The organism is Aurantibacter aestuarii (assembly GCF_003008425.1).
Classification (GTDB): Bacteria; Bacteroidota; Bacteroidia; order Flavobacteriales; family Flavobacteriaceae; genus Aurantibacter; species Aurantibacter aestuarii.
Map to the genome: position 1 here is coordinate 57,672 of NZ_PXOQ01000007.1, position 57,671 is coordinate 115,342.

51 protein-coding genes and 1 tRNA gene (2 of these 52 cut by a window edge) are annotated in these 57,671 nt (G+C 32.4%); 21 read left to right on the forward strand and 31 right to left on the reverse strand.

All coding sequences use genetic code 11. From position 1 onward, the window contains the following. Positions 1-199, reverse strand: the start of a protein-coding gene (locus tag C7H52_RS01485) for a DUF2383 domain-containing protein (protein WP_106462113.1). 248 nt of this gene lie to the left of the window's left edge; the window shows 199 of its 447 coding nt (coding positions 1-199); its start codon is at positions 197-199; its stop codon lies off the left edge, out of view. A gap of 167 nt (positions 200-366) precedes the next feature. Further along, positions 367-1,092 (reverse strand): DUF6252 family protein, encoded by a 726-nt coding sequence (locus tag C7H52_RS01490; RefSeq protein WP_106462114.1) that lies wholly within the window; start codon positions 1,090-1,092, stop codon positions 367-369. A gap of 145 nt (positions 1,093-1,237) precedes the next feature. Between C7H52_RS01490 and C7H52_RS01495 the strand changes: the two genes are divergently transcribed. The 7 genes from C7H52_RS01495 to C7H52_RS01525 all read left to right on the forward strand — a co-directional run bounded on the left by C7H52_RS01495 (position 1,238) and on the right by C7H52_RS01525 (position 6,801). Beyond that, positions 1,238-1,750 carry a 30S ribosomal protein S16 gene (locus C7H52_RS01495; RefSeq protein WP_106462115.1) on the forward strand — a complete coding sequence of 171 codons (513 nt, stop codon included), beginning with the start codon at positions 1,238-1,240 and terminating at the stop codon, positions 1,748-1,750. A gap of 71 nt (positions 1,751-1,821) precedes the next feature. Then, on the forward strand, positions 1,822-2,355 hold the full coding sequence (gene rimM / locus C7H52_RS01500; RefSeq protein WP_106462116.1) for a ribosome maturation factor RimM: 534 nt from the start codon (positions 1,822-1,824) through the stop codon (positions 2,353-2,355). Next, the gene (locus C7H52_RS01505) at positions 2,348-3,061 is read left to right on the forward strand and encodes a tRNA1(Val) (adenine(37)-N6)-methyltransferase (RefSeq protein ID WP_106462117.1); all 714 of its coding nucleotides are present in this window, start codon (positions 2,348-2,350) and stop codon (positions 3,059-3,061) included. Before rimM ends, C7H52_RS01505 begins: the two co-directional genes overlap by 8 nt. 85 nt (positions 3,062-3,146) lie before the next feature. Continuing rightward, positions 3,147-4,325 carry an acyl-CoA dehydrogenase family protein gene (locus C7H52_RS01510; protein ID WP_106462118.1) on the forward strand — a complete coding sequence of 393 codons (1,179 nt, stop codon included), beginning with the start codon at positions 3,147-3,149 and terminating at the stop codon, positions 4,323-4,325. Positions 4,326-4,419: 94 nt separating this feature from the next. Beyond that, positions 4,420-5,205, forward strand: coding sequence for a DUF3050 domain-containing protein (locus C7H52_RS01515; RefSeq protein WP_106462119.1), 786 nt, complete (start codon positions 4,420-4,422; stop codon positions 5,203-5,205). Beyond that, the gene (locus tag C7H52_RS01520) at positions 5,206-5,898 is read left to right on the forward strand and encodes an SGNH/GDSL hydrolase family protein (RefSeq protein WP_106462120.1); all 693 of its coding nucleotides are present in this window, start codon (positions 5,206-5,208) and stop codon (positions 5,896-5,898) included. A gap of 3 nt (positions 5,899-5,901) precedes the next feature. Beyond that, positions 5,902-6,801 (forward strand): metallophosphoesterase, encoded by a 900-nt coding sequence (locus C7H52_RS01525; protein WP_106462121.1) that lies wholly within the window; start codon positions 5,902-5,904, stop codon positions 6,799-6,801. Between the two features lie 55 nt (positions 6,802-6,856). On the opposite strand, the gene C7H52_RS01530 is transcribed toward C7H52_RS01525, so the two are convergent. The 6 genes from C7H52_RS01530 to trmB form a co-directional block, all read right to left on the reverse strand. Continuing rightward, positions 6,857-7,924: an NAD(P)/FAD-dependent oxidoreductase gene (locus C7H52_RS01530; RefSeq protein ID WP_106462122.1), complete on the reverse strand. Its 1,068-nt coding sequence runs from the start codon at positions 7,922-7,924 to the stop codon at positions 6,857-6,859. Between the two features lie 155 nt (positions 7,925-8,079). Then, positions 8,080-8,316, reverse strand: a complete 237-nt coding sequence (locus C7H52_RS01535) for a NifU family protein (protein ID WP_106462123.1) — start codon at positions 8,314-8,316, stop codon at positions 8,080-8,082. 3 nt (positions 8,317-8,319) lie between these two features. Continuing rightward, positions 8,320-9,453: an Mrp/NBP35 family ATP-binding protein gene (locus C7H52_RS01540; RefSeq protein WP_106462124.1), complete on the reverse strand. Its 1,134-nt coding sequence runs from the start codon at positions 9,451-9,453 to the stop codon at positions 8,320-8,322. A gap of 114 nt (positions 9,454-9,567) precedes the next feature. Continuing rightward, the gene (locus C7H52_RS01545; protein WP_106462125.1) at positions 9,568-9,897 is read right to left on the reverse strand and encodes an MGMT family protein; all 330 of its coding nucleotides are present in this window, start codon (positions 9,895-9,897) and stop codon (positions 9,568-9,570) included. Position 9,898: 1 nt separating this feature from the next. Next, complete coding sequence (locus C7H52_RS01550; RefSeq protein WP_181256197.1) at positions 9,899-10,534, reverse strand: LysE family transporter; 636 nt, start codon at positions 10,532-10,534, stop codon at positions 9,899-9,901. A gap of 2 nt (positions 10,535-10,536) precedes the next feature. Next, on the reverse strand, positions 10,537-11,211 hold the full coding sequence (trmB, locus tag C7H52_RS01555) for a tRNA (guanosine(46)-N7)-methyltransferase TrmB (RefSeq protein WP_106462126.1): 675 nt from the start codon (positions 11,209-11,211) through the stop codon (positions 10,537-10,539). A 120-nt stretch (positions 11,212-11,331) separates the two neighbouring features. Between trmB and C7H52_RS01560 the strand changes: the two genes are divergently transcribed. Further along, on the forward strand, positions 11,332-12,390 hold the full coding sequence (locus C7H52_RS01560) for a glycosyltransferase family protein (RefSeq protein ID WP_106462127.1): 1,059 nt from the start codon (positions 11,332-11,334) through the stop codon (positions 12,388-12,390). Here the strand turns inward: C7H52_RS01560 and C7H52_RS01565 are convergent. Then, positions 12,370-13,407, reverse strand: a complete 1,038-nt coding sequence (locus C7H52_RS01565) for a sensor histidine kinase (RefSeq protein WP_106462128.1) — start codon at positions 13,405-13,407, stop codon at positions 12,370-12,372. The two genes, C7H52_RS01560 and C7H52_RS01565, sit on opposite strands and share 21 nt — an antisense overlap. A gap of 4 nt (positions 13,408-13,411) precedes the next feature. Then, the gene (locus C7H52_RS01570) at positions 13,412-14,098 is read right to left on the reverse strand and encodes a response regulator transcription factor (RefSeq protein WP_106462129.1); all 687 of its coding nucleotides are present in this window, start codon (positions 14,096-14,098) and stop codon (positions 13,412-13,414) included. Between the two features lie 244 nt (positions 14,099-14,342). On the opposite strand from C7H52_RS01570, the gene C7H52_RS01575 reads away from it, so the two are divergent. From C7H52_RS01575 to C7H52_RS01585, 3 genes are all read left to right on the forward strand, one after another. Next, positions 14,343-16,028 (forward strand): T9SS type A sorting domain-containing protein, encoded by a 1,686-nt coding sequence (locus C7H52_RS01575; protein WP_106462130.1) that lies wholly within the window; start codon positions 14,343-14,345, stop codon positions 16,026-16,028. Between the two features lie 182 nt (positions 16,029-16,210). Beyond that, positions 16,211-19,030 (forward strand): TonB-dependent receptor, encoded by a 2,820-nt coding sequence (locus C7H52_RS01580; RefSeq protein ID WP_106462131.1) that lies wholly within the window; start codon positions 16,211-16,213, stop codon positions 19,028-19,030. A 35-nt stretch (positions 19,031-19,065) separates the two neighbouring features. Next, positions 19,066-20,238 carry a multidrug transporter gene (locus C7H52_RS01585; RefSeq protein ID WP_106462132.1) on the forward strand — a complete coding sequence of 391 codons (1,173 nt, stop codon included), beginning with the start codon at positions 19,066-19,068 and terminating at the stop codon, positions 20,236-20,238. A gap of 68 nt (positions 20,239-20,306) precedes the next feature. On the opposite strand, the gene C7H52_RS01590 is transcribed toward C7H52_RS01585, so the two are convergent. Next, positions 20,307-20,669, reverse strand: a complete 363-nt coding sequence (locus tag C7H52_RS01590) for a toxin-antitoxin system YwqK family antitoxin (protein ID WP_106462133.1) — start codon at positions 20,667-20,669, stop codon at positions 20,307-20,309. Positions 20,670-20,950: 281 nt separating this feature from the next. Between C7H52_RS01590 and C7H52_RS01595 the strand changes: the two genes are divergently transcribed. Then, positions 20,951-23,221, forward strand: a complete 2,271-nt coding sequence (locus tag C7H52_RS01595; RefSeq protein ID WP_106462134.1) for an inorganic phosphate transporter — start codon at positions 20,951-20,953, stop codon at positions 23,219-23,221. 42 nt (positions 23,222-23,263) lie between these two features. On the opposite strand, the gene C7H52_RS01600 is transcribed toward C7H52_RS01595, so the two are convergent. Continuing rightward, positions 23,264-23,509, reverse strand: a complete 246-nt coding sequence (locus C7H52_RS01600) for a hypothetical protein (RefSeq protein ID WP_106462135.1) — start codon at positions 23,507-23,509, stop codon at positions 23,264-23,266. A gap of 169 nt (positions 23,510-23,678) precedes the next feature. Between C7H52_RS01600 and C7H52_RS01605 the strand changes: the two genes are divergently transcribed. Then, complete coding sequence (locus tag C7H52_RS01605; RefSeq protein ID WP_106462136.1) at positions 23,679-25,442, forward strand: aromatic amino acid hydroxylase; 1,764 nt, start codon at positions 23,679-23,681, stop codon at positions 25,440-25,442. A gap of 31 nt (positions 25,443-25,473) precedes the next feature. On the opposite strand, the gene C7H52_RS01610 is transcribed toward C7H52_RS01605, so the two are convergent. After that, positions 25,474-26,229 (reverse strand): enoyl-CoA hydratase/isomerase family protein, encoded by a 756-nt coding sequence (locus C7H52_RS01610; protein ID WP_106462137.1) that lies wholly within the window; start codon positions 26,227-26,229, stop codon positions 25,474-25,476. Between the two features lie 82 nt (positions 26,230-26,311). Between C7H52_RS01610 and C7H52_RS01615 the strand changes: the two genes are divergently transcribed. Next, the gene (locus tag C7H52_RS01615; RefSeq protein WP_106462138.1) at positions 26,312-26,617 is read left to right on the forward strand and encodes a rhodanese-like domain-containing protein; all 306 of its coding nucleotides are present in this window, start codon (positions 26,312-26,314) and stop codon (positions 26,615-26,617) included. Here C7H52_RS01615 and C7H52_RS01620 read toward each other — a convergent pair. From C7H52_RS01620 to alaS, 13 genes are all read right to left on the reverse strand, one after another. Continuing rightward, positions 26,612-27,235, reverse strand: coding sequence for a DUF4230 domain-containing protein (locus C7H52_RS01620; RefSeq protein WP_106462139.1), 624 nt, complete (start codon positions 27,233-27,235; stop codon positions 26,612-26,614). The genes C7H52_RS01615 and C7H52_RS01620 overlap by 6 nt on opposite strands. A gap of 36 nt (positions 27,236-27,271) precedes the next feature. Then, positions 27,272-27,928 carry a response regulator gene (locus C7H52_RS01625; RefSeq protein WP_106462140.1) on the reverse strand — a complete coding sequence of 219 codons (657 nt, stop codon included), beginning with the start codon at positions 27,926-27,928 and terminating at the stop codon, positions 27,272-27,274. A 9-nt stretch (positions 27,929-27,937) separates the two neighbouring features. After that, complete coding sequence (locus C7H52_RS01630; protein ID WP_106462141.1) at positions 27,938-28,690, reverse strand: DUF6498-containing protein; 753 nt, start codon at positions 28,688-28,690, stop codon at positions 27,938-27,940. Next, entirely contained in the window at positions 28,671-30,746 is a 2,076-nt protein-coding gene (locus tag C7H52_RS01635; RefSeq protein ID WP_106462142.1) for an OmpA family protein, read from the reverse strand. The genes C7H52_RS01630 and C7H52_RS01635 overlap by 20 nt, the downstream gene beginning before the upstream one ends. Positions 30,747-30,793: 47 nt before the next feature. Next, on the reverse strand, positions 30,794-32,740 hold the full coding sequence (locus C7H52_RS01640) for an ATP-binding protein (protein ID WP_106462143.1): 1,947 nt from the start codon (positions 32,738-32,740) through the stop codon (positions 30,794-30,796). Positions 32,741-32,754: 14 nt separating this feature from the next. Further along, entirely contained in the window at positions 32,755-34,572 is a 1,818-nt protein-coding gene (locus tag C7H52_RS01645; RefSeq protein ID WP_106462144.1) for a tetratricopeptide repeat-containing sensor histidine kinase, read from the reverse strand. Positions 34,573-35,164: 592 nt separating this feature from the next. Next, on the reverse strand, positions 35,165-35,596 hold the full coding sequence (locus C7H52_RS01650) for a hypothetical protein (protein WP_106462145.1): 432 nt from the start codon (positions 35,594-35,596) through the stop codon (positions 35,165-35,167). 18 nt (positions 35,597-35,614) lie between these two features. After that, the gene (locus C7H52_RS01655; RefSeq protein WP_106462146.1) at positions 35,615-36,010 is read right to left on the reverse strand and encodes a hypothetical protein; all 396 of its coding nucleotides are present in this window, start codon (positions 36,008-36,010) and stop codon (positions 35,615-35,617) included. Positions 36,011-36,062: 52 nt separating this feature from the next. Continuing rightward, complete coding sequence (locus tag C7H52_RS01660; RefSeq protein WP_106462147.1) at positions 36,063-37,109, reverse strand: hypothetical protein; 1,047 nt, start codon at positions 37,107-37,109, stop codon at positions 36,063-36,065. Positions 37,110-37,225: 116 nt separating this feature from the next. Then, positions 37,226-39,067, reverse strand: coding sequence for an outer membrane protein assembly factor BamB family protein (locus C7H52_RS01665; RefSeq protein ID WP_106462148.1), 1,842 nt, complete (start codon positions 39,065-39,067; stop codon positions 37,226-37,228). An 11-nt stretch (positions 39,068-39,078) separates the two neighbouring features. Further along, positions 39,079-39,552, reverse strand: a complete 474-nt coding sequence (locus C7H52_RS01670) for a hypothetical protein (protein WP_106462149.1) — start codon at positions 39,550-39,552, stop codon at positions 39,079-39,081. Between the two features lie 117 nt (positions 39,553-39,669). Beyond that, positions 39,670-40,620: a GSCFA domain-containing protein gene (locus tag C7H52_RS01675; protein WP_106462150.1), complete on the reverse strand. Its 951-nt coding sequence runs from the start codon at positions 40,618-40,620 to the stop codon at positions 39,670-39,672. Continuing rightward, complete coding sequence (alaS, locus tag C7H52_RS01680) at positions 40,621-43,236, reverse strand: alanine--tRNA ligase (protein ID WP_106462151.1); 2,616 nt, start codon at positions 43,234-43,236, stop codon at positions 40,621-40,623. 157 nt (positions 43,237-43,393) lie between these two features. Here alaS and C7H52_RS01685 point away from each other — a divergent pair, with 157 nt between their 5' ends. The 6 genes from C7H52_RS01685 (at position 43,394) to C7H52_RS01710 (ending at position 47,384) form a co-directional block, all read left to right on the forward strand. Next, positions 43,394-44,365, forward strand: coding sequence for a M23 family metallopeptidase (locus C7H52_RS01685; protein WP_106462152.1), 972 nt, complete (start codon positions 43,394-43,396; stop codon positions 44,363-44,365). Then, positions 44,365-44,694, forward strand: coding sequence for a MerR family transcriptional regulator (locus C7H52_RS01690; protein WP_106462153.1), 330 nt, complete (start codon positions 44,365-44,367; stop codon positions 44,692-44,694). Before C7H52_RS01685 ends, C7H52_RS01690 begins: the two co-directional genes overlap by 1 nt. A gap of 12 nt (positions 44,695-44,706) precedes the next feature. Further along, positions 44,707-45,291 carry a LemA family protein gene (locus C7H52_RS01695; protein ID WP_106462154.1) on the forward strand — a complete coding sequence of 195 codons (585 nt, stop codon included), beginning with the start codon at positions 44,707-44,709 and terminating at the stop codon, positions 45,289-45,291. A 1-nt stretch (position 45,292) separates the two neighbouring features. Continuing rightward, a complete protein-coding gene (locus C7H52_RS01700) occupies positions 45,293-45,733 on the forward strand; it encodes a TPM domain-containing protein (protein WP_106462155.1) in 441 nt (146 codons plus the stop codon). A 13-nt stretch (positions 45,734-45,746) separates the two neighbouring features. Continuing rightward, positions 45,747-46,574: a TPM domain-containing protein gene (locus C7H52_RS01705; protein ID WP_106462156.1), complete on the forward strand. Its 828-nt coding sequence runs from the start codon at positions 45,747-45,749 to the stop codon at positions 46,572-46,574. Positions 46,575-46,727: 153 nt separating this feature from the next. Then, positions 46,728-47,384 (forward strand): hypothetical protein, encoded by a 657-nt coding sequence (locus tag C7H52_RS01710; RefSeq protein ID WP_106462157.1) that lies wholly within the window; start codon positions 46,728-46,730, stop codon positions 47,382-47,384. A 228-nt stretch (positions 47,385-47,612) separates the two neighbouring features. Here the strand turns inward: C7H52_RS01710 and pth are convergent, their stop codons facing one another. From pth to C7H52_RS01725, 3 genes are all read right to left on the reverse strand, one after another. After that, complete coding sequence (gene pth / locus C7H52_RS01715) at positions 47,613-48,230, reverse strand: aminoacyl-tRNA hydrolase (protein ID WP_106462158.1); 618 nt, start codon at positions 48,228-48,230, stop codon at positions 47,613-47,615. 76 nt (positions 48,231-48,306) lie between these two features. Continuing rightward, positions 48,307-48,936: a 50S ribosomal protein L25/general stress protein Ctc gene (locus C7H52_RS01720; RefSeq protein WP_106462159.1), complete on the reverse strand. Its 630-nt coding sequence runs from the start codon at positions 48,934-48,936 to the stop codon at positions 48,307-48,309. Between the two features lie 25 nt (positions 48,937-48,961). Continuing rightward, entirely contained in the window at positions 48,962-49,903 is a 942-nt protein-coding gene (locus C7H52_RS01725; protein ID WP_106462160.1) for a ribose-phosphate pyrophosphokinase, read from the reverse strand. Between the two features lie 145 nt (positions 49,904-50,048). Between C7H52_RS01725 and C7H52_RS01730 the strand changes: the two genes are divergently transcribed. Then, positions 50,049-50,128: transfer RNA gene (locus C7H52_RS01730), tRNA-Leu, on the forward strand. Between the two features lie 529 nt (positions 50,129-50,657). Here C7H52_RS01730 and C7H52_RS01735 read toward each other — a convergent pair. Together C7H52_RS01735 and C7H52_RS01740 are read right to left on the reverse strand one after the other, a co-directional pair. Next, positions 50,658-51,461, reverse strand: coding sequence for a T9SS type A sorting domain-containing protein (locus C7H52_RS01735; RefSeq protein ID WP_106462161.1), 804 nt, complete (start codon positions 51,459-51,461; stop codon positions 50,658-50,660). A 25-nt stretch (positions 51,462-51,486) separates the two neighbouring features. Then, on the reverse strand, positions 51,487-57,671 hold the 3' portion of the coding sequence (locus C7H52_RS01740) for a BspA family leucine-rich repeat surface protein (RefSeq protein WP_181256198.1). It continues 2,800 nt past the right edge of the window; only the last 6,185 of its 8,985 coding nucleotides appear in the window; the start codon falls outside the window, past its right edge; its stop codon occupies positions 51,487-51,489.

The window sequence follows — 57,671 nt, forward strand, 5'->3', positions numbered from 1 at the left end:
TAGGTACTTGACCGTGTTTAAATATTTCTTTTTTAAGTGTATTAACATACTCTTTTTGACTTAAAAATCGACGCTCAAAAAATTGTTTTAGCAGAATACTATCTGTATTAAGCATTGCTGTTTCATAAGCATTTTGAATATCTATATTCTTTACAAGTAATCGGTTAAGTTTTATAATAATTTTTTCTGAATATTTCATAGTACAAAAAGAAATAAGTTTTGGGTTAACTTATTTACTTGAATAAATATAATATAGAATTACTGTTATAAATTACTGATTAACAGACTTTGTGAAAAGTTTAAATCATTTTAACAAAAAAAAGAGACTCAAAATGAGTCTCTTTAAATATTTATATTGTATTCCAATTACATACAATTCCCTAACGCATCAATTTCTGCTTGAATAGTCCCCATAGGGTCTCCACACTGTGCTTTCTCATTTTCTAGTGCTTGTTTATAAGTTGCACAAACCGTTGGGTAATTAGGATCGGTTGTTGGAGTTGTATTAAATGTCGCTTCAGCATTATCCGACGTCGTCTGAGCTAAAGTACAATCTGCAGCAGAACCTCCATTTGAAGCTAAAATTCCACTAAATAAATTAACTCGATAAAACACACCATATCTTACAGGATCATTATCTCTGTTGGCATCTCCAGAGAATGTTACCCCTTGTAAACCATCTGCAGTAAAAGCACTAAACTGAAATCTTCCAGTAATTGAGTTTGTTTCAGCACTAAGCTCATCTATAATTATGGTTCCACCCACAGGGTAAACCGTTAAACTTTCGTCTGGCTCATTTTCAGTTGAATAAAAAGTTCCATCTATATCTGTAAATGTCGCTCTGTTTTCAGAACCCGATGTAAGTGTGTAAGTTCCTGGGGTATTATTTGTGGTTGTTAAAATTACAACTTCAGCTCCTATTTCAGCTTTAACATTAAAGTTCCCATCCATATCACCATAAGCCACAAAACCCTCGGCACTCCAACGTGCGTTATTTTTGGTAGCCTCAAAAGATGGTGTACTAAATTCTTTGTCTTCTTTACAATTAAATAAGGTTACTAATGCAATTGTAAAAACTAATATTTTTTTCATACTTAATATACTTTAGAGAAATTCAAAAATAGAATAAAAAAAATAAATAAATACTTTTAATTCAAAAAGTTGAATTATAAATAAAAATAGTATATTTGCAAACTTATTAATAACCGAGGTCGAGAACCTCAACAAATTAATTATTATGCCTGTAAAAATTAGATTACAAAGACATGGTAAAAAAGGGAAACCTTTTTACTGGGTAGTCGCTGCCGATTCAAGATCGAAAAGAGACGGTAAATTCTTAGAAAAATTAGGAATTTATAACCCAAACACAAATCCTGCAACTATTGAATTAGATGTTGACTCATCTGTAAAATGGTTACAAAATGGTGCACAGCCAACAGATACTGCGAAAGCATTATTATCTTACAAAGGTGCCTTATTAAAAAATCACCTTGCTGGTGGTGTTCGTAAAGGTGCTTTAACTGAAGAGCAAGCAGAAGCTAAATTTACTGCTTGGTTAGAAGAAAAAGAAAATAAAGTGTCTGCTAAAGTTGAAGGGTTAAGCAAAGCTGACCAAGAAGCTAGAGCTAAAGCGTTAGAGGCTGAAAAAGCTGTTAACGAAGCTCGTATCAAAGCAAATGCTCCTGCTCCAGAAGTTACTGAAGAAGAAGCTCCTGCAGTTGAAGCTGAAGCTAAAAACGAAGAAGAATAGAAAATTATTTTTTTATACTTTTAAACTCCGATATTTTATCGGAGTTTTTTATGCGTTAAAATGTAAGATTTATGAAAAAGGAAGATTGTTTTTATTTAGGTAAAATTGTAAAAAAATACAGTTTTAAAGGTGAAGTATTAGCAAAACTAGACACCGATGAGCCCGAACTTTATGAAAATCTGGACGCTATTTTTGTGTCTTTAAGAGGTAATCTTGTTCCTTTTTTTATTGAAAGTTCTCAGCTACATAAATCTGAATTATTACGCATTAAATTTGAAGATGTCGAAACCGAAGCCGATGCCGACAGTATTTTAAAAAGTGAATTGTATTTACCCTTAGAGTTTTTACCAAAACTGGAGGGCAATAAATTTTATTTCCATGAAATTATAGGGTTTAAAGTTATTGATGAGCATTTTGGAGAAGTTGGCACTATAAAAGGTGTTAACGACTCTACCGCACAAGCCTTATTTGAAATTGATCGTGATGGTGTTGAAATATTAATTCCTATGAATGACGAGTTTATTGACAAAGTTGACAAGCCTAACAAAACCATTTTTGTTAAAACTCCTGAAGGCTTAATAGATTTATACCTGGAAGATGAATAAACCATTTGTTTTTAAGGAATTTACCATAAAACAAGACCAATGCGCCATGAAAATTGGCACCGATAGTGTTTTACTTGGAGCCATAACTTCTCTATCTAAAAAACCCTACTCTATTTTAGATATTGGTGCTGGAACTGGTGTGTTAGCGTTAATGTTAGCACAACGCAGTGATGCTGAAATAATAGATGCTTTGGAAATTGACGCTGATGCTTATGAGCAATGTGTGGATAATTTTGAACAATCACCTTGGGGTGATCGCCTATTTTGTTATCATGCCTCCATTAAAGAATTTGCAGAAGAAATTGAAGACACCTATGATCTTATTGTTTGTAATCCGCCTTTTTACAGCGAAGATTATAAAACCAATGATGCCTCCAGAGATTTAGCCCGTTTTCAAGACGCCATGCCTTTTGAGCATTTAATTCAAGCTGTGACCACTTTATTAAACCAAGACGGGAAATTTTCTGTTATAATTCCATTTAAAGAAAAAGAAGCATTTATTCATTTAGCTGAAAAAGTGAACCTTAATCCTGAAAAAATTACCAAAATACGAGGTCATAAAGCATCAGAATTTAAGCGTGTTGTTATAGAATTTAGTTATAAAAAAACAGCACACACAACCTCAGAACTCACTATAGAGCATGATAGACATGAATATACTAATGAGTACATCTCCTTAACCAAAGACTTTTATTTAAAAATGTAACATTTTAGGTTGTAACACGTAATCGATTTCGTTATTTTTGCATTGCTTTAGTTATTTTACTAAAAGACCACATTAAAAACGACTTATGAAACCAGATTTATTTGAAGCTCCAGATTATCTTAATCTAGACGATTTATTAAACGACGAACATAAATTAGTAAGAGATGCTGCTCGCGAATGGGTTAAACGTGACGTGTCACCTATTATTGAAGAGTACGCTCAAAAAGCAGAATTTCCAAAACAAATTATAAAAGGCCTAGCCGACATTGGTGCTTTCGGACCTTATATTCCTGAAGAGTATGGCGGAGCTGGATTAGACCAGATTTCTTATGGATTAATCATGCAGGAAATTGAGCGAGGAGACTCTGGTGTAAGAAGTACGGCTTCCGTACAATCTTCTTTAGTTATGTACCCTATTTGGAAATATGGTAACGAAGAGCAACGTAAAAAGTATTTACCAAAATTAGCTAATGGGGAATGGTTAGGTTGCTTTGGTTTAACCGAGCCAGACCATGGATCTAATCCTGGTGGCATGACCACAAATTATAAAGATATGGGCGACCATTATCTTTTAAATGGAGCTAAAATGTGGATTTCTAATGCACCTTTTGCTCAAGTTGCTGTGGTGTGGGCTAAAAATGAAGAAGGTAGAATACATGGTCTAATAGTTGAGCGTGGTATGGAAGGGTTTACTACTCCTGAAACACACAACAAATGGTCTTTAAGAGCAAGTGCAACTGGAGAGTTAATTTTCGATAATGTAAAAGTTCCTAAAGAAAATTTATTACCTAACAAATCTGGATTAGGCGCACCTTTAGGTTGTTTAGATTCTGCACGTTATGGTATTGCTTGGGGAGCGATTGGTGCGGCTATGGATTGTTATGATACTGCGCTGCGCTACAGCAAAGAACGTATGCAATTTGGGAAGCCTATTGGACAGTTTCAGTTACAGCAGAAAAAATTAGCTGAAATGATTACCGAAATTACCAAAGCACAGCTTTTAGCTTGGCGCGTTGGTGTATTACGTAATGAAGGCAAAGCAACCTCTGCTCATATATCTATGGCTAAGCGTAATAATGTTGAAATGGCTTTAAAAATAGCTCGAGATTCAAGACAAATGTTAGGTGGAATGGGAATTTCTGGAGAATACAGCATAATGAGACACATGATGAATTTAGAAAGTGTAGTGACTTACGAAGGAACACATGACATTCACTTACTAATTACAGGTTTAGACGTTACAGGTTTAAATGCATTTAGTTAATATTAGATTTGTCAATTACTTTATAACATTGAACTATTATAAATGCTTCTCTTTGTGGGAAGCATTTTTTATTTTTGCTTAAAAGAACTGCATGATGACTATAAAAACTGTAAAAGAAAATTTAGCACCTTTAAGAAAACAATTAGTAAACCATAGTCTTTATGGAACTATAGAAACTACTTACGATTTATCTTTATTTCTAGAACAGCATGTGTTTGCTGTTTGGGACTTTATGTCGCTTTTAAAAGCACTTCAACAAAAATTAACCTGCACAACAACACCATGGATGCCCGTTGGGAACCCAGAAATGCGTTATCTTATAAACGAAATAGTATTAGCTGAAGAAACAGATATTAATCTTAAAGGTGAACGTAAAAGTCATTTTGAAATGTATTTAGATGCCATGCAGGAATGTGAGACGGCAACTACTAAAATTGATACCTTTTTACAGCTTGTAAAAGACTACAAGAACATAAACGTTGCTATAAACAACAGTCCTTTAAACCCTGCGCTAAAAAACTTTTTAAATTTCACCTTTAAAATTGTAGAAGAAGGCGAAGCACATGAGGTAGCTGCTGCATTTACTTTTGGTAGAGAAGAACTTATTCCAAATATGTTTACTGAAATTCTGGAAAAACTACAACATAATTTCCCAGACACCAATTTAGACCAGTTAATCTATTATTTTAAACGTCATATAGAGTTAGATGAAGACGAACATGGACCTATGGCAATGAAAATGATTGAAGATCTTTGTGGTGAAGATCAAAAGAAATGGCATGAAGTCACTCAGGTTTCCCAAGATGCCTTACAAGTAAGACTAGGTTTATGGAATGCTATTGAAGCCAGCATAATTGCCCAACGAACACCTGTTTTATAAATGTATTCTAACTCTCTTTTTCTTGTAATTTTCGCTTTAATACTAAGCTGTAATTCTACCAAACAGAAAGCTGATAAAATCCACAGTGAAAACTTTAAATATTTAGCATTAGGTGATAGTTACACCATAGGAGAAAGTGTTTGCAACAGTTGTAATTTTCCAAATCAATTGTCTACAGAGCTAGAAAATAAAGGCATTAAAAATAGTAATGTAAACATTATAGCTCGAATCGGTTGGACTACTACCCAATTAATAAATGCCATTTCGAACAGCAAGTTAGACCCTAATTATGATATAGTAACTTTACTTATTGGTGTAAATAATGAATATCAAAACCTGGATTTTAATATTTATAAAAAAGAGTTTCCTGTATTACTTAATAAAGCTATTGAGCTGGCTAACAACAATTCTAATAAAGTTATTGTATTATCTATTCCAGACTATGCATATACTCCATTTGGGCAATCAATAAATAACAATTCTAATATCTCTAAAGCAATAGATAATTATAATACTTATGCAGCATCCGTTTGTAAATTAAAAGGTGTTAGTTTTTTAAACATTACGGATATAACACGTTTAGGACTTGAAAATCCAAAATTAGTAGCTAAAGACGGTTTACATCCTTCTAAAGAAGCCTATACTAAATTTGTAAAACGTTTACTTCCGTTAACTCTTAGTAAAATAAATTAAACTATGTTTTCCTCTAAAAAAAGATTGGATCATGCTTTTAAAACTGCAAAAGTATTAGATTTTGATAACGATAGTAAATTTATATTTTTTAGCGACTGCCATAGAGGTGACAATAGTTTTGCAGATGATTTTGCCAATAACAGAAACATTTATTTTCACGCATTAAAACATTATTACAAGGAAGATTTTACTTATATCGAATTAGGTGATGGTGATGAACTTTGGGAGAATCTAACATTTGATTCCATTTTGAATGCACACAAAAATGTGTATTTATTAATGAAGCAATTTTTTGATGAAAACCGTTTGCATTTAATCTGGGGTAATCATGACATGGTTTACAGAGACCCGGAATATGTAAAGAAACATTTGCACACCTATTTTAATGCAAGAACGGGTAAAGACGAACCGTTGTTTATGGGTTTAAAATACGAAGAAGCTATTTTATTAAACCATTGCGATACCAACCAGCAATTATTTTTAACCCATGGACATCAAGCCGACTGGTGGAATTTTTTATTCTGGAAATGGAGTCGTTTTTTAGTGAGGATATTATGGAAACCCTTAAATGTTATGGGAATAGCCGACCCAACCAGTCCTGCTAAAAATTATAAAGAATTAATTAAGGTAGAAAAACGCACTAAAAAATGGATTACCGATAACAATAATCTTATTACCATTGTAGGTCATACACATAGACCCCGATTTCCTGAGCCTGGAGACATTGCTTTTTTTAATGATGGAAGCTGTGTGCATCCCAGAAGTATTACGGGTATTGAAATTGAAAAAGGTGAAATTTCTTTAATAAAATGGCAGATAGATACTAACGATACTGGTGTATTGCAAATTAATCGTTCCGTTTTAGAAGGACCAATACCTTTAATAGATTATAAAACCGCATAAAAAACGCCTGTCATTTTAGGACAAGCGTTTTATAAATACTTTTTTTAAAACTTTATTACTCAATTTTTTTAACCACTGCTTTAGGCGCCTCTTTCCTGGTGCCATCAAATCCATCTACACCAGAAACTGTAGTGTATTTCATGACATAACGCTTTCCTGGATTAATAATTTGGTAAGCCGATTGACACATTAATGTAGCTTCATGAAAACCGCATAAAATAAGTTTTAACTTTCCTGGATAGGTGTTTACGTCTCCAATAGCAAAAACACCAGGGATATTAGTCTGATAATCTAAACTGTTATCTACTTTAATAGCATTTTTTTCTATTTCTAGACCCCAGTTAGCAATAGGACCTAATTTAGGAGACAGACCAAATAATGGAATAAAGTGATCGCATTCCAACTCATACTCCTTATCTAAATGAATATCATCAGACTCTTTAACCACGACACCTGTAACTTTATCGGCACCTAAAAGACCAACAACTTCAGCTGGTGTAATTAAATTTATTTTTCCTGCATTTTTTAATTCCTGAACTTTTTCTACAGAATCTAAATGTCCTCTAAACTCATTACGTCTATGCACTAAAGTAACACTTTTAGCCACATCACTTAAAAAGATACTCCAGTCTAGAGCTGAATCTCCTCCTCCAGCAATAATCACTTTTTTATTGCGATACACTTCTGGGTCTTTAATGATATACTCTACCCCAACATCTTCATACTCATTGATATTATGAATTTGAGGCTTACGAGGTTCAAAACTTCCTAATCCACCTGCAATAGCAACCACAGGTGCATGATGTTTGGTCCCTTTATTTGTAGTTACAATGAAAGTCCCATCCTCTTGCTTATCTATAGTTTCTGCGCGTTCTCCTAAGGTAAATCCAGGTTCAAACTGCTTACATTGCTCCATTAACTTGTGCGTTAAGTCGCCTGCAAGAATTTCCGGATAAGCCGGAATATCATATATTGGTTTTTTAGGGTAAATTTCTGAACATTGTCCGCCTGGTTGTGGCAATGCGTCTATTAAATGACATTTTAATTTTAATAATCCTGCTTCAAAAACAGTAAATAATCCTGTTGGTCCTGCTCCAATTATTAATATATCGGTTTTTATCATAAATTTTGTTGTAGGCAAAACTATGGTGTATGCCTGTATTTATATTAAAAAAAAAATTCCTGCGTTAGCGGTAGTAGTGGTTAGCTTTTGGCGAGCGTACGCTTTGAGCCAAAACTAATAACGGATAACGCGACCTGAAAGGTAACGCCCAAATACTAAGCGACGTTAATGACTTCTTTTATATGTGGTGCGTGCTTTTTTATGGTCATTTCCACACCAGACTTAAGCGTCATTTGGTTAACACTACAGCCTACACATGCGCCTTGCAACTGTACTTTTACAGTAGTATCCTCGATAGATATGAGTAAAATATCGCCTCCATCGCTTTGTAAAAATGGGCGAATTTCCTCGAGCGCATTTTCAACATTTGTTTTTGTTTCTTCTGCTGTCATGTTTTATTTTTTTACGGCTGAACAACCCGCCATAGTTGTAATTTTTATAGCTTCAGTTTCTGGCAAGTTTTCATTTCGGTTAACCACTTCCTGTACAACGTTTTGAGTTAGCTTTTCAAAAGCCGCTTCCAGAGGTGTCCCTGTTTGCATAGCTGCCGGACGACCGTAGTCTCCTGCTTCGCGGATGCTTTGTACTAATGGAATTTCGCCTAAAAGTGGCACTTGTAAATCTTGAGCCAGGTTTTTAGCACCTTGCTTTCCAAAAATATAATATTTATTATCTGGCAGTTCTTCTGGTGTGAAGTAAGCCATATTCTCTATAATTCCTAATACCGGAACATTTATGCTTTCTTGTTGGAACATAGCAACTCCTTTTTTGGCATCTGCCAGAGCCACATTTTGCGGCGTACTTACCACAACTGCACCTGTAATTGGTAAAGACTGCATAATACTTAAATGAATATCTCCTGTTCCTGGTGGTAAATCGATTAATAAGAAATCTAATTCTCCCCAAGCGGCATCAAAAATCATTTGGTTTAATGCTTTTGCTGCCATAGGTCCACGCCAAACAACTGCCTGGTCCGGTTTGGTAAAAAAGCCAATAGATAAAATCTTAACCCCATAATTTTCTACGGGTTTCATTTTAGATTTTCCATCTACTGTAACGGATATTGGTCGCTCCAGCTCTACATCGAACATTATTGGCATAGATGGCCCATAAATATCGGCATCTAAAACACCAACTTTAAAGCCCATTTTAGATAAGCTCACAGCTAAATTGGCGGTTACGGTAGATTTACCTACGCCTCCTTTTCCAGAAGCAACTGCAACAATATTTTGAATTCCAGGAATCGCTTTACCTTTGATCTCGTTTGTTTGTTGTACAGGTGCTTCTACCTTTATATTTACTTTAACTTGCGCATTAGGCTCTACCTCTGACTTGATAACGTTTGTTATTTCAGTTTCGGTTTTTTTTCGGGCTTGCATTGCTGGATTGGTAATGGTAATATCTACAATAACTTCATCTGCAAATGTAACAACGTTTTTAACCGCGCCGCTCTCTACCATGTTTTGCCCTTCGCCTGGAACTGTTATAGTTGCCAATGCCTTTAATATAGCTTCTTTTGTGATTTTCATTTAAAAATGACTTTGCAATTTTAATTTAGATTTATTCTAAGCACAAATATAAGGTTTAAAGCTTGAATTGGAAAGTAGTTGTAATTAAGAAATTTATGGGTTTCTTGATGAAGATTAAAAGTCCTTCATAGGATCCCAAAAAACAGATTCAAAATTTTGAATTTGGTCGTTTTTGACTATTACCCCTTCACTTTCTAAAAGCTGCTGCATTAAATGAGTACCTTGAAAATGATGTTTACCAGTAAGTAGCCCGTTTCTGTTTACCACACGATGTGCAGGTACGTTTTTATCGTGAGCGTTATTCATAGCATAACCTACCAATCTCGCACTTCGCTTAGCTCCTAACACATTAGCTATGGCACCATAACTAGTCACTTTACCATAAGGAATTTGCCTAACGACTTCGTAAACCTTATCGTAAAAATGTAGCGTTTCTGGTTTCATATTAGTAAAAATCTCTAATAATACCTACTAGAGTAATTAAAGCAATTATCCCAGTGACAATACCTATAATGCGGCTCATGTTTTTTTGAGATTTTAAGCGCTGACTCTTAATTTTTTCAAAGAAAAATACATACACATAAAGCATTACAAAAGTCCCCATGACAGAACCTGTAACATAAGTTAACATTCCTACATTATCAAACACTAAAAACCCTACGGAAGCTAAAGAAATACTCATGTAGGCTTGGTAAGGTATAGGAAACATATTTAAGGAAGACAGTAACATGCCGAAGAAAAAACGACTGTTTTTACTTCGTGGTTCGCGCTCCTTTTTAGGTTTTGAAGAGGTTTTTTTTGCTAAAACTAGAAAGTAAATAGTAATTAGAACGAAAATAACAAAAGCAACCCGCTCTAATATGTTGACGATTTCTGGGTGCTTGACAAGGTATCTGGCAAACAACACAGCAATATAGGTTTGTACGCCTACAATTGTGCAAACCCCTAAAGAAAACATAAGTCCTCTAACGTGTCCTTCTTTTAAGCTTATTTTTGCAGCCGTCATATTTAACAGACCTGGCGGAATAACGCCAAGCATAGCGATTAATAAACTTAAAAAAAAAGTAATTGTAATATCCAATACTATTTAATTTTAAACTTGATATAGGTAATGGGCTTATTAATTTCTAAATATTGATTTTCGTAAAAGGTTTGTATACTAGTTACATCTTCCGGAGAACCATCCTGCTTATATACATTATTATTTGCATGAATGATCTCATGTCCTTCACCATGCAATAAACCTAATGTATAACCATGCATAAACTCACTATCGGTTTTTAGGTTAACCGTACCTTCTGGTTGTAATATCTTTTTATAGCGTTTTAAAAATTCGCTATTTGTCATACGATGTTTTGTACGTTTATATTTAATCTGTGGATCTGGAAAAGTAATCCAGATTTCACTAATTTCATTTTCAGCAAACACTAAATCAACCAGCTCTATTTGTGTACGAATGAAAGCCACATTGGTTAGGTTTTCCTCCAAAGCGGTTTTAGCACCACGCCAAAAACGAGCACCTTTAATATCTATTCCTATAAAGTTTTTATTAGGATATTTTTGGGCTAAAGCGACCGAATATTCACCTTTACCACAACCTAACTCCAGAACTATAGGGTTATTGTTTTTAAAAAATTTTTCGTTCCAAGCTCCTTTCATTTCATAAACAGCATCTACCAATGCTTCGCGCTTTGGTTCAAATACGTTTTTAAAGGTCTTATTTTCGTTAAATCGTTTTAATTTATTTTTACTTCCCACTATCGTTCTATTTACGCGTCAAAAGTAAAAATTTTTATTAACACTAAATTAAACATCACATTAAGTTTTACTAAAGTTAATAAAATATATTTATAGCGAATAGCTTTATATTTGTTAAGGATGAAAAAAAGAATTCTAGTAGCACCTCTTAATTGGGGAATTGGTCACGCTTGTCGTTGTATACCTATTATTAAAGCCTTAATAGAAAACAATTTTGATGTGGTATTGGCAAGTGACCATGAAGCGTTAATGCTCCTGCAAAAAGAATTTCCATTTTTAGACTCTGTCGCTTTACCAGGTTACAATGTTAGCTACTCGACTCAAAAAAAAAGCTTTAAAAGTCATTTAATAAAGCAGCTTCCTAAAATTTATCGGGCAATACAAGCAGAGCATAAGGCAACACAACAAATAATTACAGAGTTTAAGATTGATGGTATCCTATCGGATAATCGTCTAGGTGTTTACAGCAAGCATATTCCATCTATTTTTATAACACACCAACTAAATGTTCTAAGTGGTAATACCACATTTCTATCGTCTAAACTCCATGAGTTATTTATAAAAAAATTTAATGAATGCTGGGTTCCTGATTTTGAAACCACTCCTAATTTAAGCGGGAAACTTAGTCATCATTCAACTAAAAAACAACCTATACCTATTAAATTTATAGGTGCTTTAAGCAGATTTTTTATTGAAACTCGTGAGATTAAAACCGATATTTTAGTAGTTCTATCTGGTCCCGAGCCACAACGAAGTCTATTAGCCGATAAACTTATTGAAGAGTTAAAAAAGAGTCCGAAAAAAATAGTATTGGTTAAAGGTATTATTGAACAAGAACAGACCAAAATTATTGATGCAAATCTGACGATTTATAATTTTTTAAATTCTGAAGATTTACAAAAGTTTTTAAATGAATCTGAGCTTATTATTTGCCGTTCGGGATATACCAGTATTATGGATTTGGCTAAACTTAAAAAAAAGGTGTTTTTTATACCTACGCCAGGACAATTTGAACAGGAATATTTAGCTGAACATCTTCAGAACTCTGGAATTGCACCCTATTGTCCTCAAAAGAATTTTAGTTTGGTAAAATTAAATGAGCTTAAAAATTTTAGCGGTTTTACAGATTTAGATTTTACTGAAAAATTAGACTCTAATTTATTCTACAGGTTTAGATAAGGTGAAAGAAAACTCACTACCTACATTATGTTCACTTTCTACATAAATACGCTCATTGTGAGCTTCAATAATATGTTTTACGATAGACAATCCGAGTCCAGAACCACCTTCTTTACGGGAACCACTTTTATCGACTCTATAGAACCTCTCAAAAACACGTTTTAAATTTGTTTTTTCAATACCTTCACCATTATCGGTTACACGAACAATAAATTTATTTTTTAAAAGCTTTTCTATGGTAACTTCGGTCGTTCCTTTTTCTCTTCCATACTTAATCGAATTCACAATAAGATTGGTAAGCGCTTGCTGGATACGCTCTTTATCGGCAAAAACATAAATAGGTTCTTGATATACTTTATCAAAAGTTAAGGTGATTTTTCGCTTTGCTGCTTTCATTTCAAGTAAATCGAAAACATTTTGCACCAAATCTATTATATTAAACACTTCTTTATTTAATACAAGATTTCCTACTTCTAGTTTGGTAAGCATATCTAAATCGTTAACAATATAGATTAATCGTTCTACACCTTTACTGGCACGTTCTAGATATTTCTTTGTAATTTTCTTATCGCTCATTGCACCATCCAAAAGGGTTTCTACATAACCCTGAACCGTAAAAAGAGGTGTTTTTAATTCGTGAGACACATTACCCATAAATTCTTTGCGGTAGCTCTCTCTAATTTTTAAGGATTCAATTTCAAACTTTTTATCTCTGGCATACTTATCTATTTCCTGAGTAAGCGTTGCCATATCTGTAGTTACTTTTTTGTCTGTAAATTCTGCAGACTCCAACAGAGTTAAGTCTTCGTAAATCTTATTTACTCTTTTGTAAATAAAATTTTGAACCCGATGCTGTATAACAAAAAAAGAAAGCCAAAAAATGATAACAAAAAAAGCAAGAACATACCAAGACCAGAGATTTTGGATATATAAAAAGATGCCCAGAACAAAAGTTGTTAAAAGCGCTATAAACAGCGAAGTATAAAATGCAAATTTGTATGTTTTTTTAAACTGCATCACATTATTCTACAAACTTATAACCGACACCTTTCACGGTTTTAAAGCTTTTATCCCCTATCTTCTCTCTTAATTTTCTAATATGCACATCTATAGTTCTGCCACCTACAACGACCTCATTACCCCAAACTTTATCCAAGATATCTTCCCGTTTAAATACTTTTCCTGGTTGAGATGTTAATAGAGCAAGTAATTCAAATTCTTTACGAGGTAAAACAATTTCTTGCTTGTTTAAATATATTTTGTATTCATCTCTGTTAATAACCAAGTTTCCTAGTTTTAAAACTTCAGTATTAGAAACACTGTCAGTACTTAGTCGTCTTAGAAGTGCTTTAACCTTGCTTACTAACACTTTAGGTTTTATTGGTTTCGTGATATAATCGTCTGCTCCTGCTTCAAAACCTGCAACCTGCGAATAATCTTCGCTACGAGCGGTTAGAAATGTAATAATAGAGTTAGATAACTCTGGCTGCTTTCTAATAGCTTCACAAGTTTCTACTCCATCCATTTCTGGCATCATTACATCTAAGATAATTAAGTGTGGCTTATGCTTTTTTGCTTTTTTTAGACCATCTTTGCCATTATCTGCTTTAATTACCTGATAACCTTCTTGCGACAAATTATAACCAACAATCTCTAAAATATCTGGTTCGTCATCTACTAATAAGATTTTTATATCTTTTGTTTCCATATGTACATTTATACATTACAAATATAAAGTTAAATGTTTTATGTTAATAGAATGCGACTTCTAATAACAATTTCATAACATGGATTATTCGGTTGCACTCACTTTATCACTAAAAATAAACACTTAAAAGTGTTTATTCCTCAACCAATGTTATCTTATTGTAAAGATGCGTTATAGTATTCTTAAAAACTTTTAAGGAACGGATTAATCTTATAGATTTGCATAAAATCAAAATATTACAATTATGAAAAAAATTTACTTATTATTATTAATGTTAACATCTTTCGTGTCTTTCGGGCAAGTTGTTAATGGAAGTTTTGAGACTTGGTCTCAAACCACTAATCCAGATAATTGGACTTTTGAGGCAGGCACTACGTTAACACAAGATATGACTACAGTTAATGATGGAACCTCTTCAATGCGAGTAGATGTAACAACTGCAACACAAGGTAACACGGACTTTAGACAAAGTGTACCTGTTGTAGCTGGGACAGTTTATGATGTTTCAGTAGATGTTTACCATACAGACAGTTTTGCTGCAGCTAGGCTTTTTGCTGGTAACTATCAAGGATACTCCGACCAAAATATTGTTGGCTCATGGCAAACAATAAATTATGTATATACTGCCACAACAACTGGAGGAGTAGATTTTGGATTAAGGTTTTACGATCAAACCGGATTTTCAGGTTCTTCAGTTATGTATATTGACAATTTTAGAGTTACTGCTCAAGCGACTCCAAGTTTAGCAATAACGTCTCCAACAGATGGAGCTATTGTATATTCTCAGGATGTAAATGTAGCTTTTAGTGTACAAAATTTTAATGTAGATTCTCCAAGTAATGGTGATGGTTATATCACTTACAGCTTAGATGGCGCTGCTAATATTAGTAAATTTGACACCACTGATATTGTGTTTACGGGATTATCTTTCGGAACACATACAGTAGATATGGAATTAGTGGATAATGCTGGTGCATCCCTATCTCCTGCAGTAACATCTACAGTATCATTTACTATTTCTCAGGTTCAATTATTACCATTTACAGATAGTTTTAATTATACAGATGGAGAATTACTAGCTAATCAACCAGCTTGGACTAACTATTTCTCAGGTGATGATGTAATTATTTCAACTGATAACTTATCATATTCTACTTTAAACGGATTTGGAAATGCTGCTTCTTTTGATGGTTCAGGATCAGATCCATTAGTTGATTTTACACCAACAAGTGCAGGTAAAATTTATTCTTCATTTATGTTAAGAGTAGATACTTTTGACGCAACACCTTCTGATGGTTATTTTGCAATTCTAAGAAATGATTCAGGATCATATATAGGTAGAGTTTATATTTCACCATTGACTGCAACTACTTATTCACTAGGTGTAAGTAGTGGTAATTTAGACCCAAGTCAAATTGCTCCTGCTGTATTAAATGTAGGAGACACTGTATTTGTTGTATTTAACTATGACTTAGATGCAGACACAGTAGAATTATGGGTAAATCCTACATTAGGAGGAACTGAGCCAGCATCAGATATTAACACTATGTCTGGATCAACTGGCAATACTATTTCTCAATTTTTACTTAGACAAGATAACCCAGGAACTACTCCTGCGTTAATTTTTGATGAGTTAAGGTTAGGTACTACTTGGGCAGATGTAACTCCAAGCACATTATCTACAGATAACTTTATATCTAATGCAGACTTTAGCGTTTATCCAAATCCAGTTAGTAACGGAACTGTAACTATTAAATCGGCAAGCAACAACCCAATGTCTGTTAATGTATTTGATGTTTTAGGGAAAAAAGTTTTAGAGACTAAGGTTTCTAATAACACGCTTAATGTTTCGACTTTAAAAGCTGGTGTTTATATTTTAAATATCACTCAGAATAACAATTCTATCACAAAGAAATTGGTAATTAAATAATTACCAATTTCATACATAATTAAGAGCAGCTTTTTTAGCTGCTCTTTTTTTTGACCTAATGTTAAGTAATTGTAAACTCAATACTCGATAAGCTAACAATTAATTAATAAACACTTAGCCTACACTTAACTTAAAAACCACTTAACCATCGTTAATTTGCACCGAAAAACAAACACAAATTAATGAAACAACTTACACTTTTCTTTGCTCTATTGCTTACAGCAGTAGTATTTGGACAAGACACAGGTTCTATAGTAGGTAAAATTACAGATAAAGATTTTAACGACGAACCACTTCCGTTTGCGAACGTTTTAATTAAAGGCACCACAAAAGGAACATCGTCTGACATAGATGGTCTTTTTGCATTAGAAAATTTAGAACCAGGAAGTTATGATATAGAGTTTAGCTTTGTTGGCTATGAAACACAAGTTATTACCGCTACTGTTGTAGCAAACAAAGTAACAGAAATTAACATCCCAATGGGAACGAGTTCTGCTTCTTTAGACGAAGTATTAATACAAACCACTGTTTCTAGAGAAAGTGAAACAGCTTTACTTTTAGAGCAGAAAAAAGCAGTAGAGATAAAACAAAGTATTGGAGCTGACGAATTATCTCGTAAAGGAGTTAGCGATGCTGCTGGTGCTGTTGCTAAAATATCTGGCGTATCTAAACAAGAAGGTTCAAGTAATGTTTATGTAAGAGGTTTAGGAGATCGTTATTTAAATACCACATTAAACGGTTTGTCTTTACCATCTAACGATGTAAATAAAAAGAATATTGATTTAAATTTATTCTCTTCAGACATCATTCAAAACGTATCAATTAGTAAAGCCTATGCATCTCAATTTTATGGAGATTTTGCAGCTGGTAACGTAGATATTTCATCTAAAGAACATACAGGGAAATCTTACATTGAAGCTTTTTCTGGTTCTGGTTTTAACACCAATGCTATTGATAAAAACTTTGTAAGAAGTGAAGGTACTGGGTATTTTGGTTACTACGGAAGGTATGATCATAATCCATTTGCTGTTATTTTATCTCATGGCGTAGACCCTGTTAGCGTAAATACACCTATTAATTTAAACTACGGTGTTTCTGGAGGCACGAGTTATACGTTTAAAAATGACTCTAAATTAAGTTTCTTTGGGACAGCTTCTTTTGAAAACAGTTATGAGTACAGAAAAGGTAAGGCTGTAGATTTTTCAACTATCATAAAGAAACGTTTTGACGAGTCTGAAGAATTTGAATATTCTACAACCACTACCGCAATGGGTAATTTAACCTATAAAATAAATAGCGATAACAAACTACAATTCAATTCTATCTTCATTAATAATTCTTCAGACGAAGTAGGTTATTTTGGTATTGATGGAAATGGTTTTAATAGAGATTCTCAATCTAATGTTAATGACGATATAGGATTTTATCAACAAAACACACAATTTGACCAAACTAAAATTTATGTAAATCAAATTTTAGGTAATCATAAATCTGGTAAATTAGAAATAGACTGGGGATTTGGTTATAATAAAGTATTCTCTAGACAACCAGACAGAAAGCGTTTTTCAATTGAAAATTACCAGTTGGCTTTAGACTCGGACCCAACAACATTTCCTGCGTTTTATAGTAATGTTCCTTTTGACAACCAACGTTACTTCCAAAATATTGAAGACGACGAGTATAACGGACGCATAAATTTAGCTATCGAAGCTTCAGAGAAAGTTAAATTTAATATTGGTTATAATGGAAGAACCAAAAAAAGAAACTTTGACAACATTAGATATGGTTTTGACATCTTAGATAATAATTATGACATTGAAGATGTGTCTAATCTAAATGCTGTCTTTAATCTAAGCAATGTAGATTTAACAAACAACCCAGCTAATAATCCTTTATATCAAATAAAAGTATTAAATAACTACCCTACTCTTTCTACGACAAACCGTCCAGGATTACCAGAAAACACATATTCTGGAGTATTAGATATATATGCAGGATACCTTGATGCGCAAATTAAACCTAGTGATAAATGGTTATTTGTACCTGGTGCGAGAGTTGAGTCTTTCTCACAAATGGTAAACTACAACGTAACTACATTAGGTACTGGTGCTTTAGGTGCTGTTGAGTCTAAAGAAACCTTTTTCTTACCAAGTTTAAATATTAAATATAGTTTAACCGACGATATGAACCTTCGTTTTTCTGGAAGTAAAACAGTATCTACTCCAGAGTTTAAAGAGGTTGCTCCTTTTGTATATGAAGATGTTACCACTAGTATTGGTGGTAACCCAGATGTGATAGGCTTTTCTAAAATATTAAACTTAGATCTTAAATATGAATGGTTTTTTAGTAGAAGTGAATTATTCTCGGTTTCTGTGTTTAACAAAGTTATTAATGACCCAATCAACCTTGTTGTAGCAAATGATGCTACAGGAACACAGCGATTTGCTAGAACAGGAGATAAAGCTACCATTTATGGGATTGAGCTTGAAGCAAGAAAAAATATCTTATCTAACGAGAACGATGATTCTATTTTAACTGCTGGAGCAAATATTACCTACATGAAAACAGAGCAAGATTTATATGCTCAAATTCCTGGTAGTATTTCATCTTTTAATTTTGATAGAGATACAGACGAGTTACAAGGAGCATCTCCACTTCTTATTAATGCAGATTTAAGTTTTACTCCTCAATTTGAAAACTACAAACCTACAGCAGGACTAGTATTTTCATACTTCTCAGACCGTATTGATGCATTAGGATCGGGTACTTTAGGGAATATTGTTGAACAAAGTGTATCAACCTTAGACTTTGTATTAAAAAATAAAATAAAAAGCAATTTCGAAATTAACTTTAGTGCTAAAAACCTATTAAACCCTAAAATTAGATACGTTAGAGAAAACACACCTTTAGGTGATGTATTAGTAACCTCTGCCAACGGAGAAAGTGTAACAGATTACCAAAGAGGTATTAACCTTAGCTTACAATTAAAATATAAATTTTAACAACTAAATATTACATAAATTAAACTAAAACGAAAATGAAAAAACAACTTATCTTAGGACTTGCATTGGCAGTTTCAATGTTCTCTTGTACTACAGACGATACATCTGATATTGTAATTAATGATAACAGTGTAACAAATAACAACAATGGTAACGGAAACGGAAACGGTAATCAAAACGTTACGCTTCAAGGAAATTACTTTACAGATTTAACTTTAGATCCATCAATTAACTATACACTTGGAGGACCATTAGTTATGACCTCTGGAACAACTTTAACTATTCCAGAATGTATGACTATTAGAGCTAACGCTAATGGGGCACAAGTTTACATCGCTATTGCTCAAGGTGCAAAAATTATAGCAAACGGATCGGCTACTTGTCCAATTGTATTAACTTCTAATGCAGCAGTTCCTGCAGCTGGAGATTGGGGTGGATTAATTATTTTAGGTAAAGCACCTATTAACTCTGCAAGTGGAACTGCTACAGCAACTTCTGAAATTGGTAACTTACCTTACGGTGGACCAGATGCTGGTGACAATTCAGGATCTTTATCTTATGTAAGAGTAGAGTATTCTGGTGGTGCTGCTTCTAGTGCTTCAGAAAATAATGGATTTTCTTTTTACGGTGTAGGAAATGGAACTAACGTAGATCATATTCAAGCTTACGAAGGTAAAGATGATGGTATTGAATTTTTTGGAGGAACTGTAAACGCTAGTTTCGTATCTTCAATCAATTCTCAAGACGATTCTGTAGATTGGACTGAAGGATTTACAGGAACTTTAACAGATGTATATATCAAAAACAGAGCATCAGATGATAAAGCTATCGAAGGTGATGGTTTAAACAATGATGTTGGAAACTTAGGTGGTTTCTTATCTAACCCAACTATTGTTAACTTAACAATTGTAGGTGAAGGTTCTACTAACTCTCCTGAAGCAGTACGTTTAAGAGTAGGAACTAAAGGATCTTTTACAAACGTAAGTATTACTGGTTACGGTGAAGGATTTGATTTAGACGACTCACAAACAGGAGTTAATGTAGTAAACGATGAATTACAAGTTACTGATGTTACTTTTACAGATGTATTAGTAAAAGTGAAAAATGATACTGGATCTGTATTTACTGACGCTGATTTTTATACAGGTGAAGGAAACGGAACTGGAACAGACTATGCAACTTGGGGAGCAGGTTGGACCGCACAGTAATAATATAATTGCATAAAAAAAAAGCCACGCAATTTGCGTGGCTTTTTTTTATGTTTAACCTAAATATATTATGGTAATTCTCTATCTGCAATACTGTTTTTTGTAATCCAAGTATTAACATTAGCTACAGTATTGTTACTGTAATCTACCTCATTTAAAGTGTCTTTAGACCAGTAAAACCATTTCCCAGTTTTTTCACCATTGTTATACTGTGCAGAAACTTTTTTGTTTCCTTCATTGTCATAGCTAATCCAGTCGCCTTGTAATTTTCCTTCTTTAGTATAAAAACCTGTTTGCACTATATTACCATTTTCATTGTAATAAGTAGCTTCAATAAGATTGGTATCCTCATTAAATTTTAATGTTCTTTCATTTTGTGCGAATACACTTGTTCCAACCAATAAAAGAACTAATACGATTAAATTTTTCATAACAAATAGGTTTTAATTAATAATTACTTTACAAATATATATCATTTTTTACAATTTTGAAACTATTTGGTAACATTAAGTTAACATTAGAACTATATATATTTGATTTACAGAGATTTATATATTTATTTTTAACATTTAAAAGTGAATTTATAGTTATAATCCTACCTAAAAAGTATTTAGAAGTATAAAAACTTCATGTTAAAAAAATATCATAACCTTTTCTTAACATTGCAACAAATTTAAAACGTGAAATTTGTTCCTGAAATTTTTCAATGTTTATGGATAACATATATTTAATAATGATCATTGCTTTAGCGGTATTAGCTATAGCAGATTTAATTGTTGGAGTAAGTAATGACGCAGTAAATTTTTTAAATTCTGCCATAGGTTCAAAAGCGGTATCCTTTAAAACCATAATGATTGTTGCCAGTTTTGGTGTTGCTTTAGGAGCTATATTTTCAAGCGGCTTAATGGAAGTAGCCCGTAAGGGGATTTTTCATCCAGAAGAGTTTATGTTTAATGAGATCATGATTATTTTTATGGCGGTTATGATTACAGATATACTTCTATTAGACTTTTTTAATTCTGTAGGTATGCCAACCTCTACAACCGTATCTATAGTATTTGAACTTTTAGGAGCTGCAGTAGCCATAGCTGCAGTAAAAATATATAATGATGAAGGTGGTTTTTCTGACCTTATTACTTATATCAATACAGAAACCGCGACTGAAATTATATTAGGAATTCTACTCTCGGTCGTTATTGCCTTTACTATCGGTGCTATAATTCAATGGGTAACAAGAGTCCTGTTGTCCTTTAACTTTGAAAACAAACCACTGGCATACGAAGCTATTTTTGGAGGATTGGCCTTAACTGCCTTAACTTATTTTATTTTTATAAAAGGGATTAAAGGAACTCCATATTCTAGTCAAACCTTTAGTTTTACAAATGGTCTAGAGCTGAGTAAGTATTTAGCGGAAAATACATTAACTATCATAGCAGTTAGCTTTGTAGTATCAACTATTTTATCTGTTTTGTTCGTTAAGCTTTTTAAATGGAACACGTATAAAATCATCATTTTAGTTGGTACATTTGCCTTAGCTTTGGCTTTTGCAGGTAATGACCTTGTAAACTTTATCGGAGTTCCTATTACGGCTTTAAAATCTTATGAATTTTGGCAAGCATCTGGATTAAGTCCTGATGCACTTAACATGAGTTTTCTTTCTGGAAAAGTTGATACACCAGAATTACTTCTTTTAATTGCAGGAATTATAATGGTGGCAACTCTTTGGTTTTCTAGTAAAGCTAAAGATGTCGTAAAAACTTCTTTAGATTTATCGAGCCAGTCAGAAACTAAGGAACGTTTCCAGCCAAATTTTCTATCACGCCATTTTGTTAGATTAGCCATTTTTAGTTCTAATGCTGCAAATAAAATCTTACCCGAGACTTTGAACAATAGGATTGAAAAACAATTTACCAAAGTTGCTTTAACTAATAAAAAATCTAAGGATGAACCCGCTTTCGACTTAGTTAGAGCTGCGGTTAATTTAATGGTTGCTGCAGTATTAATTTCTCTAGCTACATCAATGAAACTTCCTTTATCTACTACTTATGTGACATTTATGGTTGCTATGGGTACCTCTTTAGCCGATAGAGCTTGGGGAAGCGAAAGCGCGGTTTATAGAGTTGCAGGTGTTTTAAATGTAATAGCTGGTTGGTTTTTTACCGCTATTATTGCTTTTGTGGCTGCGGGTATAGTAGCCTGGTTATTAAACCTAAACCTTAATGTAATGTTGCCTATTTTACTGGTTATAACAGCAATTATTATTGTTAGAAATTACATCTCTCACAGTAAAAAACAAAAGAGTTTAAATGAGGTTGCCAAAAAAGAAAAAATTGAAAACCAATCGGTTCAAGGAGTTATTTTAGAAAGTTCGGACCATATTGTAAATGTGCTTCATAGATCTAGTAATATCTATAATAATATGGTTGAAGGTCTTGCTAAACAAGATTTATCTATTTTAAAGAAAAATAAAAAACAAGTTAATAAGCTTACCAATGAAGTAGAAGATCTAAGAGATAATATCTTTTTCTTTATCAAAAATCTTGACGACTCTAGTGTAGGTGCAAGTAATTTCTACATCAATATCTTGGGACATTTACAAGATATGACTCAGTCTTTAGAATATATCACCAAAATTAGTCACAAACACATTAATAACAACCACAAAAAACTTAAGTTTTCTCAAATTAAAGAACTTCAAGAAATTAATAAAAATCTTAATCAATTATTTGAGGACACAAAAATTGTTTTTGCTGAAAAGAAATTTGCTGATATAGACCAATTACTAGTTAGCACGAAAAGCAATCAAACTATTGTAAAAGAAAAAATTAATAAACAGATTGAAAGAACAAGAAACGAAGAATCTAGTCCAAAGAATACGACTTTATATTTCAGTTTATTAGTAAAAACAAAGGAATTACTTAAATCTAATTTGTATTTATTAGAAGAGTATAATGACTCCTTCGATGAGAAAATTAAACTATAAAAAAAGGCGACCAATAGGTCGCCTTTTACTTTTTAATAATGATTAATTATCATTATCTACTTTTATTTTAACGTCTCCGTCTGCGTCTTCTTTAATTTTAACCTCTTTATCTTCGGTTTCCATTTTTATTTTAACATCGCCGTCATCAACTTTAGTTTTAACTTCAGCACCAGCGTCTTGCATTTCTTCAATTAACTCTTCTTTTTCAGTTTTTTCTTCTTCTCTACATGATGTAAAAGAAACCGTAACTAGAGCCAAAGCTACTAGACTTAAAAATACTTTTTTCATAATATTATAATTTGATTAGTTGCTTAAAATTAAAGATTTAAATCGTTTAACAAACTAAATAGCAAAATATTAACATAATATTTGTGATCTAACCTCTTTAAAAGTGATGTAGTAATTTTTAAGAGTAAACCTTATTTACTACATTTACAAGACGCTAAAATTCAATATCATGGACCTTAAAGATTTAGAGTCAAACCCTATATTAGATCGATTACCAAAACATTTAAGGCAATTTATAAAGCCACAAAATTACAAAGATTATTCTGCTATTAATCAGGCTGTATGGCGTTATGCTATGCGAAAAAATGTAAGTTACTTAAGTAAGGTTGCACACAAATCGTATTTAGATGGTTTAAAACAAACTGGTATTCTTATAGACGATATCCCTAACATGTATGGAATGAACCGTATCCTTCAAGATATTGGCTGGGCTGCAGTAGCTGTAGATGGTTTTATTCCTCCAAATGCATTTATGGAATTTCAGGCTTATAATGTATTGGTTATAGCAAGTGATATTAGACAGCTAGAACATATTGAATATACTCCAGCACCAGATATTATTCATGAAGGTGCAGGACATGCTCCTATTATTGCAAATCCTGAATATGCAGAATACTTAAGACGATTTGGTGAAATTGGCTGCAAGGCAATATCTTCGGCTAAAGACTATGAACTTTATGAAGCTGTAAGACATCTTTCCATTATTAAAGAAGCTGAAGGTACTCCGGAAAATGAGATTCTTTTAGCTGAAAAAAAAGTAGAAGATTTACAGAAAAACATGGGAGAACCAAGTGAAATGGCATTAATACGTAATTTACACTGGTGGACCGTAGAATATGGATTAATTGGAACTGTTGAGAACCCTAAAATTTATGGTGCCGGATTATTAAGCTCTATTGGAGAAAGTAAATGGTGTATGACTGATAAGGTTAAGAAACTACCCTATTCTTTAGATGCCGCATTCCAAGATTTTGACATTACCAAACCACAACCTCAGCTGTTTGTTACTCCAGACTTTGCTTTTTTAAGTAATGTACTGGAAGATTTTGCAAATACTATGGCTCTTAGAAAAGGGAGCTTAACTGCTGTAAACAAGCTAATAGAATCTAAAGCTTTGGGAACTATAGAATTATCTACAGGCTTACAGATTTCTGGAGTATTTACAGAGGTTATAGCACATGAAGATAAAGTTGCATATATACAAACCAAAGGACAAACCGCATTATCTTACCGAGATAAGGAATTGGTTGGTCATGGTGTACTAAATCATCCTGAAGGCTTTGGGTCTCCTGTTGGCAAACTTAAAGGTATAAACATTGCTATTGAAGATATGAGCCCAAGAGACTTAAGAGCTTACGATATTTATGAAAATGAAGTGGTTACTCTAGAGTTTGAAGGCGGCGTTACTGTTAAAGGCGAAATTATTACTGGCACAAGAAACCTACAAGGAAAAATACTGCTTATTAGTTTTAAAAATTGTACAGTAACACATAACGATACCATATTATTTAAACCAGAATGGGGACAATATGATATGGCGGTTGGAAAAGCGGTTATTTCTGGATTCTCTGGACCTGCAGATTTAAATAGTTTTGATTTAATAACCCATGAAGTTAGTAGCACAACTATAAAGACTAAAAAAACACCTCAATTATTAGAGTTAGAGTTACTTTACCAGCAAGTAAGAGATTATAGACTAGGAACTAATAGAACCATTTCTAGAAATAAAATTTTAGAACGCTTACAAGAAGCGTTTCCAAAAGACTGGTTATTAACTGTAGAGCTTTATGAAGTAGCTATTGCCACAAACCATAGAGAACTAGCTACAAAATGCTTAAATTACCTACATGACATTAAATTAAACCGTCCTGAAATTGGGCATTTAATAGATGATGGGATACAAATTGCAGACCAGCAACTAAAAACAGCTTAATAAAAAATCCACCTAAAAAAGGTGGATTTTTTTATTCTGCAAAACTTGCTAATTTATGTTTAGTAAACTCACTTAGTACAAGCTTACCACTAATTTCTGCACGTTCTATTAATAAATTATCCCAATTAGAATAGGGTTTCCAAAGTACTTTTTTCATTTCAAGTAAAGCTTCTGGATTATAAGATGCTAATTTATTAGCCAGATTTATAACAGCTTCGTCTAATTCCTCAATAGTTTCAAAAACATTAGCATACAGCTGATTATTTTTTGCATACTGCGCATCATAAAACTGTTCTGCATTTATGGTCATTTCAGACATTGCTGTTTGTCCCATTTTCTTAGTTACAGCGGGTTCTATTACAAACGGCCCTATACCAATACTTAACTCACTTAATTTAATTGCTGCATGTTTTGTAGCCAATGTATAATCGCAAGCAGCAGCTAGACCTACACCACCACCTACAGTTTTTCCTTGAATACGTCCTATAACCAACTTTCCACAGGTTCGCATAGCATTAATTACATTTGCAAAACCAGAGAAAAAAGCTTTTCCAGTTTGCATGTCGTTAATTGTTATAAGTTCATTAAAACTGGCACCCGCACAGAAAGTGCGATCTCCTGCACTTTTTAAAACGATAACTTTAACCTCATCATTTGCTCCTGCATCCAATATAGTTTGGGCAAGTTCTTTTAAAAGATGACTTGGCAAGGCATTATGTTTTGGATTACTAAATGTAATAGTTCCTATAAAATTTTCGATAGATAAATTAATGTATGCTCCTTCCATAGATTGATAAAATAGTCTTAAATTTATCTGTAAATATAAGGTTTTTAACTACTTTATAGTAGCTTTATACAAATTGTAAATTATGGGTTTATTAAGTTTTATTTTTGGAGCAAAGAAAAGAGAAGTGCAACGTTTTTTAGATAATGATGCTATAATTCTAGATGTACGCACAGATAGAGAATATCAAAATAATCATATTAAAGGCTCGAAGCATATTCCTATAGACCAGTTGCAACATCATGTAGAAGAGTTAAAAGCTGCAAACAAACCTTACATTGTATGTTGCGAAAGTGGTGTAAGGAGTGCAAAAGCTGCAAAATTTCTCAATTTACACAATATAAAAGCTACCAATGGTGGCGGATGGGCTAAACTACAACGCAACTTATAATTTTATAGGTTCTAATTGCTCTAGAGTTTCTCTGGAATCTATTGGTGTTTGGTTATAAATTAGCGTCCAGCCCAAAGAATTGGTAAGAATATAAAATTTAGAAAGCTCACTAATTAACCGATTTTGAGCGTTTTTTCTTAAATCGGAATTATTGATTTTTTCGGTAATGGCTTTTTTTGCTTCGACTTTAATTTTATTATAATCTGCCGCTTTAAACGGATTTAAATAATCGGCTTGTACGTCGTAATACTCAAAATCTGGATTAATTTTAACTTCCTCTTGTGGTATATAAGTTAAAGTGACCGTTTTATTAACCTCATCTATATCGTAAGTAATTTTACTTAAATCGTAAGCCACAGTAACATCTGCGTTAACAACTACTAACGCTTTTTTTTCGGTATCAATTAAATTACCAAAAACTCTCTTAGAATTTTTATAGTTGTACACCTGACTAAAATGTCCTTCAGTCACCACTAATTTTCCTACGTTTTTTAATTGCTCTTGTATTAATGCAGAGTTTTCTGCTATAATAGTTTCTTCATTATTAGAGTTTGTGCATGCTTTATATGCAAATACAACTACTAAAGTGACTAAAATTCCTAAAACTATGTTTTTCATAATTTAAAATTACGAAAACGGAATTTTAAAGACTGTTTAAATTATGTTATTATTTTTAGCTTTTTCCACCGCTTCAAGCTTATTATGTACTTGAAGCTTTTTATAAATATTTTCAATATGTTTTCTTACTGTAGAAGGTGATATGAAGAGATTTTCGGATATTACAGTATAACTTAGACCTTTTGCCAATTGCTCTAGTACGTCAATCTCACGAGTTGTTAAATTGATATCTTCTTTTTTTTCGTTTGAAGAAAAATCTACTGGATTTCTTAATAGTTTAAGTGTTTTTAATGCAATTGAAGGATTCATGGCAGCTCCACCATTTAAAGTTTCAATAATACCGTTGTACAAATCTGAAGGGTTTACTTCCTTTAACAAATAACCATCTGCACCAGCTTTAATAGCGTTAAAAATGTTTTCATCATTATCGAAAACCGTTAACATAATTATTTTAAGCTGTGGATATTTTATCTTTACCTGCCTTGTTGCTTCAATACCATTCATTTTAGGCATATCTATATCCATTAGCAAAACATCTACATGTTTATCTGCATCCAATTTTTTTAAAAGATTTTCGCCATTATTAGCTGTATATTTAACTAAAAGGTCATCAAAAAAAGACAATTTCTCCTCTATGGCTTTTATTAAAAATGAATTGTCGTCTATAATTACTAATCGGATCTGGCTGGTCATAATATATACTTATTCGTTGGTTAATATAACTAAAAAGTCTTCGATGTCTTTACGTTGTGTGTCTCCATTTTTCTTTGCGTTTTCGAGATACAAATAATCTACTGCCTTTTGAAAATACACTTGGTTCACCTTCAACTTAAAAATGGCTAAATCGGCAATTAGCCTAACTACAATTAAAATTAAAGCAACAGCCAAACCTGCATTACCAAAAATGATAAAAAAACCAGGTATTATAGCTACAAACTGCTGTATGACTATACGTAAATAAGGCTGAAACATATACTGCTCAATTTTAGCATTTACATATGTTTTGGGTTCATAAAAATTTGTCCAATACTTTATAATATAGGTGACTATTAGTAAGCCTACTGCCATTTGAACCCCTTGAAACGAAGCTATAATCTTATAATTTTCTAGTCCAAAACCATCACTAATTCTGGAGTCTCCCATAGATAAAAACACAAAGAAAAAAGTGGTTTGTATAAAAACAAAAAAACCATAATGCACTGTAAAAAAACATGTTATAGCCAGACAGTAAAATTTTTCCTTTTTAGTTTTACCATCTTGAAACCCGATAGTTAATAGTCTAAGAACTTGAAACAGTCCAATTATCATGGTTTCTATGGCGTAAATAATAACGACCTCTAAAGGATCTAATTTACCAAGTGATAATAGCACTATAAAAAACAGAGCTTGTAGCCATATAGCCCTGCTTTCTATAGTAAATAAACCTTTAAAAAAATTATAGTTCTTTAATTTCAAACTCTACACGACGGTTAAGTTGTTTTCCTTCTTCTGTATCGTTAGTTGCTATAAATTTTGTTTCGCCATAGCCTTTTGCTGTAAGTTGACTTGCTGGAATTCCTTTTTCTAATAAATAAGTCATAACCGCATTTGCTCTGTTTTTTGATAATAATAAATTACTAGCATCACTTCCCACTGCATCAGTATGACCTGCAATTTCTATAACTAAATTTTTATTGTTATTTAAAATGGTATAAAGCTTTTCTAATTCGGCATTAGACTCAGCTAGTAATTCGTATTTACCAGACTCAAAAAAGATGTTATTAAGTCGAATGGTTTGTCCTTTTTCAATTGGATTTAAATACAAATCAACCTCAATTTCTTTATACTCATTTAAGTTAGTTAGATCTACATTTTGAGTTACTGCGTAGTAGCCATCTTTTTCTGCCATAAAGCTATAATTTTCGCCGTATGGTAATACTATAGAATACGCACCTGTATTTGGGTCTGAAATAGCTGTCCCTAACTCTTTATTAGTTTTTAAATTATTATAGGCTATTGGTGCAGAAAGTATTTTATTTGTTTTTGCATCAAATACTTTTCCTTTAACTAAAATTACAGGATCTTGTTTTACTTTATTTTCTATTTCGTAAATATCTTTATCTCTTGCCACGTAGGCTTTATCTCCTTTTGCGGTAAGAAAAATACTTAAATCTCCATTACTCGAGTTTATTACGCCTCCTAAATTTTTTGGTTCTGTCCAGTTAGTCCAAGAATCGTCCAGACGCTTAGAAACGAATAAGTCGAAGCCACCATAACCCGGATGTCCTTTACTTGCAAAATATAAGGTTTTACCGTCTGATGCTAAAAAAGGATAAGCTTCACTACTACTAGTATTTAAAACGGGACCTAAATTTTTTGGTTTAGACCATGAATTTACACCAGTACTAAAACTAACATAAATATCTTTGTCTCCATGTGTATCTTTTCGCTCTATAGTCATTAACAATTCTTTTTTAGAATTAGTTAAAAAATATTCGCTAAACGTATTATCATTATAAAAATCTTCGATCTCTACAGCTTTTGGTATTTCCCAACCCTCTTTGGTTTTATTAGCGATAGACACACCACCTCCAGCCGATTTTAAACCGTCTGCTGCATATTTATTTCCTAATAATAAGGTATTATTATCTGGAGATACAGATACCACAAAATTATAGTCTAAATTATTTAATGGTCGTCCTATATTTTTATAAGGTGTCCAACTGCCATCTCTATTTTTTGTTGAATACCAAATATCGTCTTTTCTAGAGTCTATATTTTTGTCGCTATCTTTTACCACTATATACATGGTTTTACCGTCTGCCGACACAATAGGAAGTACTTCTTCTACATCTGGACTAGACAATGCATCAACTTTTGTAATTTTTAAGTTAGGGTCAAACTCCTCTACAACTTGTATGGGTTTCTTGTCAAACGTAGTCACTTTTAAATTATGAACTGCTATTTTCATGTCTTTATCTAAAATAAAGCCTACAAGAGAACCATAATGGCCTATGTTAGCTTCTGTATGAAGTTTTTCTCCATTAATGTAGACTGTTGAAACAGCACCACGTTTTTCAATCTTTATTTTATTTTTCTTTTTGTAACCATTAACAAACTTTTCCTTACTCCATGGTTTATAATAGTCAAATTCTCCACTGTAATAATATAGCTGTGCTTGTCCATCTGGTGTTAATCGAGCTACTCTATAATACTTTTTATTTCGGTAACACGACCATACTAAACCATAAGAACTATAATCTTTTCCTGCTTTTATTACTTCTATTTCCGTTTCTATATCAAAGTCTACTTCATCAGCATTATCAAATATGTCTTTTAAAACCCATTTGGTTTGATCCTCACTGGTATTTTCTATTACCAATTCGTCTTTTTTTAATGTTGCTTCAAAATTGGTGTTTGTAGATTCCCAACCATTCGTGTTATTTTCAAAATTTTCGTTATAAATTACGGTTTGAGCTGAAGAAATACTACAAATTACAAACAGATTTAATAAGAATATTATTTTTTTCATTTTTCTTTATTTACGTTTATAGCAAAAATAAACTGACCTTAATCTTTTTACAATAGGTCATTTGCCGTATAATTATAATTTAATTTTATTTGAGTTCCCGGTTGCTGGTTTAAAATTTTTAAAGTACCATTTAATTCTTCGGCTCGTTTCTGCATACTTTGAATACCATTTCCAAATTCGGTTTCATGCAAATTAAATCCTTTACCATTATCTTTAATAACTATTTGAATAGCTTTTTCTCCAGAGTTAACATTGACCGTAATTTTTGAAGCTTCAGCATGTTTTATAGCATTATTTACAGCTTCCTGAATAATTCTGTACATATTCATGCCTGCTTTAGAGTTAAACGCAATAGTTTGTTCTTTTTTTAAGTTAGAATTAAAACTAAAGTCCACGTCTTGCTCTGCACTTTTGGCGCTTATTATAAAATTAGAAATTCTTGAATTTAAATCTTCTATTGTCACTTTATCCTTATTCATTGCCCAAATTGTATCTCGCAACTCATAAATAGTATCCTTTGTAAAAAGGCTTATATTATTTAATTTTTGGGTTATTTTATTATTTGCAGCTGAGAGACCATATTTTAAATTATCTATGGACGAAATAATAAAAGTTAATTGAGAACCAATATTATCGTGTAGGTCTCTACTAATTTCAAGTCTTTGTTCTTGTAACTTATTTTGAGTTTCTATTTTAGATAGTGCCAATTGCAGTTCTTGTTCTTTACGTAATTGCTTGTTTTTATTAACTTGGGTACTATAAATTAAATACGCTATAAATACCACTAATAAAGCAACAGAAACTGAAATAATAATATAATTTTGCTGTTTAGTTAACTGTGTTTGTTGTAATAATATTTCTTTTTCCTTTTTTTCAGAATCATATTTCACTTCTAATTCTTGTAAGGCTTCTGCACTTTCCTTTTTAAATTTCTCTATAGTTTTATTATAAAATTCAGTGTTATAAAAAGCCCCTTTTTCTATATTTCCCGTTAAATAATAAGCTTCCGCTAAAGGTTTATACACTTCTACTTCTACCTCATTAAATTCTGTATTTTCTTTTAAGGTTTTTAGACATAACTCACCATATAAAATAGCCTTTTGAGGATTGTTTAATTTTACGTAAATTTCGGTCAAGCTGCTGTATAATGCTATTTTTTCTTTAGGATTAAATGGGATTGTTTCTGGTCTATTTAAAGATTGTAAATAAAGATCTAACGCTTTTTTATAATTATTTTGAGCATATTGGATAGAAGCTAATCCTTGTACAGCCACATAATACTCGTTACCTGGGTTTAACTGATTTGAAATTTCTACAGATTTCTTAAAGTTGTGCTCTGCCTTTTCTAATCTGCCAAGTTCCTTATAGCAAATTCCCAAATTATTGTAACTGTGTGTTTGTGCAAAAAGATTATTTGATTTTTTGCGAAAATCTAATGCTTTGGAGTGAAACTTTATTGCTTTTTCATACCAATGCATTTCTTGGTATATTAGACCAATATTATTAAAGTTAGCAGACATATCTCCTCTTTCTGCTTCTGGTAACTTGTCATTAACTTTTATAGACTCAAAATAATAATGTAATGCCTTTTTAAAATCTCCAGCATTCCAATTGTACATACCTAAATTGTTAAGGGTATGTTTTTCTTGCAACACAAACTTGTGTTTTTGACTATAGGTTAAAGATTTATTAAAATAAAACTTGGCAGAATCTGAAATACCATTTACGTCATAATAAATACCCTTAATGCCAAGTAAGGTATTATAACCATATTTTTGATTTTTAGAAATTGCAATAGACTCGCTAGTGTCTATAAGTTGTTTTGCTTTATTTTTATCGCTAAAAAGATATTTCCAAACTAGTTGATTATATACGGCAACCTTAAGTGAATCGTTAGTTGTTGATTTAGCAATGTGATAAAGGCTGTCTATTTTGGATTGTTGTCCAAAACTAAATGCGCAAAAGCAAAGTGTAACTAATAGAACTTTTTTCATAGACACTAAAATAATTAAATAAACGTATTATTATTTTCGTGTTTTAAAATTAATTCTACGTGGGTTCCATTTTCCAAAGGTTTTATATCGAAAGAAGCTTTCAATTCTTCAGCACGCTTTTTCATAGAGTTTAATCCGTTGCCATTTTCTATTTGGTCTGGATTAAATCCTTTACCATTATCTTTAATACTTATAGTCGATACGTTTTCTTGAGCCTCAACACGTACTTCAATATTAGAAGCTTCTGCATGTTTAATGGCATTATTTACGGCTTCTTGGATAATTCGGTACACATTCATCCCTGTTTTCGAAGAAAAAGCCGCTTTATGTTCAGCTGAAAAGTTAGACTTAAAATTAAATTGTATATGCTCTGCAGCCAAATTGGCATTGGTAATAAAGTTTGAAATTCTAGAATTTAAATCTTCTACAGTAATTTCGTCCTTATTCATGGCCCAAATTGTGTCCCGAAGCTCATAAATAGTATCTTTTGTAAAATTACTTATATAACTTAATTTATGAGTTATTTTTGAAGACGCCTCTGTAAACCCATATTTTAAATTATCTATAGATGAAATTATAAATGTTAATTGCGCCCCAATGGTATCGTGTAAATCTCTACTAATTTCCAGTCTTTGCTCTTGCAGTTTATTTTGAGTTTCAATTTTTGATAAAGCTAATTCTAATTCTTTTTCTTTTTGTAATTGTTTGTTTTTGTTACGTTGAGTGGAATAAATAAGATAACCGATAAAGATGGCCAGTAACACCAAAGAACTCGCAATGATAATATAATTTTTTTGCTCGGCTAATTTAGCGCGTTGCTTAAGTATTTCTTTTTCTTTTTTTTCTGTTTCAAATTGAACTTGTAATTCTTCTATTTTACTATTTACTAAGACATTATCTGTACTATCTTTTAAATTTTGAAATTTTTCTTTAAACTCTAATGCTTCTTTATAATTATTTATTGCTTTATAACATATAGCTATTTGATTATAACAATATTGTTCTAAATGTTTATAATTATTTGATTTTGCAAGAAATGCACATTTTTTATAATTATTTAGCGCTTCTTCGTAGTTTTTTTCTACTTGATAGATTTCAGCTAAGTGAACATAATTAACTGTTGTTCCATAAATGTCTGATATTTTATTTCGTACAATAAAAGCACTATCAATATAAGTTTTAGCAACCTTATAATTTTGTTTTTCTGCAAAAGTATTGGCTATATTAGCATAACTATAACCTAAGCCAAAAGAATCTTTTAGTTGTTTTTTTATTTTAAGAGATTTGTATTGATAATAAAGCGCACTATCCAATTTTTTATTCATGCTTAATAGTACTCCATAATTATCATAAATAGGATTTAATCCTTCTAAATCATTTGGAAATTCTAAGAGTTTTATGCCTTTTCGCATGTAATAAAACCCTTTTTCTAAGTTTTTAGTTTTCAAATTATAACCTAAATTACCGTAAGCAATACCTGCTTTGGCATACTCTTTTTTGTTTTCAAAAATTCGAATGGCATTTAAAGTTAATTCTAAACTTTCATCTGGTTTGTTTTGATAAGCTTTCAAAACGCCGTATTTAATCATTATCTTTCCTAAAGCCAAACTGTCGTTTATCTTTTTTGATAGTATAATGCCTTGTCTAAATAGTTTTTCAGATTTTTTTATTTCTGCAACAAAATTTTCGTAAGGTATATTAATAATGGTATTTAAACCCTGCTTTGAACTTTGATTATTAATTTCAAAAATAATGCTATCTAGGTAAGTAGCTTTGTTTTGTGCAGTTAGATTTAAGCTTAAAAAAGTTAATATTAGAACTAATCTGTGCATATTTATGATGAATTAATTTCTCTGTTATAAAGTTATTTTCTTATTTGATTAAATGTATTTATCAATAAAGGTTACAATTATATTAAATATATTATAACATATAGACATAAGTATTTTAATACACATAGAAAAAAAATGTATTTTAATAAGTTTTTAATTCTTATTTTACGATACAATTTAAAACTTTTTTTATGGATTTTTTATTAATTATTTTAGATGTTGTAATTACAAATTTAGAAGTTGCATTTTCAAATATTGACGTTGCTCTTCAATTAGGACCAAGGTAGTTATGTTTTTTTAGTCAATTACTTTTACTTTTTAAAGGTGTTTTTACATATTCTAAAAACATCTTTAAAGTTTTATTTCAATAATTTCTATATTTATTTAAAGTTGTAGTCTTTGTTAGATAATTTAAACTGCCGATAATTTTGCTTTTATTTCAGTTTTTGTCTCTTGATTAAATTTTTGTTTGGTAGCAGAAATAATTTCTTCTGTAGATTGAGATAATGTTTTATTAGAAAAAAACAATAAAAAAAAAGACTATTAACTTTATAACTTTCATAAAATAGATATTACATCAATTATTTAACAATTACGGTAATTTACAGTAGTTTAAAATATGATCTAAAATATTAATACTTTCTTTTAATTGGTTTAAACGGTTTTTAGGTAAATCTTTTTCTACCTCAAGCAAATCATTTTTTATTATTGAAACTTTTGTATTTAAACTTTTGTTGAATTGACTTATTAATTTAAGTTTATCGTTTATTATATGCTGCTCTTTTTCTAAATTATTTTTTTGCGTACAAAAATTTTCTATTTTTAATTGATATTGCGTTTTAGTTTTAGCTTGATAAAAATGGTAAATTAAAATAGCTATAACTATTAAAAAAGCAAATATTGTTACTATATCTTTTTGGTTGTTTACATAATTAAAATCATCTTGATTTATACTCGAGTTAATGAATCTTATGGAAACATAATACGTAAATAAAATACCGAGATACAAGATGATTTTTTTCATTTGAGCTGATTAACTTTTTTAATTATTTTCTTCTGAAGATTTCACTGGTATTGTTTTTAAAACTTCAAATGTATTATTACACAATTGAAAATTTATAGGTTCATTATTAAATACTTCAAGCGATAATAAATAACCTATAGATAAAAATGCCATGTCATTACTAGCATCTTTTTCGGCGCCTTCTTGTACTACCATTTTTACGACGTAAATACTATCTTTTTCAATTTTAAAAGACGTAATATGATCTTTAGTAAACTCATTGTCGTCCAAATATTTAGCTATTTGTTGTGCTTTATCTTTTAACACATCATCTTCATAATAGACTTCTACAAGACCGCTTTCTACTTTTTTACCATAAGATTCGCAATTATAACATAATAAGATAAATGCGGTGTATAAAAATAATTTTTTCATAAATAATTCATTTTGAAACCAGCACACACCTTTGTGTGTACTGGTATAAAGATTAATAGTTGGTTAAAAATTGATTATTATGATATTTAACAAACTTAGATGTGGCTTGATACATACCTTCTGCAAATTTTTTAGAATCTACATTAATCCATTTCGTTTGTTTACTATAGGCTGGGCCTACAATAACTATAGGCGTAATAGACGTTGCTGTAGCCATACCTTGTTTCGCATTAACCACCACTTTTTCCTTTTTTATTACACCATTAATTTCTAGGTCTTTTTTTATAAGTCCCGTATAAGCTGTTTTTGCACCTAACCCTTGCTTACCTTGTGTATAAGTTATCGTGCTCGAAACCGTTTCGGCAGATTGTGCCCCTTTAAAACCTATAACTTTATTTTCTTTTGGAGCGGAAATGGTATAAGAATTTATAAGTCTGTAATTGGTAAATAGTTTTACTTGTGCACCATTTCCGCGCAACCAGTTATCTCCATTTTCAGAAAACATCACATATAAATTAACATCTACAACCACTGCATTATCAAGATCTTTAGATAGTTTTTGAGGGACAAATTGCCCACCCATGAAACCTTTTTTCTTTTTCCCAGATTTAGTTTCTTTTTTGTAAAAAAAACTATAGTTTTTAGGTACGCAGGTTAATACACCTGGAGATCCAGATTCTATAATATATGGTCCAGATGCTTTTGCCCAACCGCTATAAGTTTCTGTTTTTCCTGCTTGATCTGGATTTATCAAGATTAGTCCTTTACTTTGTAAGTCTTGTACAAACTCATTATATAACTGGTCTACCTTAGTTTGAATATGCTCTTTTTGTAAACCTTCTAAACCTATAGCTGCTCGAGCAGTTGCTTCTCCCTTTGCTGTGTTTCTAAATCCACCAGATGCTTTATAATCTATGGCTTCTTTATAGACTTCAAAATTTACATTAAAACTAGCTATATAAACTTTTTTAGGATTATTTTTTAATTTATTTAAACCATATTTCATTGCTTTTGGTTTAAATTCTGATACATTTTGAGCTTGTAAAGAAACACCAATAAACATTATTGTTATTAATGCAATTATTGTATTTAATTTCATAATAGCTATATAAATTTTAAGGCTGATTTTGATGATAGACACCTAAATTATATTTAAATTTCAAGCTGATTTAATTCTTCTTACAGCTCTTTAGACTGTAAGAAGAATTTGTTTTTTTACTTTAAATTATAGGCATAAATAGTATTGTTATTGGCTTTATAGTATAACATACCGCCAAAACCATCTACTTGATATTCTGGTTTTTTATCTTTTAATACAATTTCCTTTTCTAAGTTTCCAGTATCTTTATTTAATTTTACTAGACCAACACCATCATCTAATTTTGTAAGTATAAATTGTGCATCTCGGGTTGCTGAAGTCGCTTTAAAGCGTTTAAGCATTTCCCCAATAGACGCACCAGAAGCTTCAGACATTCCAGCTCCAAAATCGGCATAAGCTTGTCCTCTACTTGTATATCGACCTAGTCTATTGGTATTCTGACTTGCTGCGTAATTTCCAGCCATAGCTGCTCCAGCTGTTGCAACAGCAGAAACTCCTGCTATAATAGCTCCAAATGCACTTTTTCCAGGCGCACGCTTATATTCATGCCAGTTTTCTACTGCTTGCCAATCTAACATCATCATATTCTGGTCTGATGTTAATAAAATACCATTTTCTCTTACTTCAATACTGTTTGGACTTTCTTTACCATCAAACTCTACCTCAACTAATTCATTAGAATCACCAGTGTTTTCATCTATAGAAAAAACCACCTCATCTGCACTAATTAGGTAACGCTTATTTTTAGCATCATAATCTGAACTTACATAATCGGCTCTTCTATATTTTAACGGTTTAGACCAAACCTGATCTCCTGTATTTAAATTTACAATATTGGCGTCTTCTGAAGTAATGTAAAGTAAACCCTGAGGTGTTTCGGCCATAGTTAAAATATTCTCTCCCGTTTTAAGTGGTTTTTTAAATAAAGTTTTACCATCAAAAGACACTTTATTAATTCCGCCTTCATAGATTCCAAAAAGAATTCCGTCTTCCATTATGTAAAAATGTTGCACATAACCTTTTGTTTTTGGCGCTCTATCCCATAAGTCGTCTCCAGTATTTGCATCTAAAAAAGAGATGGTAGATTCTGCTTTTGCTGCAAAAATACTTTGTTTCCCTTCTGCATACACATTACTTACCATAGCAATACCTTGTGGCAAAATTTGAAAATTAGCCACTTGACCTTTTACTTTAACCTCATCTTTCCAAAGCTCTTTTCCTGCTTTTGAAATTTTCATAATTTTAGTGGTAGTCCCATTAGCATTTCCAGAAAAACTATAAATATCACTCTCATTAGCATTTGTAGTTAACCAGCCTACATTTTTAATATCGTTTTCCCAGACTACATTTCCAGAATCCATATTAACTTTCATTAACCCTTTATTAGTTGGGATAATAACACCATCGCTTAATAACAAAGGTACTCCAGCGGCAACTTCCTTTCCTTTAAACGTATAGAAATTGGTCTGCTTACCCGTATTTAAATCGTAAATAGCTACCGCATTTGCATACTTTTCTTTAGCTTTTCGTTGTCCACTAACCACTAATTTATTTGCGGGCATTAAAACTTCACAAATTCCAACAGTTTTCCAACCATTGTTTTCTGTAGTAAATAACACTTGTCCAGACATATAGTCTATTACTGCTTTTTTAGTAGAAATAGCTGCAAAACCTGTTTGCCCTACCATAACGTAAGGTGCGTTTGGTACAAAAGTTAATTCTTCTGGTTTGACACGTCCATACTCTGTAAAGTTAAATATAGGAGCTTGTTCTTCTGGTTTGATCCCAACTAAACCATCGTTTGTTGCTACCACAAGTGTTCCACCTTGTGTTAAGTTCATTTCGTTTATACTTGCTCCTAATTGATATTTAAAATCTGGTGCTTCTGCACGTTGAGCAAAGGTCATTTGAACACTAGCTACTATAGCCAGAGTTAAAAAAAATTGTTGAATTCTCATAGGTCTAGAAATTAAAAGATATTCTTCTTCTCGTCCTTAGTAAGTGCTAAATCAATACCTACTTGAAATAGTTTAAAGGCATTTATTATGGTTTTGTTTGAGTAACCACCATCTATCCAGTAATAGTAGAAAAACGATACTGTATTACCTTCTTTATTATAATAACACTTAAGCATAATAACATCTTTATTCACTTTATTAAAAAGCTCTAAAATTTCTTTGTCCGAAACACCTTTTTGTAAATTATAAACCGAATTAAAACTGATAAAACGATTTTTAGAATCTACATCTATATACACGGTTTTGTTATCTTTTACTTTAACATAGGTTTCCTTAGTTTCTAAAACATCTATATAAGCATTTTCAAATAAGGATTTTAATTTAGACGTTGTAATGTCTTCTCCATTTAATAAATCGTTTTGAGCAAACGAAAAAGAAGTTACTAATAGTAGTAGTGCGATTGATAAGTTTTTAATTGTTTTCATAAGATTGTATTTTAATTATTATGTTACAAATCTCAAGAAAATGTATACGCTAAAACATAGGGCAATTGACGTATATTACAAAAACCCTAGTAACAGCAACTGTTTTTAAGCTATTATTTAAAAAATTAAATGTGGAATTTGTTTTTTTAGGTCTAAAAACTGCTGCTCTTGAAGTCTTAAAAATTCTTTGTGTGCTTTGGAAGCCGGATTGAATGGTTTATGGTTATGTGCAACCACCAAAGACTCCACTTTTTTAAGTAATTGACGTGTTTCTTGCGTCATCCATGTTTCTGTAAACCGCTTCCAAATGTAATTAACCGCAGTAGGATTTGGGTGAATCAAATCTTCCGTATAAAAACGATAATCTCGTAACTCGTCCATAACAATTTCAAAAGAGGGAAAATATGAGACATTAATGTTTTTAGAGATAAGTTGATGCACGGCCGATATTAAATACGCCTTACTAAGTGTATTTTCAACAAAACCATCTTTAATATGCCTAACTGGTGAAACAGTAAGTATAACATGTACCTCTGGATTTAAAGATGTAATAAGTTGTATTGATTTTTGAAGAGAATTTAAAATAGATTCAACAGAAAGCAGCTCTTTTTTAAACTCCTTTTGAGGTACTTTATGACAATTTGCAACCGTTTTATTGCTTTCCTTATGTGTATAAACCCAAGCGGTCCCTAACGTGATTATAATGTGACTAGCCTCTTTAATAGTTTCTTTGGTCGTTTTTAATGCAGAATTTAAACGATCTAACAACTCATTTTCTTCTATGCCGTTTAATTTAGAATGCGCATCAAAACATTGAAACTGCTCATTTAAATAGAATATGTCGGAATTTGTATAGGTATAATCTAAAACAGATTTTTCAATAAGTTGCTCAATAGCTTTAGTATGAAATAAAATACCAAACGGATTACTTTCTGTCTTAAATTGAAACTGGGAGAATTTATTACCAATATGTTCCGAAAAACAAGACCCAAACAACATTATTTTACTGTCATAATCTATAGAATGATTCGTAACAGCTTGTAATGGTATTTGGGTTTGAAGTTTCATTTACTTGATATAATTTTTAGCTTCTTCTAAAGCTTGAGCTATGCCTGAAGGATTTTTTCCACCTGCAGTTGCAAAAAATGACTGACCTCCACCTCCACCTTGGATGTGTTTTCCTAATTCTCTAACAACTTGTCCTGCATTTAAGCCTTTTTCTGCTACAAGTTCTTTAGAAATATAACAGGATAATATAGCTTTACCGTCGTTTTCTGCTCCAAACAATAGAAACAAATTAGAATATTGGCTACCTAATTCAAAACATAAATCTTTAATACCACCAGCATCTAAGTCTATCTGTTTAGCTAAGAAGGCAACACCATTTTCTTCAGTTATTTCAGCTTTTAAATCGCCTTTAAGATTCTTCGCTTTATCTTTTAGTAATTTTTCAATTTCTTTTTTAAGTGCAGTGTTTTCGTCTTGTAAGGTTAAAACTGCTTTTGCTGGTTCTTTTGTATTATTTAATAAGTGTTTTATAGCCACATACTCATTGTCAACGGTCTCAAAATAATCTTTTACAGCATCGTTAGTGATTGCCTCTATACGTCTAATACCAGATGCAACTGCACTTTCACTGGTAATTTTAAAATGCCAGATATCGCTAGTATTTTTAACATGCGTTCCTCCACAAAGTTCTATAGATTGTCCAAAACGTATGGTACGAACTGTATCTCCATATTTTTCACCAAACAAAGCCATAGCTCCATCATTTATGGCTTCATCCATAGGTACATTTCTTTGTTCTTGTAATGCCAGTTTCCCTGCAATTCGCGCATTTACAAACGCTTCAACTTCTTCCAACTGCTCTGCAGTAACTTTTGAGAAGTGTGAAAAGTCAAAACGTAAATATTTAGAGTGTACACTACTTCCCTTTTGCTCTACATGCGTTCCTAAAATTTCACGTAAACCTTGATGTAATAAGTGTGTTGCGGTATGATTACATTCTGTTCTAAAACGTTGTTTAACATCTACTACCGCTTTAAAACTATCATTTAAGTTATTTGGTAAGTTTTTAGAGATATGTATCACTACACTATTTTCCTTTTTAGTGTCTAAAATATAAATAACGTCTCCGTTAGGAGCTTCTAAATACCCTTTATCTCCAACTTGTCCTCCACCTTCGGGATAAAATGGCGTTAAATTAAATACTAACTGGAATTGTTCTCCTTCTTTTTTAGAAGTGACTTTTCTATATTTTACTAATCTTACCTGAGCTTCAAGACGATCGTAACCAATAAATTCCTGCTCATTATCTTCCAACAAAATGGTCCAGTCATCCGATTGTAATGCAGAAGATTCACGACCTCTTTGTTTTTGCTTTTCTAATTCTGCATTAAACTCTTCGGTATTATACGTGTAGCCTTTTTCTCTTAAAATTAAATCTGTTAAGTCTTCTGGAAAACCATAGGTGTCTTTTAATTCGAATACTTTTGACCCCAAAACCTCTTTACCTTTTGTGGTTTCAACAATAGAATCTAACAAAGAAAGTCCTTGTTCTAAGGTTCGTAAAAAAGAAGCTTCTTCTTCACGTATCACGTTTTCAATTAATTGTTTTTGCGAAATTAGTTCTGGAAAAGCTTCACCCATTTTTTGAGCTAATACTTCAACTAAGCGATAAATAAAAGGCTCTTTAGTGTTTAAGAACGTAAATCCGTAACGCACTGCACGTCTTAAAATTCTACGTATTACATAACCTGCACCAGTATTGCTAGGTAATTGTCCGTCTGCAATAGAGAACGCAACCGCACGCACGTGGTCGCTAATCACACGAATAGCAATGTTCGTTTTTTCGTTTTTGCCATAGTTGGTGTTGGTGATTGTTTCAATTTCACGAATTATAGGCGTAAACACATCGGTGTCGTAATTTGATTTTTTATCCTGCAACACCATACATAAACGCTCAAAGCCCATACCGGTATCGATATGTTTATTAGGTAACGGTTCTAAGCTGCCATTTGCTTTACGGTTGTACTGCATAAATACCAAGTTCCAAATTTCTACCACTTGTGGATGATCTTGGTTAACTAAAGATTTTCCGTCTACCTTCGCTTTTTCTTCTGGTGTTCTAATATCTACATGAATTTCACTACATGGTCCACATGGACCTTGGTCTCCCATTTCCCAGAAATTGTCTTTTTTATTACCTTTTAAAATACGGTCTTCACTGATGTGTTTTTTCCAAATATCGAATGCTTCAGTATCTAAGCTTAAATTATCGGCATCATCACTGCCTTCAAAAACAGTAACATATAAAATATCTTTATCAATTTTATAAACATCTACTAAAAGCTCCCAAGCCCAAGCAATAGCTTCTTCCTTAAAATAATCGCCAAAACTCCAGTTCCCTAGCATTTCAAATAAAGTGTGGTGATAAGTATCATACCCAACTTCTTCCAAATCGTTATGTTTACCAGATACACGCAAACATTTTTGAGTATCTGTTAAACGGGTGTTTTTTGGTTCTGCATTTCCTAAAAAATATTCTTTAAAAGGAGCCATTCCAGAATTAACGAACATTAAAGTTGGATCGTTTTTTAGCACCATAGGCGCAGATGGAACAATGCTGTGTTTTTTAGATTCAAAAAATTGTAAAAATTTAGAGCGAATATCTTGAGCGTTCATAACTATATTTTGCTCAACTTGTTATCACACAAGCTGAAATTATTAAGTGTAATTTTGTACCTGACTAAAATTTTATTTAAAAATAAATGACTAAATTGTGCGTTAACTATAGAGTCATTAAAATAAAACATGTCACAAAAATAGTATAATTTAAGTAATGAGTAAGGTAAAATATTATTATGATTCTGATACGCTGTCGTATAAGAAAATATCCAAGAAGCCTGGACGTTTTTTTGGCCGATTTGTGTTGTTTATTATTGCTTCTGCTTTATTCTCGATTCTCTTTTTATTTATTGCCGGACGTTTTATAGATTCTCCTGAAGAAAAAGCGCTTCGAAGAGAATTGGCTAACATGCAGCTACAATACGATTTACTAAACAGTAAAATGGCTGAAGCTGAAGCGGTTTTAGCTAATGTAGAAGAACGTGACAATAATATTTACCGCGTATATTTTGAAGCTAATCCTATCCCAGAAGAGCAACGTTTAGCTGGTTTTGGTGGTATTAATCGCTATAAAAAATTGGAAGGTTACGACAATTCTGAAATGATTACAGAAACAGCGAAACGATTAGATATATTAACTAAACGTATTGTGGTACAGTCTAAATCTTTAGATGAAATTAAAAAATTAGCAGAAGATAAAGAAAAATTGCTAGCTGCAATACCTGCTATACAGCCCGTTAGTAATGAAGATTTAACGCGTATGGCTTCTGGTTATGGATACCGAAGCGATCCGTTTACCAAAATAAGAAAGTTCCACTACGGTATGGATTTTACAGCACCACGAGGTACACCTGTGTATGCATCTGGAGATGGTGTGGTAGAACGTGCCGATAACCAATCTTCTGGATATGGGAACCACATTCGTATAGAACATGGTTATGGTTATGTGTCCTTATATGCCCATTTATACAAATACAATGTGCGACGTAACCAAAGGGTAAAACGTGGCGATTTAATTGGCTTTGTTGGTAGTACTGGACGTAGCGAAGCACCACACTTACATTACGAAGTGTTTAAAGATGGAGAACGCATTAACCCAATTAATTTCTACTACGGAAGTTTATCTGCGGAAGAATATGCAGCTTTACTTGAAAAAGCAACTCAAGAAAACGAATCTTTAGATTAATGGATTTACAACTACCCGAGAAACGATATTACAGTATTGGCGAGGTTGCCAAAGCTTTTGATGTTAACACATCACTTATTCGCTTTTGGGAAAAAGAGTTTGAGGTTATTCAGCCTAAAAAAAACGCAAAAGGTAACCGAAAGTTTACACCAGAAGACATAAAAAATCTTAAATTCATCTATCATTTAGTTAAGGAACGTGGTTTTACGCTGGAAGGCGCAAAAATTCATCTTAAAGAAGAAAAACAACAAGCTTTAACTACCTTTGACATTGTAGATAAATTAGAACATATTAAAAACGAATTATTAAAAATTAAAAATCATCTTTAAAAACCAATCAAAATGAAAAAATATTTAATACCAATTATTGTTGTTGTCCTTTTAGGTCTTTGGGTTATGAGTTCTTACAATGGTATTGTAACCAAGGAAGAAAGCGTTAACGAATCTTGGGCTAAAGTAGAAAGTGCTTACCAGAGACGTTCTGACTTAATAGGTAATTTAGTAAACACCGTAAAAGGTGCTGCAGATTTCGAAAAGAGTACTCTTGAAGCTGTTATTAACGCACGTTCTAAAGCAACAAGTGTTACTATTGACCCTTCTAACATTACCCCAGAACAATTAGCACAGTTTAACCAAGCACAAAGTGGTTTAAGTGGTGCTTTATCCCGTTTATTACTTACTGTAGAGCGTTATCCTGAATTAAAAGCTAATCAAAACTTTTTAGAATTACAAAGTCAATTAGAAGGTACAGAAAACCGCATTAATGTAGCTAGAGATCGATTTAACGAGTCGGCAAAAACATTCAATACTTCTGTGAGAAAATTCCCAGGAAGTTTAGTAGCTTCAATTTTTGGATTTGATGCTAAAGCGTATTACGAAGCTGAAGAAGGTAGCGATAAAGCTCCAGAAGTAAAATTTGACTTTTAATATGAAAGCATCGGTAGAAAAATTTTTAAGTCCTGCTGAAGAACAATTATTGGTAAGTGCTATTCGTGCTGCCGAAACAGAAACTTCAGGAGAAATTAGAGTCCATATAGAACCAACAAGTTCTGGCGATATCAACAAACGCATATTGTTAGTTTTTGATGAATTAAATATGCATGAAACCGCACTAAGAAATGGTGTTTTAATTTATGTTGCTGTAGACGATAGAGAGTTTGCTATTTATGGTGATGAAGGTATTAACAAGGTTGTTGAAGAAGATTTCTGGGACAACACTAAAGATATTATTCAATCACAATTTAAGAAAGGTAAATTTGCTGAAGGTTTACGACAAGGAATTTTAGCGGCAGGAAAAGCTTTAAAAGAATTTTTCCCTTGCGAACCAGATGATATTGACGAATTACCAAACACCATTTCTAAAGGATAACATTTAAACCAACATGCTAAAAAACATCTTTTTAAAAAGTATTTCCTATAAGCAATTAGGCCTATTTACTATTTTGTTTTTTAGCTTGTTTTGTTTTCATACAGGTTTTGCACAATACACAATACCAGAAAAACCAAGTCTTGAAACTAGTGTTTACGACTATGCCAATTTATTATCGGCTTCAGAAAAAAACCAATTAGAACAACAGCTTATACGTTATTCAGATTCTACCTCAACACAAATTGTTGTTGCCATTATTAATTCTACAAACGGTGAAAACATAAATTATTTAGGCGCTAATTGGGGCGAAAAATGGGGTATTGGACAAGAAAAAGAAGATAATGGTATCCTTATTTTACTAGCAAGAGGAGATAAACGTATTGCTATTAACACAGGACAAGGTATTGAACCTTACTTAACAGATGCCTTATCTAAACGTATTATAGAAAATGACATCATTCCTTTTTTTAAGAAAAATGACTATTACGGCGGATTAAACAAAGGTGTACAATCCATCTATGAAGTTCTAACTGGAGCTTACAAAAACACTAAAACGAAAAGTAAAGAATCTCCTGCAGGATTTATTTTCTTCTTAATTATCCTGTTTATCATGCTTGTTATTGTCTTTAGTAAAAAAAATAAAGGTGGAGACAACCATGACGGTAAACATTTTAGAAATGGTGGCGGTGGTAGTTTACTAGACGCTATTATTTTAAGTAATATGGGACGTGGTGGTTTTGGAGGTAGCTCTGGTGGTGGTAGTTTTGGTGGCGGCGGAGGTTTCTCTGGCGGCTTTGGAGGTGGTAGTTTTGGAGGTGGTGGTGCTTCTGGAGGTTGGTAGATTTTTTAGTCTTCAGTTGGCAGTCTAATTTTACCTTTAATTAATTTAAAATTGAAGCACTCGGAATTGACTGTTTAAGTTCAGATTAAAGATCTGCATTCCTTGATAATTAAGTGCTAGCGTTTACATTTCCTGAATATTAATAGAAATATTATGAAATTTCTTTATTTTCTTTTAACCTTACTTGCTTTTTTGTTTTCCTGTAAAAACGATAATAAAAAAGTAAAATCAAATAATTCAATCATATTTACTACAAAAAATGACACAAAATATGATTCTGATAAAACTAAATATAATAATATTGATACTTTAATTTGGTATAGTACTTATTATAGTTCTGGAAATATTAAAACAAAAACACAAATATATTTTGATAAATCTAAAGGTTTTGAAGACTACGTTAATCAAAAAATATCATTTTCTAAAAATGGAGACACACTGTTCAATGAAAGCTTTTTTTATAGAACAAACCTGCCAGATACAGTCCCTTTAGGAAAATCCATGTATAAAATAACTCTTTTTGATAAAGAAGAAATTAACAGAGATGAAGTAGCAATGTGTGTTAAAAACAATTATGGAAAACAAGTATTTATCGATTCATTCTTTAATTCAAATCCTAAATCAAATACACTCAAACTTGGGCTAATAAATATTACTGAAGGTTATAAAAATGTTGATGGTTTTATTTTACAAAGTTTTTATAAAAAAAATTATATATCAGACTCTATTATTAGTGTAAATAAGATTATAAGAAAAATGTTTTTTCAAGAACCTATCTATGTTTTAGATGATAGAAAAAATTTAAAATAATTCCCCTCATTAACAATAAAAGAATTTGAATTATTTTTAGAATTATAGAAGTTATTTTTACAAAACATATTTAAATTATACTACACACTCAATTCATTTATAATAATAACATATTTTACATTAGCGATTGAATCATTGTTGGAGCTCTTGCAAAAACTTTTAAAAGTGGCTTTCGCAAAGCAACTACACAAAGCGCGACCCGAATGTGTGAGGGAAATGCCCTAAGTCTTATTTCCCATTAAACGCATTCATCGTATTATTTATTCCTGCCAAACCAAAAGATTTGATAACTTCAACCGCAACTTCTAAGCGCTCTATCAACTGGCTTTCTTCGTCTTTAGACCATTCGCCTAACACATAATCTACTTGACGACCTTTGCTAAAGGCATCACTAATTCCAAATCTAAATCGGTTATAATTTGTAGTTTGCAGTTTGTCTTGCGTGTCTTTTAGCCCATTATGTCCGCCTGCACTTCCTTTTGTTTTTACTCTAAGACTACCAAATGGCAAGTTTAAATCGTCTGTAATGACTAGTAAATTTTCTAACGGAATATTTTCTTTGTCTAACCAATATTTTATAGCCTTACCACTTAAATTCATATAAGTACTTGGCTTTAATAAAATAAATGTGCGCCCTTTTAATTTATAGGTTGCTATGTCTCCTAATTTTTCGGTTTCAAAAGCTAAACTTTCATTTTTAGCTAACTGATCTAAAATTTTAAAACCTATGTTATGTCTGGTATTTTCATAATCATTTCCAATATTACCTAAGCCAACAATTAAAAATTTCTTCATATCTATTTCTTCGTTCTTTTTATTGAAAAGTGACCCTAACCATTTTAGCATACTTAAACGTATTTGGTCAAAAATAAAAAAGCATCCTGAATTAACAGAATGCTTTTAAAATTTATTAAGAAAGAAATTATTCTTTTACTGCAGCAACATCATCTGTTTCTGTAGCTGGAACATCTCCTGCTTCTTCTTCATCCTCATCATCAACAATAGAAGTACGAGAACGTCTTACTTGACACACTACAGTGTTATCTGGGTGCATAAACTTGTATCCGTCTGTTTCTAAAGTTGTAATGTAAAACTTGTTTCCAATTTTTAAAGGCGTAATATCTACTGTAATAAAATCTGGTAAGTTTCCTGGTATAGCTTTAACACGTAAACTACGTTTGTTCTTACGTAATACACCACCATTCTTAACACCACGAGAGTTTCCTACAAATTCCACTGGAATATCCATAGTAACCTCTTTATCTGGGAATGTTTGGTAAAAATCTACGTGTAAGATTCTGTCTGTTACTGGGTGAAATTGAATATCTTGTAAAATGGCATCAAATTTAGTACCGTCTGCCAACTCAATCACAACTGTGTGCGCGTTTGGAGTATATACTAAGCTTGAAAAAGATAATTCTGGTGCAGAGAAATGCACTGATTCTTTTCCTCCGTATAACACGCAAGGAACCTGACCAGCATTACGTAAGGCTTGAGTTGCTTTCTTACCTACGCTTTCTCTTTGAGATCCGTTAATTGTAATTGATTTCATTGTTTATTTATTATTGATTATTAATTTACATTAAAAATTTATTGCTAATCGATTTGTTGTAGTGAACGTTTTGCATCACTTCAGCAAATAAATCGGCGCAAGTTAACACTTTTATTTTAGAGCTCTGTTGTTTTAGAGGAATAGAATCGGTTACGATTAATTCTTCCAACTTAGACGCCTCTAATTTTTTATAAGCATCTCCAGATAAAATCGGATGTGTACAAATGGCTCTTACACTAAGTGCGCCACGTTCCATCATTAAATCGGCTGCTTTGGTAAGCGTTCCTGCAGTATCTACCATATCATCCACTAACACCACATTTTTACCAGTTACATCACCAATTAATTCCATATGCGAAATAACATTAGCTTTAGCTCTTTGCTTATAACAAATTACTACATCACTTTCTAATGCTTTAGAATAAGCATAAGCTCTTTTAGAACCTCCCATATCTGGTGAAGCAATAGTTAAGTTGTCTAAATTTAAATCTTTTAAATATGGTAAAAATATAGTTGAAGCAAATAAATGGTCTACAGGTTTTTCGAAAAACCCTTGAATTTGATCTGCATGCAAATCCATTGTAATAATTCTTGTTGCTCCAGCTGTTTCCAGCATTTTAGCCACTAATTTAGCAGCAATTGGCACTCTTGGCTTGTCCTTTCTATCCTGTCTAGCCCAACCAAAATAAGGCATAACTGCCGTAATATGTCTTGCAGATGCTCGTTTTGCTGCATCTATCATTAACAGCATTTCCATTAAATTTTCACTACTTGGGTTTGTTGACCCTACAATAAAAATTCGTGCTCCTCTAATAGATTCTTCGTAAGAAGGCTGAAACTCACCATCACTATAAGTAGAGGTAATTACGTTACCTAACTTACTTCCATAGGCTTTAGCAATTTTTTCTGCTAATGCTCTACTTTCCTTACAGGTAAAAATTTTGGCTTCTAGAATAGGAGTTGACATATAAATACTTGTTTTACAGCTACTAACCGTTTATTGTTTTTATAATAAGGCGCAAATTTATAACTTTTTTTAAAGTTAGCATCTTTTTAATTGGCTTAATTTTGATGAAATTCATAAAATTCGATTATTTTTGTCTTCTGTCTATGCTCAAGTGGCGGAATTGGTAGACGCGTCGGATTCAAAATCCGATTCTTCGGAGTGCGGGTTCGATTCCCGCCTTGAGTACAATTAAAATTCGCAACTAATTTAAGTACAAATAGTTGCGAATTTTTTATTTCAATAAATGTACGGTTTATGTATTACTACAAAGCTTAAGCCGTTAAGGGTAATTCATTTAAGTCTTTATATTCTGTAAAAGTAGAACAAGGTAGTTTATGTGATTTACTTTTTTAAAACTATATAAATGCATTACATTCTTCTTCTGTCCATAACTTATTCATAAAAGCTTGTATTACAAAATCAATTGTGGTCAAATAATCAATACCATGTAGTTTACAATAATTTCCTATATCTTTAAGGTTGCTGCTTGCAATTACATCTTTTTAAATACGAACATCACTTTAGACCAAGACATAATCGAAATAAATTTAACTGGTTGTTTTGATTGTAATATAAGTAACGTTATTTTATATATTTATACCAAAAAAAGCTACTCCTTTTCAGAAGTAGCTTATACTCAAAACTATTTAATTACTATTAACTTAATTACTAACTAAATTTTTATTTACATCTAGCTTTGAGGTTTTTAAAATTATCAATCTTTAATTATTTTAATTCTTTTTATTTTCTCCTGCGAACTAATCGAAACAAAGTAAACACCTGAACTTAGATCTGATAGATCTAATTTTTCTAAACTATTAGTAAATTGTTTAATTACTTGACCACTTATATTTGTAATACTTACTGAATCAATGTTTTTAAAACCTTTGATGTTTAGTTCATTTTTTACAGGGTTTGGATAGATACTTACTCTGTCTAATTCGCTATTAATAATACCTAAAGTTGAAAAATTATAACTATTTTCGGTTGTAGATTGTGTACCGTATCTATCTGTTGTAGTAGATCCATCCGTCATATTTATATAATCAGGAAGAAATCCGAGCCTAGATCCGTCTCCTGGAGGTAATAATCTCAAGAAACCAGATGTTGGAGGTGTGGCTCCTATTATATCAAACAATACTAATTGAATTGGAGTTCCTGAAGTAAAGTTAAAGAAAATGTTTGTTGTTGGAACCTGTCTATTAATATAAAACGTGGGGTCACCAGCGTCGGAGTTTAAACCATAATTGTCAGCCAGAAATTCTGAAGAAGGTATTCCAGAAGTTCCGTTTTCAAAATTACCGATGCTATAACCAGCAGGTACAGAAACCATAGCAGCCATATCACTTGATAACTGATTAGTAACATCTGCATCTGGAGTTGCTACAAATGCAAATTGATAATTTCCAGTACTTCCATTAACTCCTATGTATTGTATAGAAAACTCATATTGTTCTGTTTGAGCGTAAGTTATTATACTAATAAATAATAACACAATAAAGCTATAAATTTGTTTCATTTTATTTTAATTTTATATAATTTATTTAAGGTAATTGCTGACTTATAGGGTAGAATATACTTCCAGTACTATTTCCAGGAAAACTAATTATTATTGATTTTAATATATTAGAATCATTTCCTGGACCTCCAAAACGTACTTGACTATTCATATCTAAATCAAAATTATCATATGCATTATATGGAAAGAAAATCGATCCCGTAGTGTTTGATGGGTAATTTACTACCGTTGTTTTTAAAATATTAGTATCATTTCCTGGACCAGCAAATCTAACAACATTGTCTCCATTTAAATCTCCAGCCCATAAGCCAAACACACCACTACCTAAATCGTTTTGAGCATTGGTTCCATAAGTTAATGTAGATGCATTTGTAAAATCTACAAACGTCGCTGTACTTGATAACGCTACAGTGTTTTGAGTCATTACTCCAAGGTGGTTTCTATGGTTTACAACTACATAATAATTATCGCTATACGTACGAAGTTCTAATGATGAAACTCCATCTAAATCTACCACATCACCATCACGTTGTAATAATGCAGAACGACCTGTAATGACATTGGTGTTATCTGTAGCATCACGTAATTCTACCCAAACCCAGTCTACAATATTGTCTGCTATTGCTCCAGTACCTGATGTTCCTCCTGTATTAAATACGGTAGCTTCACAAATTAAAGCATCTGCATACGGACTTGTTGTTGGTAAATAATTACCTACACGTAAATCGTCGCGCATTAAGGTTTCTTCGCCAGCGTTTGGATTTATTGTTGCACCTTGTAAATAAACTACTGGAGCTATTGCTACACAACCTTTACCACCATCTGTTATGATCCAGCCATAAGTATCTATAAGTAATTGACGTGCTTCTTCTCCTAAACAATAGGTACTGTTACCAGCATGAAAAGTGATACCTGTAGGTATATCATCTATACCGTCTCCAGCTACACCACTAGCATCGGTTGCCCAACCTATTAGGGTTGCATCGTAATTTTCGGTAGATAAGGTTGCGTTTCTAAACATATCTCCCATGTTAGTAGCATTAGTTAGATCCCAATTTTCTAAACTGTTGTTGAAAGCCGAGCTACGGAACATACCTTCAAAATTGTTAACATTTGAAGTATCCCAGTCATTAATGTCTTGATTAAAACTAGAGAACGCAAACATGTATAATAAACTTTCAGCATCGGTAATTTGCCAATTGTTTATCAATCCATTAAAATTACTACCCGCAAACATAAAAGTTAGGTTTGTAGCTTTACTTACATCCCAATGGTTTAAATCTGTTGCAATTGTACTACTTACGTCGTTAAAGAAACGTTCTATATTAGTTACGTTAGATAAATCTGGCGCATCGGTAGCTGTAACCATTAAATTGTTACAATCTCTAAATGCACTAAGCATGGTAGTCCATTGGATGTTACCCCATTGTGAAATTTCTAATAACTTATCTCTATCGCTAGAACCATCTAAAATAATTCTTGGGAAATCTCCGCCAATTTTAACGGTGTAGTTTCCTGCTGTTGCGTAAGTATGACTTGCATTTGTTGATGCATCACTATCAGAATGACCTGAAATAGTACCATCGCCCCAATCAACAGCATAATCGTAACCAGAACCTGCTGTTGGTATGGTTATACTTTCATTATCTGTAGTAGTTTCCCAAGAAGAAATGAATCCGTTATCTATATCATAACAACTGTAATCTCTTCCGCCATCTGTAATCGTCCAACCATAGGTATTTATTAAAGTTTGACGTGCATTTTCTGCTTCTGCAGAACAGTATTTACTATTCCCTGCATGAAATAAAATGTTGTTTGGAATATCATCTATACCATCACCTGCTATACCACTAGCATCTGTAGCCCAACCTATTAGTGTTGCTTCATAAGCACTCGTTTCAACAGTAGTATAAAGAAACATTCTGTCCATATTAGTAACTTTTGATATATCCCAATCTCCTAAGCTATAACTGTTTGTACCATCGGCTCTAAACATCTGGTACATATTTATACCACTAGTGACATGTTCTCCAATATTCCATAAGCTTAAGTCTTGATCAAAAGGAGTTTCACTGAACATTGACGAAAAATTACTAACATTTCCAACATCCCATGTAGAAACATTTCCATTAAAATTTGAACCGCCAAAAGTACTTCTAAAATTGGTAATAGTTGAAACGTCCCAAGAGGTTAAATCTGGATTTCCAATTGCTCTACAAAACCAAAAGGCATTATCCATACTTGTAACATTGGTTAAATTTGGGGCATCTGTAGCAGAATAATTCATGTTATTGCAACCTCTAAAAGAAAACGCTAATGAACTCCACTGGATATTTCCCCATTGATTCAAATTTTTAAGTTTACCCGCATCTGCACTAGAATTTATAAATATTCTAGGAAAATTTCCTCCAATTTTTACTGTATAAGTTCCAGCTGTAGCATATGTATGTGCGGCATTGGTAGTTGCGTCACCATCATTATGCGTTGAAACATTTCCATCACCCCAATCTACAACATAATCGTAACCAGTACCGGTTGTTGGTATTGTTATAGTCTCGTTATCACTTGTCGTTTGCCATGTGGTTATAAAACCGTTATCGATGTCATAGCAACTGTAATCTCTTCCGCTATCGGTAATTGTCCAACCATACGTATTTATTAATAATTGACGTGCATTTTCTGCTTCCGCAGAACAATATTTACTATTTCCTCCATGGAAAGTAATGTTTGCTGGAATATCGTCTACTCCATCGCCTGCTACTCCACTAGTATCGGTTGCCCAGCCTATTAAAGTGGCGTCATAATTTGCTATTGAAACACCAATATTTTCAAGTAAATATTGCATATTAGCAATGCTTGTTAAATCCCAATTTGCTAAAGATTGTTCAAAACTGTTGGCATCGTATAGCATTGATTCCATAGATAATGCATTAGAAGTATCCCACTGCCCAATTGATTGATTAAATACATACGCGCCATCAAACATTCCGTCGAAATGCGTTCCAGAAGTTGTTGTCCAACCAGATATATCTTGGTTAAAAAATTGATTTCCTAAAAACATTTCTGTAAATAAACTTACATTAGAAACATTCCAACTTGTTATATTTCCATTGAAAATTGTATTTGCAAACGCTTCGGTCATATTTGTAATATTTGAAACATCCCAATTACTTAAGTCTCCTACTAAACTTGTACAGAAGCTAAAAATTTTGGTAAAATCTGTAACATTCGTTAAATCAGGAGCATCTGTAGCGTTTATAACTAGGTTACTACAACCATCAAACGCATAAGCAAATGACGTCCATTCCACATTACCCCATTGCACTACTGTTTGTATTTTTTGCCTATCTGTATATCCATTTATATAAATTCTAGGAAAATCACCACTAATTTTAATAGTTTTAGTTCCTGCTGTAGTATAGGTATGCGTGGCATCTGTACTAGCATCGGCATCTGAATGGCCAGTTATTGTACCATCACCCCAATCTACTAAATAATTATAGCCAGTTCCTGTGGTAGGAATTGTAATACTTTCATTATCTGTAGTGGTTTCCCAAGTGGTTATAAAACCGTTATCGAAATTATAACAACTGTAGGTTACACCAGCGTCTGTAATAGTCCAAGTATACGTATCTATTAAAGTTTGTCTTTGTGCTTCACTTGCACAATAATTACTATTTCCACCATTAAAGGTTATGTTGTTAGGTATATCATCTATGCCATCATTTGCAACACCACTAGCGTCTGTAGCCCAACCAATTAGGGTAGCATCATAATTAGTAAGACTTAAACCAGCATTGCTAAACATAACTGACATATTTGTTGCAGCACTGATATCCCACGCACTTAAATCTTGATCAAAACCCGTTGCACTTTGAAACATATTTGCAAAATCTGTAACCTTTGAAGTATCCCAAGAACCTATATTTAGATTAAACACAGAATTACCAGCAAACATAGCTTTAAAGCTTAATGCATTTCCTGTATTCCAGTTGGTGATATCACCATTAAAGTTAGAACTTCTGAATGCAGAGAAAAAATTAGTAACATTAGATACATTCCATTGGTCTACTTGAATGTTAACTGTTGCACCATAAAATATTTGTTCTAATGAGGTTACAGTACTTACATCCCAGTTATTTAAATCTCCTGTAACTTGTGCATTTCTAAATGCTCTTAAAAAATTAGTCACATTTGTTAGATTTGGAGTATCTGTTGCTACAATTTCAAACACATCTGGTCCTGCATTACAACCATAAAAAGCATCTTGAAATGAAGTCCACTCAATATTTCCCCATTGGTTGATTTGTTTTATTTTTTCACGATCACCCGTCTGGTTAAAATAAATTCTAGGAAACTCACCTATAATTTTTACAGTTTGTGCTCCTGCAGTTGCATAGGTATGTGTTGCATTAGTAGTAACATCTGCATCTGAATGAGTTGTAACAGAGCCATCACCCCAATCTACCACATAATTATAACCAGTACCTGTGGTAGGTATGGTTAAACTTTCGTTAGCTGTTGTTGTTTCCCAAGTGGTTACAAAAGCGTTTGTAAAATCGCAACCTAATCCACCATCTGTAATGGTCCAACCATAGGTATTGATTAGCGTATCTCTAGCTTCTTGTGCAATACAATAGGTACTATTACCACCGTGAAAAGTAATATTACTAGGAATATCATCTATACCATCGCCTGCTACTCCACTGTCGTCTGTAGCCCAACCAATTAATGTTGCATCGTAATTTTCGGTACTTAAAGTGACATTTAAAAACATATTATTCATGTTGGTTGCACTAGTAATATCCCAAGTACCAAGGTTTTGATCGAAATTTACTGTGTTTTTAAACATTATTTCAAAATCGTTTACTTTACTCACATCCCAAGTAGAAATATCTATGTTAAATGCATCATCCTGCTCAAACATCCATTTAAATGACACTGTTCCTGTCACAAACTCTCCAATATTCCAATTGGTGATATCTCCGTTAAAACGAGATAAATAAAACATTTCTCTAAAACGATTTACTTTACCTACGTTCCAACCATTTAAATTTCCATTAAAACTTCTCGTATAGTAAAACGTTCCGTCCATTCTGGTAATGTTAGAAACATCCCAATGCGAGAAATCTTCATCATTTAAATCTACACAAGCTCTAAACATGTAAGCCAAATCGGTTACGTTAGATAAATCTGGTGCATCAGTAGCTGGTACACGTAAGCGTTTACAATCGTTAAAAGCATTTACCATACTCGACCATTGTATACTTCCCCATTGGTTGATTTGCTTGATTTTATCGGAATCAGCATTATTATTAAAGAAAATTCTAGGGAAATCTCCCGCAATTTTTATAGTATAAAAACCGGCTGTTGTATAGGTATGTGACGCATCGGTAGAAGCATCTGCATCGCTATGTGTAGAAGAGATACCGTCGCCCCAATCTACTACATAATTGTATCCTGTTCCTGTAGTTGGTATAGTTATGGCTTCGTTATCTGTAGTGGTTTCCCAAGTGGTTATGAAATAATCGTCTTCACAAAACGCATTTCCGTCGTTATTAGTTATAGTAATATTTTGAGAACAGGTTGCTGTATCTCCATTACCTGTTGTAGCAGTCCAATTTACGGTATATGTACCTTCTGCTACATCTTCGGCGAAAAACGCAGTATTATTATAATCGTTTATAAGTGTATAGTTTGGTAAAACACCATCTTGAAAATTAGAGTTACAATCGCTATTGGTTAATGCAAAACCAGTCATACTTGCATTTAATGTAGTTGCCTTATCGGTTATCGTAGTAATTGCTGTATTGTCTGCGCAGTTGACTACTCCATTTTCGTTAAAGTTATAGTACAATAACAAGTCTGGCTCATTTCCTGATAAAGGCATTGTGCTGGTTGCTTGAATTTCCTCTAAACTTCTAACGGTATTCCAGATTCTTACATCGTCTATATTACCATTAAAATAACGAGACGTTCCCCAAGAACCTATGGTAATAGGCAAGTTACCTTTTAAAGGATTTGCCACAGTATAATTTATAGTATTAATTAATGTGCCATCTACATAGAGTTTCGTTTCTTTATTTGCAACATCGTAAGTCATTGCTATGTAATACCATTGACCAGTAACAAAATTGGTGTTGTTGGTTACTCCATTAGGTGAGTTTCCGTTGATTCCGATGGCTAAATCACCACCGCTATTCACTTGAT

What these genes read in the sequence shown, in the direction of transcription:
- C7H52_RS01490 (WP_106462114.1), bottom strand. Translation starts at nt 1,092, where the DNA reads ATGAAAAAAATATTAGTTTTTACAATTGCATTAGTAACCTTATTTAAT.
- C7H52_RS01495 (WP_106462115.1), top strand. Translation starts at nt 1,238, where the DNA reads ATGCCTGTAAAAATTAGATTACAAAGACATGGTAAAAAAGGGAAACCT.
- rimM (WP_106462116.1), top strand. Translation starts at nt 1,822, where the DNA reads ATGAAAAAGGAAGATTGTTTTTATTTAGGTAAAATTGTAAAAAAATAC.
- C7H52_RS01505 (WP_106462117.1), top strand. Translation starts at nt 2,348, where the DNA reads ATGAATAAACCATTTGTTTTTAAGGAATTTACCATAAAACAAGACCAA.
- C7H52_RS01510 (WP_106462118.1), top strand. Translation starts at nt 3,147, where the DNA reads ATGAAACCAGATTTATTTGAAGCTCCAGATTATCTTAATCTAGACGAT.
- C7H52_RS01515 (WP_106462119.1), top strand. Translation starts at nt 4,420, where the DNA reads ATGACTATAAAAACTGTAAAAGAAAATTTAGCACCTTTAAGAAAACAA.
- C7H52_RS01520 (WP_106462120.1), top strand. Translation starts at nt 5,206, where the DNA reads ATGTATTCTAACTCTCTTTTTCTTGTAATTTTCGCTTTAATACTAAGC.
- C7H52_RS01525 (WP_106462121.1), top strand. Translation starts at nt 5,902, where the DNA reads ATGTTTTCCTCTAAAAAAAGATTGGATCATGCTTTTAAAACTGCAAAA.
- C7H52_RS01530 (WP_106462122.1), bottom strand. Translation starts at nt 7,924, where the DNA reads ATGATAAAAACCGATATATTAATAATTGGAGCAGGACCAACAGGATTA.
- C7H52_RS01535 (WP_106462123.1), bottom strand. Translation starts at nt 8,316, where the DNA reads ATGACAGCAGAAGAAACAAAAACAAATGTTGAAAATGCGCTCGAGGAA.
- C7H52_RS01540 (WP_106462124.1), bottom strand. Translation starts at nt 9,453, where the DNA reads ATGAAAATCACAAAAGAAGCTATATTAAAGGCATTGGCAACTATAACA.
- C7H52_RS01545 (WP_106462125.1), bottom strand. Translation starts at nt 9,897, where the DNA reads ATGAAACCAGAAACGCTACATTTTTACGATAAGGTTTACGAAGTCGTT.
- C7H52_RS01560 (WP_106462127.1), top strand. Translation starts at nt 11,332, where the DNA reads ATGAAAAAAAGAATTCTAGTAGCACCTCTTAATTGGGGAATTGGTCAC.
- C7H52_RS01565 (WP_106462128.1), bottom strand. Translation starts at nt 13,407, where the DNA reads ATGCAGTTTAAAAAAACATACAAATTTGCATTTTATACTTCGCTGTTT.
- C7H52_RS01570 (WP_106462129.1), bottom strand. Translation starts at nt 14,098, where the DNA reads ATGGAAACAAAAGATATAAAAATCTTATTAGTAGATGACGAACCAGAT.
- C7H52_RS01575 (WP_106462130.1), top strand. Translation starts at nt 14,343, where the DNA reads ATGAAAAAAATTTACTTATTATTATTAATGTTAACATCTTTCGTGTCT.
- C7H52_RS01580 (WP_106462131.1), top strand. Translation starts at nt 16,211, where the DNA reads ATGAAACAACTTACACTTTTCTTTGCTCTATTGCTTACAGCAGTAGTA.
- C7H52_RS01585 (WP_106462132.1), top strand. Translation starts at nt 19,066, where the DNA reads ATGAAAAAACAACTTATCTTAGGACTTGCATTGGCAGTTTCAATGTTC.
- C7H52_RS01590 (WP_106462133.1), bottom strand. Translation starts at nt 20,669, where the DNA reads ATGAAAAATTTAATCGTATTAGTTCTTTTATTGGTTGGAACAAGTGTA.
- C7H52_RS01595 (WP_106462134.1), top strand. Translation starts at nt 20,951, where the DNA reads ATGGATAACATATATTTAATAATGATCATTGCTTTAGCGGTATTAGCT.
- C7H52_RS01600 (WP_106462135.1), bottom strand. Translation starts at nt 23,509, where the DNA reads ATGAAAAAAGTATTTTTAAGTCTAGTAGCTTTGGCTCTAGTTACGGTT.
- C7H52_RS01605 (WP_106462136.1), top strand. Translation starts at nt 23,679, where the DNA reads ATGGACCTTAAAGATTTAGAGTCAAACCCTATATTAGATCGATTACCA.
- C7H52_RS01610 (WP_106462137.1), bottom strand. Translation starts at nt 26,229, where the DNA reads ATGGAAGGAGCATACATTAATTTATCTATCGAAAATTTTATAGGAACT.
- C7H52_RS01615 (WP_106462138.1), top strand. Translation starts at nt 26,312, where the DNA reads ATGGGTTTATTAAGTTTTATTTTTGGAGCAAAGAAAAGAGAAGTGCAA.
- C7H52_RS01620 (WP_106462139.1), bottom strand. Translation starts at nt 27,235, where the DNA reads ATGAAAAACATAGTTTTAGGAATTTTAGTCACTTTAGTAGTTGTATTT.
- C7H52_RS01625 (WP_106462140.1), bottom strand. Translation starts at nt 27,928, where the DNA reads ATGACCAGCCAGATCCGATTAGTAATTATAGACGACAATTCATTTTTA.
- C7H52_RS01635 (WP_106462142.1), bottom strand. Translation starts at nt 30,746, where the DNA reads ATGAAAAAAATAATATTCTTATTAAATCTGTTTGTAATTTGTAGTATT.
- C7H52_RS01640 (WP_106462143.1), bottom strand. Translation starts at nt 32,740, where the DNA reads ATGAAAAAAGTTCTATTAGTTACACTTTGCTTTTGCGCATTTAGTTTT.
- C7H52_RS01645 (WP_106462144.1), bottom strand. Translation starts at nt 34,572, where the DNA reads ATGCACAGATTAGTTCTAATATTAACTTTTTTAAGCTTAAATCTAACT.
- C7H52_RS01650 (WP_106462145.1), bottom strand. Translation starts at nt 35,596, where the DNA reads ATGAAAAAAATCATCTTGTATCTCGGTATTTTATTTACGTATTATGTT.
- C7H52_RS01655 (WP_106462146.1), bottom strand. Translation starts at nt 36,010, where the DNA reads ATGAAAAAATTATTTTTATACACCGCATTTATCTTATTATGTTATAAT.
- C7H52_RS01660 (WP_106462147.1), bottom strand. Translation starts at nt 37,109, where the DNA reads ATGAAATTAAATACAATAATTGCATTAATAACAATAATGTTTATTGGT.
- C7H52_RS01665 (WP_106462148.1), bottom strand. Translation starts at nt 39,067, where the DNA reads ATGAGAATTCAACAATTTTTTTTAACTCTGGCTATAGTAGCTAGTGTT.
- C7H52_RS01670 (WP_106462149.1), bottom strand. Translation starts at nt 39,552, where the DNA reads ATGAAAACAATTAAAAACTTATCAATCGCACTACTACTATTAGTAACT.
- C7H52_RS01675 (WP_106462150.1), bottom strand. Translation starts at nt 40,620, where the DNA reads ATGAAACTTCAAACCCAAATACCATTACAAGCTGTTACGAATCATTCT.
- alaS (WP_106462151.1), bottom strand. Translation starts at nt 43,236, where the DNA reads ATGAACGCTCAAGATATTCGCTCTAAATTTTTACAATTTTTTGAATCT.
- C7H52_RS01685 (WP_106462152.1), top strand. Translation starts at nt 43,394, where the DNA reads ATGAGTAAGGTAAAATATTATTATGATTCTGATACGCTGTCGTATAAG.
- C7H52_RS01690 (WP_106462153.1), top strand. Translation starts at nt 44,365, where the DNA reads ATGGATTTACAACTACCCGAGAAACGATATTACAGTATTGGCGAGGTT.
- C7H52_RS01695 (WP_106462154.1), top strand. Translation starts at nt 44,707, where the DNA reads ATGAAAAAATATTTAATACCAATTATTGTTGTTGTCCTTTTAGGTCTT.
- C7H52_RS01700 (WP_106462155.1), top strand. Translation starts at nt 45,293, where the DNA reads ATGAAAGCATCGGTAGAAAAATTTTTAAGTCCTGCTGAAGAACAATTA.
- C7H52_RS01705 (WP_106462156.1), top strand. Translation starts at nt 45,747, where the DNA reads ATGCTAAAAAACATCTTTTTAAAAAGTATTTCCTATAAGCAATTAGGC.
- C7H52_RS01710 (WP_106462157.1), top strand. Translation starts at nt 46,728, where the DNA reads ATGAAATTTCTTTATTTTCTTTTAACCTTACTTGCTTTTTTGTTTTCC.
- pth (WP_106462158.1), bottom strand. Translation starts at nt 48,230, where the DNA reads ATGCTAAAATGGTTAGGGTCACTTTTCAATAAAAAGAACGAAGAAATA.
- C7H52_RS01720 (WP_106462159.1), bottom strand. Translation starts at nt 48,936, where the DNA reads ATGAAATCAATTACAATTAACGGATCTCAAAGAGAAAGCGTAGGTAAG.
- C7H52_RS01725 (WP_106462160.1), bottom strand. Translation starts at nt 49,903, where the DNA reads ATGTCAACTCCTATTCTAGAAGCCAAAATTTTTACCTGTAAGGAAAGT.
- C7H52_RS01735 (WP_106462161.1), bottom strand. Translation starts at nt 51,461, where the DNA reads ATGAAACAAATTTATAGCTTTATTGTGTTATTATTTATTAGTATAATA.